Source organism: Enterobacter cloacae complex sp. SHL018 (genome assembly GCF_049237905.1).
Lineage (GTDB): Bacteria > Pseudomonadota > Gammaproteobacteria > Enterobacterales > Enterobacteriaceae > Enterobacter > Enterobacter hormaechei_C.
Genome location: NZ_JBMKJE010000001.1, coordinates 1592201 through 1649871 on the forward strand (window position 1 = coordinate 1592201; position 57671 = coordinate 1649871).

Consider the following 57671-nt stretch of genomic DNA (forward strand, 5'->3'; position numbering starts at 1 on the left):
TAGCGCGTTCCCCAGACAATAGTGGAACTGATCGCCCCCGGGCCCGCCATCAGCGGCAGCGCCAGTGGCACAACCCCGATGCTCTCGCGGATAGCTGTCTCTGATTTTTCCTGCTTGTTCTGTTTATCCTCCCCCAGCTTGCCGCTGATCATCGACATGGCAATCGTCACCACCAGGATCCCGCCTGCTATACGGAACGAATCAATTGAGATGCCGAAGACCTGAAGAATGGCGTCTCCGAGATAAAGAGAGGTAAGTAGGATGATCGCCACCGACAGGTTTGCCGTCAGGTTGGTTTTATTTCGTGCCGCAGCCGTCTGATAGCTGGTCATACTAATGAAGACAGGGATGATCCCTACCGGGTTAACCAGAGCAAATAAGCCGATAAAAAACTTGAAATATGTAGGGAAATCAAAGAGCGTTTGAATCACATTAAGCTCCGCAATTGAGCATGGCCAGGGAGAAACTGCGTGTCATGATAAATCCGCGCTGAAGATACGCTTTTTAGCCGCATACTTCACCAGAAATCTGTTCTTAAACGTTATCAATTCATGATGTTAAACATTTGTGTAATCAATGATATCGCTGCTTCCAATAGTTACTTAATTATTTAACAGTAGAATAATTAGCACAAAATAACCCTGCTGAAAGGTATCAGCTTAGGACAAAATTGATCTCGATCATAATTTTCGTACTCAGAAGTGAGTAATCTTGGTTACGCCGCCAGGGAGATCACCTATCAAAAAGGTATGATGCTAAGGTAAGGCTCTTTTAGTAAATTAGTGAGCTGGAGCAGTGAGTAATCCTTTGTTTTACTGTGTGTTACGCAAGTGGGATCGGCTCTGACTATACTGTCAGACGTATCGAGCGCTGGTTTACTAAAAGAGTTTAAACATTATCAGGAGAGCATTATGGCTGTTACCAATATCGCTGAACTGAACGCCCTCGTCGAGCGCGTAAAAAAAGCCCAGCGTGAATATGCCAATTTCACCCAAGAACAGGTTGATAAAATCTTCCGCGCGGCCGCTCTGGCTGCTGCTGATGCTCGAATCCCTCTCGCTAAAATGGCCGTTGCCGAATCCGGCATGGGTATCGTTGAAGATAAAGTGATCAAAAACCACTTTGCTTCAGAGTATATCTACAACGCCTATAAAGATGAGAAAACCTGCGGTGTGCTGTCAGAAGACGATACTTTCGGCACCATCACCATCGCAGAACCGATCGGCATCATTTGCGGTATCGTTCCAACCACTAACCCAACCTCTACCGCCATCTTCAAATCTCTCATCAGTCTGAAGACACGTAACGCAATCATTTTCTCCCCGCATCCACGTGCGAAGGACGCCACCAACAAAGCAGCAGATATCGTGCTTCAGGCTGCTATTGCGGCGGGTGCACCAAAAGATCTCATCGGCTGGATCGACCAACCTTCTGTTGAACTGTCCAACGCCCTGATGCATCACCCGGACATTAACCTGATTCTGGCGACCGGTGGTCCTGGTATGGTTAAAGCAGCGTACAGCTCCGGTAAACCAGCCATCGGCGTAGGCGCAGGTAATACCCCTGTGGTGATCGACGAAACGGCTGATATCAAGCGTGCTGTTGCCTCTGTGCTGATGTCTAAAACCTTCGATAACGGCGTTATCTGTGCATCTGAACAGTCTGTTGTCGTGGTTGATTCGGTATACGACGCCGTTCGTGAACGTTTCGCCAGCCACGGCGGCTACCTGTTGCAAGGTAAAGAACTGAAAGCCGTTCAGGACGTGATTCTGAAAAATGGTGCGCTGAACGCGGCTATCGTAGGTCAGCCTGCGTATAAAATCGCTGAGCTCGCTGGCTTTAGCGTCCCTGCTACCACCAAGATTCTGATTGGTGAAGTGAAAGTCGTTGATGAAAGTGAGCCGTTTGCTCACGAGAAACTCTCCCCGACGCTGGCAATGTACCGTGCGAAAGATTTCGATGACGCGGTAGATAAAGCAGAGAAGCTGGTGGCGATGGGCGGTATCGGCCACACCTCTTGCCTGTACACCGACCAGGATAACCAGCCTGAGCGTGTTGCTTACTTCGGTCAGAAGATGAAGACGGCACGTATCCTGATCAACACCCCTGCTTCTCAGGGTGGTATCGGTGACCTTTACAACTTCAAACTCGCACCTTCCCTGACTCTGGGTTGTGGCTCCTGGGGTGGTAACTCCATCTCTGAAAACGTTGGTCCAAAACACCTGATCAACAAGAAAACCGTTGCTAAGCGAGCTGAAAACATGTTGTGGCACAAACTTCCGAAATCTATCTACTTCCGCCGCGGCTCTCTGCCAATCGCGCTGGATGAAGTGATTACTGATGGCCACAAACGTGCGCTCATCGTGACCGACCGTTTCCTGTTCAACAATGGCTATGCAGACCAGATCACCTCTGTTCTGAAAGCGGCTGGCGTCGAAACTGAAGTCTTCTTTGAAGTTGAAGCTGACCCAACCCTGAGCGTTGTACGTAAAGGCGCTGAACTGGCGAACTCCTTCAAACCTGATGTGATCATCGCACTGGGTGGCGGTTCCCCAATGGACGCCGCGAAAATTATGTGGGTGATGTACGAGCATCCGGAAACTCACTTCGAAGAACTGGCGCTGCGCTTTATGGATATCCGTAAACGTATCTACAAGTTCCCGAAAATGGGCGTGAAAGCGAAAATGATCGCCGTCACCACCACTTCCGGTACCGGTTCAGAAGTGACGCCATTTGCCGTTGTGACTGATGACGCAACCGGTCAGAAATACCCGCTGGCTGACTACGCACTGACGCCAGATATGGCTATCGTTGACGCCAACCTGGTCATGGAAATGCCGAAATCACTGTGTGCGTTCGGTGGTCTGGATGCGGTAACTCACGCTCTGGAAGCTTACGTTTCCGTACTGGCTTCTGAGTTCTCTGACGGTCAGGCTTTGCAGGCGCTGAAACTGCTGAAAGAAAACCTGCCAGCTTCTTACAACGAAGGTTCGAAAAACCCTGTTGCGCGTGAACGTGTACACAGTGCGGCAACCATCGCGGGCATTGCGTTTGCTAACGCCTTCCTGGGTGTCTGTCACTCCATGGCGCACAAGCTGGGTTCACAGTTCCACATTCCTCACGGTCTGGCGAACGCCCTGTTGATCAGCAACGTTATCCGCTATAACGCCAACGACAACCCAACCAAGCAGACTGCATTCAGCCAGTACGACCGCCCACAGGCGCGCCGTCGTTATGCTGAAATCGCAGATCACCTGGGTCTGAGCGCACCGGGCGACCGTACTGCCGCGAAGATCGAGAAACTGCTGGCATGGCTGGAGAGCCTGAAGGCTGAACTGGGTATTCCTAAATCTATCCGCGAAGCAGGCGTTCAGGAAGCTGACTTCCTCGCTCACGTAGATAAGCTGTCTGAAGATGCATTCGATGACCAGTGTACTGGTGCTAACCCGCGCTACCCACTGATTTCCGAACTGAAACAGATCCTGCTGGATACTTATTACGGTCGTAACTTCACTGAAAGCGATGTCGCTGCCGTAAAAGTTGAAATCCCCGCAGTTGTAAAGGCTGACAAGAAAGCGAAGAAAAATGCTTGATTGACAGTATGATAAAAAAACCCGCCGCTGGCGGGTTTTTTTATATCTGAGGATCCGTAAAACATTCTTATTATTTTCGATTGTCGCCCTGTAACGCCGTCAGCGAGCCTACAGCCAGCGCCTCTTTATAATGCTTGCGGCAGACCGAGACATAACGTTCATTGCCTCCTATCACCACCTGCTCGCCATCAGCATAGGGTTTACCCGACTGGTCCAGGCGAAGAACCATACTTGCCTTGCGGCCACAAAAGCAGATTGTTTTCAGCTCAACCAGCTTATCCGACCAGGCGAGCAGATACTGACTGCCGGCAAATAACTCCCCACGAAAATCGGTACGTAATCCATAGCAAAGAACGGGAATATCCAGCTCATCAACGACCTCTGAAAGTGCATGGACCTGCTCTCGGGTCAGGAACTGGCTTTCATCTACCAGCACGCAATGGACAGGCTTAGAGGCATGCTCGGCACGAATGTCCTCCAGCAGGTCCGTTTCAGGGTTAAACAGCCTTGCAGGCGACGAGAGCCCTATTCTTGAGCTCACCTTCCCTGCCCCAAAGCGATCGTCGATTTCGGCGGTATAAACAACGGTACGCATCCCCCGCTCCTGATAATTGTATGAGGATTGCAGTAACGCCGTCGATTTCCCTGCATTCATTGCCGAATAGTAGAAATAAAGTTGTGCCATTGGCCGAAGAACCCTAATCAATGTGTAATATTCCCGATGGATCATTGTACCATATTTTGTACCGTCATCAGCGGCGGGCTGCGCTCTCCAGCCTGCCATGCATCAGTAAATCCTTCGCGAATAGCGCAAAATAATGCGTTAAAACAGGCAGTAAAGGCATTAAACACTGACAATAAGGTGAGTCCGCAACCAGAGATAACACTTCTTTTTATAGTGTCTTCTTCGTTCATTAAAATTCACTATTTATTAACTATTCTTGTCTTCGCTGCGCTTACTCGGGGTAATACAAAAGGCTGATATTTATCAATCGCAACTATAATTCCTGAGGTAAAAGTCACAAAACATACACGCAAATGACGCGCTTTTGCCGTTTGAAACGATATCTCACAGACCCAACAAACAATGAAATTTAAGTTAGCGTAATTAATAATAGCGTCGTTTATTTTGTATTTTTTGAATTCCTTACATTCCCACCTATTGCACAAGTGAAATTAAGGCTCTATTATTAGGACAACAAACCCACCCCCATTATAAGTTTGAGATTACTACAATGAGCGAAGCACTTAAAATTCTGAACAACATCCGTACTCTTCGTGCGCAGGCAAGAGAATGTACCCTTGAGACGCTTGAAGAAATGCTCGAAAAATTAGAAGTTGTAGTTAACGAACGTCGTGAAGAAGAAAGCGCTGCTGCGGCTGAAATCGAAGAACGTACACGTAAACTGCAACAGTATCGTGAAATGCTGATTGCCGATGGTATCGATCCAAACGAATTGCTGAACAGCATGGCTGCGGCTAAAACCGGTACCAAAGCAAAACGCGCGGCACGTCCTGCTAAATATAGCTACATCGATGAGAACGGCGAAGAGAAAACCTGGACCGGCCAGGGCCGTACTCCTGCTGTAATCAAGAAAGCAATGGACGAACAAGGTAAACAACTGGATGACTTCCTGATCAAGGATTAATCTGGAAAGATTCTGAAAAATCCCGCTTAATGCGGGATTTTTTATGCCTGTAATATTCGCCCGAACATCTCCTTACATTCTGTCATATTGTGAGGCTCCCTATTTAACGTCCTTGACAATCCCCCGCCAATTACGGAGCGACAGGCATAAAAAAACCGGTGGACATCGCTCCACCGGTCTTGTTCACTGGGCTGTGAGTTTATTACTTAATACCCACGCTACCTTTGAGCCAGGCTTTAAATTCTTCACCCAGGCTGTTATGGCGAATACCATATTCGACGAATGCCTGCATATAACCGAGCTTATTCCCGCAGTCATGGCTCTTACCTTTCATATGGTAGGCTTCCACGGTCTCTTTCTCGATCAGCATATCGATAGCATCCGTCAGCTGGATTTCATCGCCCGCACCCGGAGGCGTTTTCGCCAGCAGAGCCCAAATTTCAGCACTCAGTACGTAACGACCAACGACAGCAAGGTTAGACGGCGCGACGTCCGCTTTAGGTTTTTCAACAACGCCAACCATCGGTACGCTTTCGCCAGGTTGCAGGTCAACGCCTTTGCAGTCAACCACGCCGTAAGCGGTCACGTCGTCGACTGGCTCAACCATAATCTGGCTGCTGCCGGTTTCGTCGAAGCGTTTAATCATTTCCGCCAGGTTTTCCTGGGAAAGATCGGACTCGTACTCATCAAGAATCACGTCAGGCAGAATAACCGCGACCGGCTCATCACCCACTACCGGGTGTGCACACAATACTGCGTGCCCCAGGCCTTTCGCCAGGCCCTGACGAACCTGCATAATGGTAACGTGTGGAGGGCAAATAGACTGCACTTCCTCCAGCAACTGGCGCTTAACGCGTTTTTCCAGCATTGCTTCGAGTTCGAAACTGGTATCGAAATGGTTTTCGATAGAGTTTTTAGATGAATGCGTCACCAACACAATTTCGGTGATACCTGCTGCAATACATTCATTCACGACATACTGGATTAATGGCTTATCAACCAGAGGCAGCATCTCTTTTGGGATTGCCTTCGTCGCTGGCAACATCCTGGTACCCAATCCCGCCACCGGGATAACGGCCTTTCTGACTTTCGAATTAAGGGCAGCCATTGAAATTCTCCTGAACTGTTCAAGTTTTGAACTTTTATGCATTGAATAACGCGTTGATTATACAGTCTCAGCCACTAATACGGGTCTGAAAAGAACGCGTTGCCGATCAATTAAGACAAATACGCATGAAACTTGCAGCGATAGTAGCACTGCCAGCAAAAACACAGGTAAAGCAATCTGAAAAATAAAATCTGACTGCTTACTCCGTGGACAACATTAAGCGTAACCGCCCTCCGGCACCCCAAATTTGGCACTGCCAGGAGGTGCAGCGATGGCTAATTTGATTAAGGTAAGTATTTCCCAGCGTACCCAACGGCACGCCGTTACTCACCTGAATATGGTGTTCGCCAGTATTCAGTGTGGCATTTAAACCCGCAGACACCAGAATAAGGTTATTCAACCCGCTGTGATAATAGCCAACCAGAAGCGGGAACTGCCCCGGCAAATTGGCCTGGCGAAAAAGTTGGTTGACCTGTTTTAGTAAACTGCCTAACTCAGGAAGTCGTTGCCCCTGATGGGATAATTGTTCCTGTAGCAATCCATTAAACAGCGCCCGGAGTAATAAGGCCGCCAGAACGCCGTTATCTCCCGCCCGGGTAACATCCAGGCAATAAAAAGCGAGGTCGGAATCTGATAGCGGCGCAATATCCAGCACCAGTCCAGGCTGGTCAGCCGCTACCAGCTGGCGATAATTTACTCTGCAATGAGAGATATTTTGCTGCACCGGCGGCTGAAGTTCCTGAAGCAGCTTCGCGGCCGCGAGCGGATTACTGACTAAAGCATCCCAGTCCTGGAAAAGACGTTCTTCTTCTTCCACCCGGGAATTAAACATATTGGGATACAGGCAGGCCAACACCGTTTCACGCAGACGGTTCAAATCTTTAACCGGTTTGAGCAGAATATCCTGCACACCTAAACGCAACGCCTTAGCAATATCCGCCATATTTTCGGTTGCCGAGATCACCAGTATCGGTGTCTGATAACCTTCATTACGCAGGTTTTCCACCAGCATTAATCCGTCCATGCGCGGCATCTCAAGGTCGCAGATCATCAGATCAGGCGCCATGCTGGCCATTTTTTCCAGTGCCTCGACGCCATCTTCGGCAAGGGACGTGGTTGCACCCAGTGAGGATAACCACGAATCCAGTAGCGATCGGAAAACGGGCTCGTCTTCTACTATCAAAATATGTTTTCCGGCCAATGGCTGTGTCATGGTTCCTCCCCTGGCTGACAGTTACTCAATAGTGGCATGCTATTGGTACTATCGCCTGTCAGATTTTGCTGAAGTAATCAAAAAAGTGCTCAACGTGCTGTACGCACAAAAGGCAACAGTTCATCTATTTTCTTTTCGACGGCTAACGAGCCCGCTGCTATGGCGGCCTCAGCCCGGTGGAAATCAAGGGTAGAGATTTGTGGACAATAGGGTTGAATAAGAATATCCGGAGGATCGCCAGCCATACGGTTTCGCTTCAGGCGATTCTCAAGGATTTGAATAGAGGTCGTCATGATTTCAATGGCGTTCGGCGCGGTCACCGCGCGACGGGCGGTCAGGCGCCCTATTCTGCCGCGTAATCGCGCATGCCAGGCAAGTTTCTCTTCTTCCGCGTCATCGCTCTGAAGATTAACCGGCATCAAATCTTGCTGCATAAGGTGTGCGTCGTGCTGTAAATCCACGGCAATAACGATATCCGCCCCCATGGCGCGGGTCAGAGAGATGGGTACAGGATTCACTACGCCCCCATCAACGAGCCAGTAGCCGTTGTGAGGCACAGGCGCCATTAACCCCGGCATGCTACAGGATGCGCGAACGGCGAGATGAATATCCCCTTCAGTGAGCCATAACTCCCTGCCCGTACTGAGGTTGGTTGCAACGGCACCGAAAGGCATTTGGCAGTGGCTGAAGTCAGCGAGGGGCATTATCTTACGAAACTGATTGAACACGCGTTCGCCGCGCAGCAGGCCGCCACGCTGCCAGGAGAGATCCATCAGGCGCAGCACATCCCAGTAACTGAAGGAGCGCACCCAGCTTTCAAGCTCCGGGAGCTTACCGCAGGCGTACGCGGATCCGACCAGCGACCCGATTGAACATCCTGCGACAATATCAACGTCAATCCCCATTTGGTTTAAGGTATTGATAACGCCAATATGTGACCAACCCCGGGCTGCACCTGAGCCCAACGCCAGTCCAATTTTTACCTTTCTCATTAGCCCTGTTTTACTTCCCCTGGATTCCCGACATAGCGTCAACGCACCTGCTCAGTTAACATATTGCTACCTTAAGCGTTTAACGCCTTATTTTTTGTTCCAGGAAGAGAATCGTGTCTCAACTCTGCCCCTGTGGTAGCGCTCTGGAGTATAGCCTATGTTGCCAGCGATATCTTTCTGGCGAGCAGGTTGCACCAGAGCCGTCACACCTTATGCGCTCGCGGTATACTGCTTTTGTGATCAAAAACGCAGACTACCTGATTAAAACCTGGCATCCGTCCTGCCATGCTGCCGATTTTCGCCAAGAGATTGAAGCCGGATTTGCCAACACCGTCTGGCTGGGCCTCACCGTCTTTGAAGCCGCTCCCGGCCGCGATGCCAACGAGGGCTATGTCAGTTTTGTCGCCCGCTTTAGCGAACAAAACAAACCCGGCGCCATCATTGAGCGCTCACGGTTCTTAAAGGACAGCGGGCAATGGTATTATATTGACGGCACACGTCCGCAATTCGGTCGTAACGATCCCTGCCCCTGTGGTTCAGGAAAAAAATTTAAAAAGTGTTGCGGCAGTAATGCCTGACAACTCAGACTTCGCAAATACATAAACAGGATTTCCCGGCGATGCAATCATTACAACGTAAAGTTCTGCGCACTATCTGTCCCGATCAAAAAGGGCTGATCGCACGAATTACCAACATTTGCTACAAGCATGAACTGAATATCGTGCAGAACAACGAGTTCGTTGACCACCGTACCGGTCGCTTCTTTATGCGTACCGAACTGGAAGGTATTTTCAACGACACAACCCTGCTTGCCGATCTGGACAGCGCCCTGCCGGAAGGCTCGGTGCGCGAGCTTAACCCGGCGGGCCGTCGCCGCATTGTAATTCTGGTCACCAAAGAGGCGCACTGCCTGGGCGATCTGCTGATGAAAGCCAACTACGGTGGCCTGGACGTCGAAATTGCCGCCGTCATTGGCAACCATGAGACGCTGCGTACGCTGGTTGAACGTTTTGACATTCCGTTTGAGCTGGTCAGTCACGAAGGCTATACCCGTGAAGAGCACGACAACCTGATGGCAGCTGCGATTGAAGCGCATAACCCGGACTACGTGGTGCTGGCGAAATATATGCGCGTGCTGACGCCATCCTTCGTGGCGCGCTTCCCGAACAAAATTATCAACATCCACCACTCCTTCCTGCCAGCCTTTATTGGCGCGCGTCCGTATCACCAGGCATACGAGCGTGGGGTGAAGATCATTGGCGCAACCGCGCACTACGTGAATGACAATCTGGACGAAGGTCCAATCATCATGCAGGACGTGATCCACGTGGATCACACCTATACGGCAGAAGATATGATGCGTGCTGGCCGTGACGTTGAGAAGAACGTACTGAGCCGTGCGCTGTATCAGGTACTTGCTCAGCGCGTCTTTGTGTACGGCAACAGAACGATTATTCTTTAATCCCTCGGAAAATGAATTGATTAGCTTTACGCCTTTACGGATAAAAAGCAGGCAAACAGCTTCATTTTCCTAAAGGAATGCTTTACAGGGGCGTCTCATTTGATATGATGCGCCCCGCTTCCAACAGGAAGCAGGCCAGTTAAAAGCATTACCCCGTGGTGGGGTTCCCGAGCGGCCAAAGGGAGCAGACTGTAAATCTGCCGTCATCGACTTCGAAGGTTCGAATCCTTCCCCCACCACCATCTCCAGCTTTACCTCAAAATATGAATTACCCCTGGTGGGGTTCCCGAGCGGCCAAAGGGAGCAGACTGTAAATCTGCCGTCATCGACTTCGAAGGTTCGAATCCTTCCCCCACCACCATCACTTCCAGATTCTTAAGCACTCACTCAAGCACAATGCTCCATATTTCTCGATGCCGGGAGTAATCCTTCCCTGCCTGTTTTCCCCGGTGGCGCTTCGCTTACCGGGGCTACGAATAGGATCTGTAGGCCGGGTAAGGCGCAGCCGCCACCCGGCATCCGCACGCCCCCCTGGATCGGGGACAAAAAAAACCCCGCAAATGCGGGGTTGTATTAATACAGCGAATCAGCGACGAGCACGCACAACCTGATATTTGCGCGTCAGGTACTCCACCGGCGCACTCCAGATGTGCACCAGGCGAGAGAATGGGAACAGCACAAACAGGGTCATACCCAGCACCAGGTGAACGCGGAAGATAAACGCCACGCCGTCCAGATGCTCAGAAGCGCCCCCGCGGAAGGTCACGACAGACTGCGCCCATCCAACCAGCTTCATCATCTCGCTGCCGTCCATATGCTGCGCAGAGAATGGAATGGTCAGCAGACCAAGCGCACACTGCACCATCAGCAGGGAGAGGATCAGGATGTCCGCTCCGGTCGTGGTAGCCCGCACGCGTGGGCTGAACAGACGTCGTTTCAGCAGCAGCAGACCACCCACCAGGGTCATCACGCCACAGGCGCCGCCGGCAATCATCGCCATCTTCTGCTTCACTTCAATCGGCAGCCACGCTTCGTACATCCAGTGCGGGGTCAGCATCCCCAGGAAGTGGCCGGCGAAAATTCCCAAAATCCCGATGTGGAACAGGTTTGACGCCAGGTTCATCCCTTTACGATCCAGCATCTGGCTGGAGGCAGCACGCCAGGTGTACTGGCCATAGTCATAACGCAGCCAGCTTCCCACCAGGAACACGGTGCCCGCGATATACGGGTAAATGTCAAAGAAGAACATATTCAGGAAGTGCATTAGTGCTGTCCTCCGTTAGAGATATTCAAATATTGCGGAGCCACCGCTCCGGCAAAACGACGCTGATGCGCGGAGATTTCAGATTCGCCACAGCTCTGGTCAGCAAAGAATTTCACCTGCTCTTCTTCCCAGACGGCATCCAGTGCTTGTGGGGTATCGTCACGGGCTTCATCCGCAATTTTTTCCGCCACTTTTTGACTGTCAACCGAGGCGTTAGCCAGTTTCACCAGCAGATCGAACAGGACTGCATAGCTGCTCTCACGTTGCTGGAGACGCGCGCCGAGCAACGCCAGAATAGGAGCAATGTCCTGCAACCCGCCCAGCGCTTCCTCTTTCGGCAACTGTGCCAGATATTCCAGATACAGCGGCAGGTGATCCGGCAGCTCGCGGCTGTCGAGTTGCAAACCGTGCTGCTCGTACTGGGCCATCAGATCCACCATCGCCTGACCACGGTCGCGGGATTCACCGTGAACGTGTTCGAACAGCAGCAGAGACGTGGCACGGCCCCGGTCAAACAGCTGGCTGTAGTCCGCCTGCGCATCAAGAAGATCGCGTGCCAGCAGATCGCGGAGGAAAACGCCCAGCTTCTGGGCATCCACTTTATCCAGGTTTTCAGATGACGCGAGTGCATCAAAGAGTTCCTGTTGATGCTGCACAAGCGCAGCATCAGGGTACTCGAGCAGACGCGAAACAATGACGAGTTCAATCATTGGTGCGGCTCCGTTTTGCTGGTCACATCCATCGCGTCAATGCGGCGGCTGTTGAACAGGTTGAATTTGCTGTCTGACCCGTGGCAACCGTCGCCAAAGGTAAAGCCACACCCACTTTTCTCCGGGAAGGCCTCGCGAGCCAGTTCACGGTGGCTGCTCGGCACCACGAAACGATCTTCGTAGTTAGCGATTGCCAGATAGCGGTACATCTCCTGCGCCTGCGCTTCGGTCAGACCAACCTCCTCCAGCGCGCGGGTATCGTTAACGCCGTCAACGGTTTCGGCACGTTTGAAGTGACGCATCGCCAGCATACGTTTCAGCGCCAGCAGTACCGGCTGGGTATCCCCTGCGGTGAGCAGGTTGGCCAGATACTGAACCGGGATACGCAGGCTTTCCACGTCCGGCAGAATGCCGTTGCTGCCCAGTTCACCCGCGTCCGCCGCAGACTGAATCGGAGACAGCGGCGGCACGTACCAGACCATCGGCAGCGTGCGGTATTCCGGGTGCAGCGGCAGGGCCAGCTTCCAGTCCATCGCCATTTTGTACACCGGGGACTGCTGTGCGGCGTCAATCACGCTCTGCGGAATACCGTCTTTCAGCGCCTGCTCAATAACCTTCGGATCGTTTGGATCCAGGAAGACGTCCAGCTGACGCTGATACAGATCTTTCTCGTTCTCGGTGCTTGCGGCATTTTCAATCGCGTCCGCGTCGTACAGCAGCACGCCGAGGTAGCGGATACGACCTACGCAGCTTTCTGAGCAGACGGTCGGCATACCGGCTTCGATACGCGGGTAGCAGAAGATGCACTTCTCAGACTTACCGCTCTTCCAGTTGAAGTAGATTTTTTTGTACGGGCAGCCGGTGATGCACATACGCCAGCCGCGGCACTTGTCCTGGTCGATCAGCACAATGCCATCTTCTTCACGCTTGTAGATGGCGCCGCTTGGGCAGGTCGCCACGCACGCCGGGTTAAGGCAGTGTTCGCACAGGCGCGGCAGGTACATCATGAAGGTGTTTTCGAACTGGCCGTACATCGCCTTCTGCATGTTCTCGAAGTTCTGGTCTTTGGCGCGTTTTTCGAACTCGCCGCCCAGAATCTCTTCCCAGTTTGGACCGCTGGTAATTTTGTCCATGCGCTGGCCGGTGATCAGCGAGCGAGGACGGGCGATCGGCTGGTGTTTGCTTTCCGGCGCGTTGTGCAGGTTCTGGTAGTCGTAATCAAACGGCTCGTAGTAATCATCAATGCCCGGCAGATGCGGGTTAGCGAAGATTTTTCCCAGCAACATGGCACGGTTACCCATGCGCGGTTGCAGTTTGCCGTTGATTTTACGGATCCAGCCGCCCTTCCACTTCTCCTGGTTTTCCCAGTCGGTCGGGAAGCCGGTGCCCGGCTTACTTTCCACGTTGTTGAACCAGGCGTACTCCATACCTTCACGGCTGGTCCAGACGTTTTTACAGGTGACTGAGCAGGTATGACAGCCGATGCATTTATCCAGATTCAGCACCATGCCGACTTGTGAACGAATTTTCATTTTACGCTCTCCTGTACCTGGTCATTACCTTCGCCATCTAACCAGTTAATATTCTTCATCTTTCGTACCACCACGAACTCATCGCGGTTCGATCCTACGGTGCCGTAGTAGTTAAAGCCGTAGGCCAGCTGGGCATAACCACCGATCATGTGGGTCGGCTTCGGCGTAATACGGGTCACGGAGTTGTGAATACCGCCGCGCTGCTCGGTGATCTCAGACCCCGGCAGGTTAACGATACGTTCCTGCGCGTGGTACATCATGGTCATCCCGGCCGGTACACGCTGGCTCACCACCGCACGTGCCGTCAGGGCGCCGTTGCTGTTGAACACTTCGATCCAGTCGTTATCTTCGATACCTAGATCTTTGGCGTCCGCTTCGCTCATCCAGACGATTGGCCCCCCGCGCGACAGCGTCAGCATCAGCAGGTTGTCGCTGTAGGTGGAGTGGATACCCCACTTCTGGTGCGGCGTCAGGAAGTTCAGCGCCTTCTCAGGGTTACCGTTCGATTTCGCGCCCATCACCGCTTTCACGGAGCGGGTGTCGATTGGCGGACGGTAAACCAGCAGGCTTTCACCGAAGTCACGCATCCACTGGTGATCCTGATACAGAGACTGACGGCCAGAAAGCGTGCGCCATGGGATCAGCTCGTGAACGTTGGTGTATCCGGCGTTATAGGACACATGTTCATCTTCGAGGCCAGACCAGGTCGGGCTGGAGATAATCTTGCGCGGCTGGGCCTGAATATCGCGGAAGCGGATTTTCTCTTCCTCTTTATTCTTCGCCAGGTGCGTGTGGTCACGACCGGTAAACTCGCTCAGGGCCGCCCAGGCTTTCACCGCCACGTGGCCGTTGGTTTCCGGGGCCAGGGTCAGGATCATCTCTGCCGCATCAATTGCCGTGTTCAGCATCGGCTGGCCTTTCGCCGGGCCGTCTGCTTTGGTGTAATTGAGCTTGCGCAGCAGATCCATTTCGCTCTGGGTGTTCCAGGCGATGCCTTTACCGCCGTTACCGATCTTCTCCATCAGCGGGCCGATAGAGGTAAAGCGTTCGTAAGTTGCCGGGTAATCACGTTCAACCGGAATAATGTGCGGCGCGGTTACGCCCGGGATCAGGTCGCACTCGCCTTTTTTCCAGTCCTTCACGTCCAGCGGCTGAGCCAGTTCGGCAGCGGAGTCGTGCTGGATTGGCAGCGTCACCACGTCGGTCTCTTTGCCCAGGTGCCCTACACAGACTTCGGAGAATTTCTTCGCGATGTCTTTGTAAATTTCCCAGTCGCTTTTTGATTCCCACGCCGGGTCAACGGCCGCCGACAGCGGATGAATAAACGGATGCATATCCGACGTATTCATGTCGTCTTTTTCGTACCAGGTGGCAGTAGGCAGCACGATGTCGGAGTACAGGCAGGTACTGGACAGACGGAAGTCCAGCGTCACCACCAGATCCAACTTGCCGTCGAGACCGTTGTCTTTCCACTCCACTTCTTCCGGCTTCACGCCGCCCTGCTTGCCGAGATCTTTACCCTGAATACCGTTTTCGGTACCGAGCAGGTATTTCAGCATGTACTCGTGGCCTTTACCGGAAGAACCCAGCAGGTTAGAGCGCCAGATGAACAGGTTACGCGGATGGTTTTTACCGTTCTCCGGCTGTTCTGCCGCGAAGCGGATTGAGCCGTCTTTGAGGGATTTAACGGTGTAGTCCACCGGTGACATGCCCGCCTGCTTCGCCGCTTCCGCAATACGTAGCGGGTTCGTACCCAGCTGCGGCGCAGACGGCAGCCAGCCCATACGCTCAGCGCGCACGTTGAAGTCAATCAGGTGGCCGCTGTAGCGGGATTTATCCGCCATCGGCGACAGCAGTTCCTGGGCGGTAACCGTCTCGTAGCGCCACTGGCTGGAGTGGTTATAGAAGTAGGAGGTGCTGTTCATGTGACGAGCCGGACGCTGCCAGTCAAGGGCAAACGCCAGCGGTTGCCAGCCGGTCTGCGGACGCAGTTTTTCCTGGCCCACGTAGTGCGCCCAGCCGCCGCCGCTCTGCCCGACGCAGCCGCAGAAGATCAGCATGTTGATCAGCCCGCGATAGTTCATATCGAGGTGATACCAGTGGTTCAGACCGGCACCGACGATGATCATGGAGCGACCGTGGGTTTTGTCGGCGTTTTCCGCAAATTCGCGGGCGATACGAGTGATCTGGGCGCGTGGCACACCGGTGATCTGCTCCGCCCAGGCTGGGGTATAAGCCTTCACGTCATCATAGCTGGTCGCGCAGTTTTCGTCGTTCAGGCCGCGCTCCAGGCCGTAGTTCGCCATGGTCAGATCGTAGACGGTAGTGACCAGAGCAGTAGAACCGTCCGCCAGTTGCAGGCGCTTCACCGGCAGCTTGTGCATCAGAACGTTTTGCAACTCAACCTTGTTGAAGTGCTCGGAACCTTCACCACCAAAGTACGGGAAGCCGACATCGGCGATCTCATCCTGGCTGCCCAGCATGCTGAGAAGCAGCTCCGTCTCTTCACCCGTGGTGCCGTTACGCTGCTCCAGGTTCCATTTGCCTTTTTCCCCCCAGCGGAAGCCGATAGAACCGTTTGGCGCCACCAGCTCGCCGTTGCTGTTGCAGGCGACCGTTTTCCACTCCGGGTTGTTTTCCTGACCCAGCGCGTCCACCAGATCCGCGGCACGCAGCATACGGCCTGCGGCGTAATAGCCGTCACGCTCTTCGAGCATCACCAGCATTGGCATGTCGGTGTAGCGACGCACGTAATCGGTGAAATACTGGCTTGGCTTATCGAGGTGGAATTCACGCAGCATGACGTGGCCCATCGCCAGCGCCATTGCGGCATCGGTACCCTGTTTCGGCGCCAGCCACAGGTCGCACAGTTTGGCGATTTCGGCGTAGTCCGGGGTCACGGCGACGGTTTTGGTCCCTTTGTAACGTACTTCGGTAAAGAAGTGCGCATCCGGGGTACGGGTCTGCGGAACGTTAGAGCCCCAGGCGATGATGTAGCTGGAGTTATACCAGTCGGCGGACTCCGGCACGTCGGTCTGCTCACCCCAGGTCTGTGGTGACGCTGGCGGCAGGTCGCAGTACCAGTCGTAGAAGCTCAGGCAGGTACCACCGATGAGTGACAGGTAGCGCGCGCCGGAGGCGTAAGAGACCATCGACATCGCCGGGATTGGCGAGAAGCCTGCCACACGGTCAGGACCGTAGGTTTTCACGGTGTAGACGTTGGAAGCCGCAATCAGCTCGTTCACCTCTTTCCAGGAAGAACGAACGAAACCACCGCGACCACGCGCCTGCTTGAAGCTTTTCGCTTTGTCGGCATTTTCAATAATGGAGGCCCAGGCATCAACCGGATCGCTGTGCTGCACTTTCGCTTCACGCCACATTTTCATCAGGCGTTTACGCATCAGCGGGTATTTCAGACGGTTGGCGCTGTAGAGATACCAGGAGTAGCTGGCCCCACGCGGGCAGCCGCGCGGCTCGTGGTTCGGCATATCCGGACGGGTACGCGGATAATCGGTCTGCTGCATTTCCCAGGTCACCAGACCGTTTTTAACGAAAATCTTCCAGCTACATGAGCCAGTGCAGTTTACGCCATGGGTAGAACGGACAACTTTGTCATGCTGCCAGCGTTGACGGTAACCATCTTCCCAGTCCCGGTTGGTATCCAGAACCTGGCCGTGCCCATCGGCAAAAGTTTCACCCTTCTGTTTGAAGTAGCGAAACCGGTCCAAAAATTTGCTCATCGGGTATCTCCTGTGTGGAGCCTGTGGCTCTCTAAATCGACATTGCTGATTTGCAGCGAAGGTAACGCTATGAAAGATGGTGAGAATTGATAACGATCAAGACGAAGGGGGACTCTGAGGGGGGGTATTAGATCAAATACCACCAAAGCGGTAGCCGTTAATATTTTTTAACTTTATGATTTATATAGATATATTTTATTTATCGTACAATAAGCGAGGCAAAATTTAACATCTTAGGTATTAAGGGGTAGAAACACCTGTAAAGCGATGGCGATCACAGCGTTACCTGCGTATGACCACAGGAAAAGCTATTAGTATGTTGTAACTATTTAGCGATTAAAAAAAGCGCGGCACTCAGGCCGCGCAAACGGATAATCAAGCTTACTTGTTTTTCTTGGTATTACGGCCATATACCAGCCAGGTGATGACCACGCAGGCGATATAGAAGACGAGGAATATTTTCATCGCACCCGCCGGAGAGCCGGTCAGATCCAGTGAGATGCCGAACGCTTTTGGAATAAAGAAGCCGCCAATCGCGCCAATCGCAGAGATAAACCCAAGCGCCGCAGCGGTATCGGTGGCGGCTTCACGCATTGCCTGCTCGTCGCTCCCACCCTGCGCTTTGACGCGGTCCATGGTCAGCTTGCGGAAGATGACAGAGATCATCTGGAAAGTAGACGCACTGCCCAGCCCGGCGGTCAGGAACAGCACCATGAATACGCCGAAGAAGGCAAAGAAGTTACCCCCCTCACCACCCGCAGGCAGCGTCAGGAACAGCAGCGCACAGAAGATGGCCATCACAACAAAGTTCACCAGCGTAACGCGCGTTCCCCCCAGACGGTCGGAGATCATCCCGCCCAGCGAACGTGCCAGCGCGCCGATAAACGGACCGAAGAAGGCAAACTGAAGGATCTGCACGTCCGGGAACTGGGTTTTAGACAGCATGGCAAAGCCTGCTGAGAAACCGATGAACGAGCCGAAGGTCGCCAGATACAGCAGCGCCATCACCCACAGGTGGCCACGCTTCAGCACTGGCAGCTGCTCGCTCAGTGACGCTTTGGACGCGGACAGATCGTTCATGAAGAACCACGCCGCCAGGGTAAAGACCACCAGGAACGGTACCCAAATCCAGGAGGCGTTTTGCAGGAACAGCACGGAACCGTCGGGCTGCGTCACACCGCCGCCGCCAAAGGCCGCAAAGATGGAGACAGAGATCGCCAGCGGGGCAATCAGCTGCATCACGCTCACGCCCATATTACCGAGGCCGCCGTTAATGCCCAGCGCACCACCCTGCTTCGCTTTCGGGAAGAAGAAGCTGATGTTTGCCATACTGGACGCAAAGTTCGCCCCCGCAAAACCGCACAGCAGAGAGATAATCACGAATACGCTAAACGGTGTGGAGGTATCCTGCACCGCAAAACCGAGCCACACGCACGGTACGATCATGATCCCGGTACTGAAAGCCGTCCAGCGACGACCGCCAAAGACCGGCACCATAAACGCGTAAGGAACGCGCAGCAGTGCGCCTGAAAGCGACGGCAACGCGGTCAACATAAACAGCTGATCGGTGGTAAAGGTAAAGCCCACTTTTGGCAGGTTAACCGCAACCGCACTGAACAACATCCAGACGCAAAACGCCAGTAACAGACATGGAACGGAAATCCACAGATTACGACTTGCTACACGATGGCCGCGCTGTTGCCAGAACGCCGGATCCTCTGGACGCCAGTCTGTAATAACGGCACCAGTTTCCCTTTCGGGAGCGGAAGAGTGACTCATAGACACCTCTGATTCTCGAATGATGCTGCAAACATTAGGGCTTTAGAGCGGCGGTAAGTTGATATAAATCAAAGGAAAAGTGGGAGGTTTTGCGGCGAAAAAAAAGCCATCACTCTTAATGAGTAGATGCAAAACGTAAAAAAGGTGTGGTTTTTCACGGTGCTGACGCATCCCTGCTTCGTCCACCCACTAACCGTTACCCCTCTGGCAATTTAGAGGTAATCCTTTATTGGTATGGGTATACTCCAGGGTATGCACCAGAATAGCGCCATTCCTGCAATCAGGTCACGTCAGGAGCCCGGCAACTCTATGTTAAAAAGATGTTTATCTCCGCTGACGCTGGTTAACCAGCTGGCGCTTATTGTTCTGCTGTCCACCGCTATCGGCGTGACCGGCATGGCTATTTCTGGCTGGCTGGTACAGGGTGTACAGGGTAACGCGCATGCCATCAACGAGGCAGGCTCGCTACGTATGCAGAGTTACCGGCTGCTGGCGTCGGTGCCGCTGACGCAGGCTGACCAACCGCTTATCGACGAAATGGAGCGTACCGCATTCAGCCCTGAACTGGAAAGAGCCGCCATCCGTGACGGTCAGCAATCTCAGCTTAAGGCGCTTCAGGGCTACTGGCATACCCAGCTGGAGCCTGGGTTAAAGCGGGCGGAAGACCGGGAAACGGTCGCCCGGGATGTCGCCGGGTTTGTGTCACGCATCGATCATCTTGTCTCCTCATTCGATCGCACCACAGAGTTACGCATTGACCGTGTGGTGATGGTTCACCGCGCAATGGCGCTGTTTATGGGTTTGCTGCTAATTTTCACGGTTATCTGGCTGCGCGCGCGGTTGCTTAACCCCTGGAAACAGCTCCTGGCGATGGCCCGCGCCGTCACACAGCGCGATTTTACCCAGCGCACGCACATCAGCGGGCGCAACGAAATGGCGATGCTCGGCGAGGCGCTCAACACCATGTCGGCAGAGCTATCAGAAAGCTACGCGGTACTGGAACAACGCGTCCAGGAGAAAACTGCCGGGCTTGAGCAGAAAAACGAGATCCTCTCTTTCCTCTGGCAGGCGAACCGTCGTCTGCATATGCAGGTCCCGCTTTGCGAACGTCTCTCGCCGGTACTGAACGGCCTGCAAAATCTGACTCTGCTCCGCGATCTTGAGCTTCGGGTTTACGACGTTGAAGATGAGGAAAACCATCAGGAATTTACCTGTCAGTCGGACATCTCCTGCGACGATAAAGGGTGTCATCTATGCCCGCGCGGCTTGCCGCCGCTTACCACCAGCGGCACGACCCTCAAGTGGCGGCTGATGGACAGCCATACCCAGTACGGTATTTTGCTGGCCACCCTGCCCGCCGGACGTCACCTGAGTCATGACCAGCAGCAGCTGGTCGATACGCTTGTTGAGCAGCTCACGGCCACGCTGGCGCTCGACCGCCACCAGGAGAAACAGCAGCAGCTGATCGTGATGGAGGAGCGTGCCACCATCGCCCGCGAGCTGCACGACTCCATCGCCCAGTCCCTCTCCTGCATGAAGATGCAGGTGAGCTGCCTGCAAATGCAGGATGAAGGCATGCCCGAGAGCAGCAAACAGCTGCTCAGCCAGATCCGCAACGAGCTTAACACCTCGTGGATTCAGCTTCGCGAGCTGCTGACCACCTTCCGTTTGCAGCTCACCGAGCCGGGGCTGCGCCCTGCGCTGGAATCCAGCTGTCAGGAGTTTAGCGCCCGGCTGGGCTTCCCGGTGAAGCTGGATTACCAGCTGCCACCGCGTTTTGTCCCCTCTCACCAGGCGATCCACTTGCTGCAAATTGCCCGCGAAGCCCTGAGCAACGTGCTCAAGCATGCCGAGGCGACGGCCGTCACGGTCACCGTCAGCTGCCAGGATAATCAGGTGAAGCTCAGGGTTCAGGATAACGGCCGCGGCGTGCCGGAAAATGCCGAACGAACGAACCACTATGGTTTAATTATCATGCGAGACCGCGCGCAAAGCCTGCGCGGTGATTGCCGGGTTCGCCGGGGAGAGTCAGGTGGCACCGAAGTTGTGGTCACCTTTATACCCGAAAAGCCCCTCATAACTGCTCAAGGAGAAAACCATGACTAATCAGGAACCGGCATCTATCCTGTTGATTGACGATCATCCGATGCTGCGCACTGGCGTTAAACAGCTTGTCAGCATGGCGCCAGATATCACCGTCGTCGGGGAAGCCAGTAACGGCGAACAGGGTATTGAACTTGCCGAATCGCTCGATCCTGATTTGATCTTGCTCGATCTCAACATGCCGGGCATGAATGGCCTGGAAACCCTCGACAAGCTGCGGGAGAAATCCCTCTCTGGCCGGGTGGTGGTCTTCAGCGTCTCAAACCATGAAGAAGACGTGGTCACCGCCCTCAAGCGAGGGGCAGACGGCTATCTGCTGAAAGATATGGAGCCGGAAGATCTGCTCAAGGCGCTGCAACAGGCTGCCGCAGGCGAGATGGTGCTGAGTGAAGCGTTAACGCCGGTACTGGCCGCCAGCCTGCGTGCGAACCGCGCCACGTCTGATCGTGACGTCAGCCAGTTGACCCCGCGCGAGCGTGACATTCTGAAGCTGATTGCCCAGGGGCTGCCGAACAAAATGATCGCCCGCCGTCTGGACATCACCGAGAGCACGGTCAAAGTGCATGTCAAACACATGCTGAAAAAAATGAAGTTAAAATCCCGCGTCGAAGCCGCCGTCTGGGTGCATCAGGAGCGCATTTTTTAACTTACTCATCCGGCAGCAACTTCCACCGTGGATCGTCGGCAGGCATTGCGACGAGCGGTTGCACCACGGAAAGCGTGATCTCATTGGAGGAGACACGCTGCCCATCCTTATCTTCCACCACGGCCGTAAGCCGCCATGTATTTTTCGCCCCTTCCGAATCATCCCATGCAGGCATGATCACACTCCAGCCATCGCTGCTGTTGCCGTTTGCCGGTGAGGTCAGGCTGAGCGCCTGGGTATCACCCAGCCAGTGGATCTGCCGGATACCGTGCTTGCTGCGAATTTGCAGCTTAAGCATCACCGTTTCGCCTGGCTTAAGATCCCACGGCGGCGTGGCCAGATATACCGAGAGGGTTTTGCGCTGACGGAATTCCATCACGGGCAGATTATCGCGATCGGGTGAATCATAGCGGCTGCCCCGCAGCGAGCGCGTCGCCGCCACTTCCCCGGCGGAAAGCTGTTTCGCCAGCGGCACGCCAAAACGATAGTTGAGCTTCAGCCCGAGGTTATTCTGGCTAACGCCGCTCTCCCCCTGCTTATGGGCAGCCGTCAGGGTGACCAGCGGTACGGGGGTATAGTTCAGCCCCAGGTTGACCGCAACCGGGTTGTGATACCCCGTACCGCTGTTAAACAGATCGACGTTATCGCCAAAATACTGTTCAAAGCTGACGCTGGTGTTCAGGTGGTGAAACCAGGGAAGCCAGGCTTTGGCCGTTACGTCGTATCCGCGCGCCATGCGCTGCTCGCGGATGTCGGAACGCGGCTGCCAGCCAGCGAACGGCTGGTAGTAATTGGCCGACAGGCGCAGGTTTTCACCCCACGCCTCTGCGCCCAGCCCGGCACGTTGCAGGTTGTCTTCCAGCAGGTTGTCGTAAAAAGTGTTGTAGCCCAGCAGCCAGTTTCCGGCAACCCAGCGCTGACCTGCCCCGACGTTACTCACCAGCCCGTCTGTCTGCTGCGTCAGCCCAAGCTGGCTCCAGCTCAGATAGCGGGTATTGTCGTTCCAGGGGATAAACCAGCTTCCGCTGCTGCCGTTAAAGTTGCCGTCGTCATCCACCAGCACATTGACGTTGGCGTTTCCCCAGGGTGAAAGCCAGGATTCAATCTGCTCGTTGACTTCCCCGCTCACGGCATCCCGCACCTTGCCAAACGCGAACTGTCGCGCCTGCTGCCCGGCCGTCAGGCCGTTATCGGTCATACTGGCTTCACCGAATGCCTTAGCCATTTCAGCCAGATGCTTTTCGCCTTCGCTGGTCGGTTGCGCCATGCCGAGATCCGGCAGACTATCGCCGTTGTTATCAAACGGATTTTGCGCCTGCTGCACGAAGGATTTCGGCGCACCATGAACGGCTCCAGCCGTAAAAAGGGGGAGTAACAGCAAAAAACGGATGCGGGACGATACAGCCTTCAACGTCGTCAATCAGAACCTGTGTTTATGAACAAACACTTATTATGTTAACGCCATAAGCCCTGAAAACCAGTCTTAACAGAAATTTCAGGAATATCCTGAAAAGATTTGTCGGGTGGCGGCTTCGCCTTACCCGACCTACAAATTCGTACCGGTGCGAAGCCGCCACCCGACGCCCTTACACTATCCCAACAGCCCTTTCAGCTCCGGCACGCAGGAGCCGCAGTTCGTACCGCAGCGCAGCTTCACGCCCAGCGCTGCGGCAGAATCACAGCCTCCGGCTATCGCCTTACGTATCGTATTTTCACCCACGCTGAAGCAGCTACAGATAATTCGCCCGGGATCGGCATCTTCGCCCGGCCGTTGCCCGTGCAGCAGCGCATGGCGTTCAGCAAGTTGGACGGGCGCAGCAGCAAAGGCTTCTTCAATAAACGCATGCGCCAGCGCCGGCAGCATATGGCCCTCCCAGTAGCCCAGCATCAGCTCACCGTGATGCCAGGCGAGCACGCTGCTGCGTTCTCCCGTCTGTGCCACCTGTAACTGCCAGCCCCGACCGCTGGCGTACGCCATGATCCACGACAGCAACGGCTGCTCCCCCGCCACCGTCAGACGTGAGGCTTTACGCCACCAGCAGACCGACGGCGGCAGCGCTGGCAGCTCGCGGGCATACAGTTCACCCTGCCAGGCGGGTAGCCAGGGCAGGATCCTCACCGCGGTTTGTTTACTCTCCGGCTGGCCGGACCCGGCATCAACCCGCCCTTCCACCAGCGCATTGACCTTACCCTGCCGGGCAAATTGCGCGTTCCAGTGCATCGGCGCAAACAGCTCGCCTACACGCTGCGCGGTGGAGATACGTACTCTGGCAACCATCACTCCGCGCGGGGAGCTTACCCGCGCCAGCTGGCCGTCAGTCAGCCCGGCGCGCGCCGCATCGGTTGCGTTCATCTCAACAAAAGGCTCATCGATATGCTGCATCAGACGCGGAACATACCCCGTGCGCGTCATGGTGTGCCACTGATCGCGGATCCGCCCGGTATTCAGTATCAAGGGGTACAATTCGTCGACGCCTGCCCCATGCGGGGAGGGGTCAACCGGAACAAGCGTTCTTTGCGGGAAATCACCGGCATGCCACTGATACGGCGCCAGCTCGTCCCACGCCTCTCGCGACAGCGACGCCAGTTCGCGCAGGTTTAGCGCCCGTTCGCCGTTATTTTCAAACGCCGTTAGCGCCGCATGTTCACAAAATATCTCCTGAGGGTGTTCCCAGGCGAAGGCATCGCCATAACCGAGCTGCTCTGCGATCCGGGCGATGATCCACCAGTCCGGTCTGGCCTCGCCCGGCGCAGGCAGAAAGGCGCGCTGGCGGGAGATACGGCGTTCAGAATTGGTCACCGTGCCGTTTTTCTCGCCCCAGCCCAGGGCGGGAAAACGGATATGGGCAAACCGGCTGGTGTCCGTCTCCTGCATCACCTCAGATACCATGACCAGCGGGCAGGCCGCCAGCGCCTGGCACACCGCGTGGCTGTCGGGAAGTGAAACGGCAGGGTTGGTGCCCATGATCCACACCGCCTTCACCTCGCCGCGGGCAATGGCGTCAAACAGTTCCACCGCCATCAGGCCCGGGGTCTGCGCCAGCCGTTCCGTTCCCCAGAAACGCGCCACGCGCGCGAGATCGTCCGGCTCGAAGTTCATGTGCGCCGCCAGCTGATTCGCCAGTCCCCCCACTTCCCGCCCGCCCATGGCATTTGGCTGTCCGGTCAGCGAAAACGGGCCGCAGCCAGGACGGTTGAACTTCCCGCTGGCAAGATGCACGTTAATGATGGCGTTGCACTTGTCGCTGCCGCTGGAGGACTGGTTGATCCCCATGGTGTAGAGCGTGATCGCGCGTGGCGCGGTGACAAACCAGTCGTAGAAGGTGCCAATCTCGTCTGAAGGCAGATCGCAAAACGCCGCCACGCGAGGGATCGGCCACTCGCCGCGCCCCTGAATCAGATTGAGCAACCCCACAAAGAGCCCGGCATCGCTGCCGGGTCTGAGCGCGAGGTGGAGATCGGCGATATCGCAGGTGGCGGTTTTACGCGGATCGATCACGACCACTTTCATCTGCGGATTGTTGTGTTTTGCCTGCACCAGCCGCTGATACAGCACCGGATGCGTCCAGGCCGCGTTCGAGCCAACGAGTACCACCAGATCGCTGTTTTCCACGTCCTCGTAGCTGCACGGCACCACGTCTTCACCGAAGGCGCGTTTGTAGCCCACCACCGCCGATGACATGCACAGCCGCGAGTTGGTATCAATGTTCGCCGCCCCGATAAAGCCTTTCATCAGCTTGTTGGCGGCATAGTAATCCTCGGTCAACAGCTGGCCGGAGGCATAAAACGCCACCGCCTGCGGCCCCCATTCGTTGATGATGTTCCGCAGCCGCTCGCCCGCTTCGCCCAGCGCCTGCGGCCATGCCACCTCCCGGCCATCGACAACCGGGCGCAGCAGTCGTCCCTGTAGCCCCGTGGTTTCCCCAAGGGCAGATCCTTTTACGCACAGACGACCGAAATTCGCCGGATGAGTTTCATCCCCCCGAATGCTCACCTTTTCACCGTCTGCGCTGGCGACCACGCCGCAGCCCACCCCGCAGTAAGGGCACGTTGTCCGGGTTTCCGTCATGAGGCCTCCGCGCGCATCACCAGCTCTTCATTTCCAACCCACACCTTGCCGTTTTCGATTTTTACCGGCCAGGCACGCACCGCAGGCGCCCCGCTCTCAACCTGACACCCGTCGCGCAGACGAATACGTTGCTTGTAGAGCGGCGAGATCACCACCGGTTCCCCCGCCGCATCGCCGAGGATGCCGCGTGAGAGCACGTTCGCGCGGCTGCCCGGCTCCCGATCGTCGAGGGCATAAACGGTTTTGCCAAAGCGGAACAACGCAATCGGTTTGCGCCCAAGATGCGCGCCAATGCCAGCCTGCTCCGGGATCTCGTCGATATTACAAATTTCCTGCCAGCGCTTGTTCTCCTCCGCGGCGGGGACGTTCACCGCGGTTCGGAACAGCGCCAGGCGGTCAGGATCGTTAAGGGTGGTTTGCCATTCGCACTGGTAGGTCTCCACCACCCGGGCCATCTCCTGCTCCAGCTCGTGGGCGATCCCCAGGCTGTCGTTGAGGATCACCTCGCGCAGATAGTCGAGGCCGCCTTCCAGGTTATCCATCCAGGTACTGGTACGTTGCAGACGATCTGCCGTGCGGATGTAGAACATCAGGAAACGGTCAACGGTGCGGATCAGCGTTTCGTCGTCCAGATCGCTGGCGAAGAGATCCGCGTGGCGCGGCTTCATCCCGCCGTTGCCGCACAGATAGAGGTTCCAGCCTTTGTCCGTGGCAATCACCCCTACGTCTTTGCTCTGCGCCTCTGCGCATTCACGGGTACAGCCGGAGACCGCCATTTTGATTTTGTGCGGCGCGCGCAGCCCCTTGTAGCGGTGCTCCAGCCTGACCGCGAGGCCGGTGGAATCCTGCACGCCGTAGCGGCACCAGGTCGACCCGACGCAGGATTTCACCGTGCGCAGGGATTTCCCGTAAGCATGTCCAGTCTCAAACCCGGCCTCTACCAGCGCCTGCCAGATTTCCGGCAACTGTTCGAGCGTGGCGCCAAACAGGTCAATACGCTGCCCGCCGGTAATTTTGCTGTAAAGGCTATAGCGTTTCGCGATCTGGCCGATGGCGATCAGCCCGTCGGCGGTCACTTCACCCGCCGGCATCCGCGGGACGATGGAGTAGGTTCCGTCCTTCTGAATATTGGCGAAATAGCGGTCGTTGGTGTCCTGCAATGGCAGATGCGCCGGTTTCAGCAGATACTCGTTCCAGCAGGAAGCCAATACCGATCCCACCAGCGGCTTACAGATCTCGCACCCGTGCCCCTGACCGTAGCGGCTGATAAGCTGGTCGAAGGTGCGGATATGGTTGACGCGCACCAGGTGGTAAATCTCCTGACGCGAGTACGGGAAGTGTTCGCAGATATCCTTTTTCACCTCCACGCCCTGCTCTGCAAGCTGGAACTCCATCACCTGCTTCACCAGCGCGCTACAGCCTCCGCAGCCGGTCGCGGCTTTGGTGCACTGCTTAATGGCGCCGATATCCGTCGCACCCGCGCTTACCGCCTGGCAGATATCCCCTTTGCTGACGTTATGACACGAACAGATCTGCGCGCTTTCCGGCAGCGCCGCCACGCCCAGCGCTTTCGGCGCGCTGCCTGACGATACGGGTAAGATCAGCGTTTCCGGTTCTTTTGGCAGGCTGATGCCGTTGAGCATCATCTGCACCAGCGTGGCGTATTCGCTGGCATCGCCCACCAGCACGCCACCCAGCAGGGTTTTGCTGTCGTGGCTGACCACAATCTTTTTGTAGATTTGCTGCGGCCCGTGCGTCCACTGGTAGCTCAGCGCGCCCGGCGTGCGCCCGTGGGCATCGCCAAACGACGCCACATCCACGCCCAGCAACTTGAGTTTGGTACTCATATCCGCGCCGGTGAAGCGCTTCTCCTCACCCGCCAGCACAGCGGCGGCCACGCGCGCCATCTGGTAGCCCGGGGCCACCAGGCCAAAGATTTTCCCCTCCCACAGCGCGCATTCACCGATGGCAAGCACATCCGGATCGGAGGTCCGGCAGCCGTCGTCAATGCAGATCCCGCCGCGCTCGCCGACAGCCAGCCCGCTGCTGCGCGCCAGCGCGTCCTGCGGACGAATACCAGCAGAGAAGACCACCATGTCCGTTTCCAGCTGTTCACCATCGGCAAAGCGCAGCACCAGCCCGTCGTCTGCGGTGGCAATCTCCGTCGTCGATTTACTGATGTGTACCCCTACGCCCAGCGCCTCAATTTTCTTACGCAGCATTGCCGCGCCGTCGCTGTCGAGCTGCACCGCCATCAGGTTAGGCGCAAACTCCACCACGTGGGTTTCCAGCCCGAGCTGCTTAAGCGCATTCGCCGCCTCCAGCCCCAGCAGGCCGCCGCCAATTACCACGCCGCGGCGAGAGCCTGCCGCATGGGCCGCAATGTTGTCCAGATCGTCGAGGGTGCGGTAGACAAAACACCCCGGCAGATCGTTGCCCGGAACGGGTGGTACGAACGGGTACGAGCCGGTCGCCAGCACCAGCTTGTCCCAGTGAGTCTCATGGCCACTGGCGGTACGCACTACGTGTGCATCACGATCGATAGCGACGATCTGCTGCAAGAGGCGCAGCTCAATGCCGTTATCGGCAAAGAACTCCCCCGCCACCAGCGAGAGCGAGTCCGCGCTGCGTCCGCCAAAATATTCCGACAGATGCACGCGGTCATAGGCCGCATAGCGCTCTTCGCCAAAAACAATAATCTGATATTGCTGATGCAAATTGCGGTTAACGCAGTCTTCGAGGAAATGATGGCCGACCATACCGTGCCCAACCACCACCAGAGTAGGTTTTGTCATAGCGTTCTGTCCTGCAACCTGCGGTTGCGTTGTGAAACGATCGAACAGCCAGTCCGCGTGGGCGGGCGCAGCCGTTGCCAGTAAATCGGTAAAGGTTGCCGCGCTGCGGCAGTCACCCAGCAGCAGCACGCCAGCCAGCGCCCCCTGATGGATCAGTAAACGTCGATAGTGACGGGTCAGCGGGTCCCATGAACTCCAGACCACATCATCCGCCTGCGCCGTCGCGCGTCCGAGGCTGAACAGCTCCACGCCGGTCACCTTAAGGCGCACGCCGTTGTCGGTCAGGGTAAACGGCGCGGTGACCTCCCCGGCCAGCCGCGCGGCAAGAATATCCGCCTGCGCCAGACAGGGGGCGACCAGGCCAAACGTCTGGCCGTCAATTTCGCAGCACTCGCCGATGGCGTAGATATCCGGCACGGAGGTTTGCATCTGCTGATCCACCACGATGCCGCGCGCGCAGCGAATGCCGCTGGCTTTTGCCAGCGCGACGTTGGGCTGCACGCCCGTGGCCAGCACCACGCGCGTGGCGGCGATGCGGCGTCCGTCGAGCAACGTCACGGCATCGTCAGCGATGGCCGTGATGCCGGAGGCGAGTTCACAGCGTACGCCCCGCTTCGCCAGCGCCTCGTCAAGCAGCAGTCCCGCCTGCTGATCCAGCTGCTGTTCCATCAGCCACGTGCCGCGATGGATAAGCGTGACGTTGTCACCGTTTCGCGCCAGCGCTGCCGCTGCCTCCACGCCGAGTACGCCGCCGCCCAGCACTACCGCCGGCCCGGAGATATTCTGGATGGCGCGGGTCTCTGCCAGGGTGCGAAAGGTGAACACATGCGGTGCATCGCCGCCGGGGATCGGCGGCACGACAGGGGTAGACCCGGTGGCAAACACCAGCGCATCCCAGCCCAGCGTGCGAGCAAAGGTATGCACTTCACGCGCGTTGACGTCTACTGCGAGCGCCTTTTCTCCTCGCAGCACCGTCACGCCTCGTGCCGTGTACCAGTCTTCATCGTGCAGACAGATATGCTCCGCCTGCTTTTCGCCACCCAGCACCGGTGAAAGCTGGATGCGGTTGTACGCCTGCTCAGGCTCGTCACCGATGACGGTGATAGCGAAACGACCGGGAACACGCCCGGTGAGCGACGCAATCAGCCGGGCTGCCGCCATACCATTACCGATAATGACCAGTCGCATCGTGCCCCCTCATTACGCCGCTTTCGGCTGTTTTTCGTAGAGGAAATGGAGGATCTGCTGGCGCATGTGGTGATAGCGGCTGTCGTCCGCCAGCTGCACCCTGTTGCGCGGGCGCGGCAGATCGACGCGCAGGATCTCACCCACGGTGGCCGCCGGGCCGTTGGTCATCATCAGTACGCGGTCAGAGAGCAGTACCGCCTCGTCCACGTCGTGGGTGATGAGCACGATGGTGGTGTTCAGCGCCTGCTGGATCTGCATCACCGAGTCCTGAAGATGGGCACGCGTCAGCGCATCGAGCGCGCCAAACGGCTCATCCATCAGCAGCACTTTCGGCTTCATTGCCAGCGCCCGGGCAATCCCGACGCGCTGCTTCATACCGCCGGAGATCTCCCCGGGGCGCTTATGCAGCGCGTGGCCCATCTGCACCCGGTCGAGGTTGTGCTCAATCCACGCTTTGCGCTCGGCCTTACTCATGGTGTGACGGAAGACCTGATCCACCGCCAGCGCCACGTTGTCGAAGCAGGTCAGCCACGGCAGCAGCGAATGGTTCTGGAACACCACCGCGCGCTCGGGCCCCGGCCCGGCGATTTCGCGGTTGTCGCAAATCAGCCCGCCTTCCGTCGGCAGCGTGATCCCGGCGATCAGGTTTAACAGCGTCGACTTGCCGCAGCCGGAGTGACCAATCAGACTGACGGTTTCGCCCTCGTGGATATCAAAAGAGACGTTTTGCAGCGCCAGAAACTCGCCGCTGGCGGTGGAAAAACGCTGGCTCACGGCCTGGACCTGAATTAACGGTTTCATCTTCACTCCTTATTTTTCCTGCCAGCTAAAGCGACGGGCGATCAGCATCAGCCCCTGCTCCAGCAGCAACCCGACCACGCCAATGATGACGATGGCGATGAGAATGTTTTCGACGTTGAGGTTGTTCCACTCATTCCAGATCCAGAATCCAATGCCTAAACCTCCGGTGAGCATCTCGGCGGCGACAATCACCAGCCAGGCAATGCCAATGGAAAGACGTACCCCGGTCAGCACCGCAGGCAGCACGGCGGGGAAAAGAATGCGGCGCATGATGGTCCACTCTGAGAGTTGCAACACCCGGGCCACGTTGAGGTAGTCCTGCGGAATACGGCGTACCCCTTCAGCGGTGTTGATCACCATCGGCCAGATGGAGCAGATAAAAATGGTCCAGCTCGATGCAGGCTCCGCTTTCTGGAACAGCAGCAGGCCGATAGGCAGCCAGGCCAGCGGGCTGACCGGACGCAGGAGCGCGATCAGCGGGTTGAACATGCGCGAGAAAAAGGTGAAGCGGCCAATCAAAAAGCCCAGCGGAATGCCCGCCATCGCTGCCAGACCGAAGCCGATGGCGACGCGCTGCAACGACGCCAGCACGTTCCAGCCAATGCCCATATCGTTTGGCCCGTCGCGATAAAACGGATCGGCAAACAGGGTCATGGCCGAATCGAGCGTGCTGAGCGGCGTCGGAAAGCCTTTACTGTTTATCGCTGCCAGCTGCCAGAGCACCACCAGCAGGCCGAGACCGAGCAGCGCCGGGATGACGCGCTGTAAAAAATCATTCATCCGACGCGTAAACGCTGGCGTACGACGGCGAACCTGTAGCGGAGGCAGGACAATCACTTCCCCGCTCTCTGACGTCTCTTGTGGTTTTGTATTTTGCAGATGCTGCATACTCAGGCCCCTTTACGGTGAATGGCGAAGCGGTTGGCGTACCCTTCCGGATCGGTGCCGTTCCAGACGGTGCCGTCCATCAGGGTGCTGCTGCGATACGGTGATGACGGTGTGGACATGCCGCCCACGGCAGTCGCGGCATCCTGCCAGACCGCGGTCTGGTTAATGCGCTGTGCAATGCCCGCGTAATCTGGCGCGGCGTTGAGCAAGCCCCAGCGGCGGAACTGGGTTAAGAACCACATGCCGTCGGAGAGATACGGGTAGCTCACGGCACCCTCGTTGAAGAAACGGATCGGGTGCGCATCCTGCCAGCGCTGACCGACCCCGTTGTCGTACTCGCCAAGCATACGTCCGGTGAGATACTGTTCCTTGCAGTTGAGCCAGGCGCGGCGCGAAAGGATCTGCGCGGTTTCGCGTTTGTTTTCCGCTGACGCCTCGATCCAGCGCGCGGCTTCCATCACGGCGCTCACCAGCGCCCGTGCGGTGTGCGGGTTTTTCGCCACCCAGTCGCGTCGGGTGCCGAGGATCTTTTCCGGGTGATCGGCCCAGATGGACTGCGACGTGGCGGCGGTAAATCCGATGCGGTCGTTAATCGCCCGCGCGTTCCACGGCTCGCCAACGCAAAACCCGACCATGTTGCCAATGCGCATGTTCATCACCATCTGCGGCGGCGGCACCACCACGGTGCGCACGTCGTCAAACGGGTTAATCCCCGCGCTGGCCAGCCAGTAGTAGAGCCACATGGCGTGCGTTCCCGTCGGGAAGGTATGCGCGAAGGTGTAGGTTCCCGGCGCCTGCTGCGCAATCAGCTTTTTCAGCCCGTCGAGGTCACGAACGCCCTTCTCCGCCAGATCGCTGGAGAGCGTAATGGCCTGTCCGTTCTGGTTGAGGGTCATCAGGTTCGCCATCTGCTGCGGCTTGCCCGCGATACCCAGCTCCAGACCGTACAGCAGGCCGTAAAGAATGTGCGCAGCGTCCAGCTCGCCCGCCACCAGCTTGTCGCGCACTGCCGCCCAGCCCGCCTCTTTGGTCGGCACAATAGTAATGCCGTGTTTTTTATCGAACCCCTTCAGGGCCGCGATAACCACGGGCGCGCAGTCGGTCAGGGGGATAAACCCGATACGCACGGTATCCTGCTCCGGCTTATCTGACCCCGCCGCCCATGCGGCCTGCATGACACCCGGCAACAGCATCGCACCACTCGCCAGCATGCTGGCCTGCAATAACCGCCGTCTCGACAAATCCGCCATAATTACTCCTGAAAAAAGGCAAAAAAAAGCGCCCGACGGTGCTGAAGCACCGCTGGACGCCTTTATCCCGAAGACGCATGCACCGCCGTTGGCGCATCGTCGAAAATGGTTAATCTGTTAATGCAAAGGTAATGCCAGCTTTTCATCCCCGGCGTTACGGGGTTTCTGCAAGAAGAGCGCTGTTTTACGCACCTCAATCAGGCACAAAATGCCCACTGGCTGTGCAACTACTCCCCAGGGGGTATCTTCCAAAGATTTTTCACCATAAGCAGCGCACGGGCGATATCTACCATGCGTTGGTTTTTATCCATCGCCATTTTGCGCAGCGCGGTCCACGCCTGCTCCTCGCTCATGTTCTGGTGCGTCATCAGCACGCTTTTGGCTTTGTCGATGGTCTTACGCTCCTCCAGCGTGTCGCGCAGGGAAGCAAGCTGACGGGAGAGTTGCTCAATTTCACGCGCCTGCTGGCGCACCAGCGGCAGCAGCGGTTTATCCGGAAATCGCGCCAGGATATCGTCGTGTTCATCGTCTGCGTGCAGGTTTTCGCTATAGCGGCGCTCCTCAACTGCCGTCATCAGATCGGCAATTGCCACCTCCTCCAGCGTGCGCAGGTGCTCAAGGCGCGTGGTTTGCAGGGCAAACCATTTGAGGGCGGTACCGCCGTTATCTGCCGGAGGCTGGCGGGTGCACGCTTCACGCCTGAGTTTTTCAGTCTCCAGACCCGGCTGGCAGTTGAGGATAAACGTCTCCTGCACGTCTGGAGTGCAATGGGAGATAAAAACCTCAAAGCAGGCCTGCTGGCCATCAATGCGATCCACCAGCCGCTGGCGGGTTTCATCGTCAAAGAATCCCTGGGTGAAACCAATAGCCCCCAGCGCCCGCTCTTGTCCCACAAGTTCTTTGCCCTGCATCAGGCTGTAAAGGGCCACAAATCGGCCCGCGATGTGCGGATCGTCAATGCTGTCGCTGAGTTGGGGTACGATACTGAGCAAATGACGCAGTATGCGGCTGTAATGTTCCATCGCCTGCGGCGCGGTGACGCATTGACCTGTAACGCCATCACGCAGCGCCGTTAGCGTCTCAAGGCCGTGCAGTGCGCTGGCAATACGTTCGCACAGGGCGCTGCCCGGCAGCGGTTCGTTAAACTGAAGGTGCAATGCGGCGAGGTTTTCATCCACCAGGGCCCTGCTGGCCTTGCATTCAGGCGCGTACAATTTGCCCTGCGAGCAGAGCCAGACATTTGACGCACCGCGCTCGCACTGTAGCATATGCACCAGTCGACTGATGCCGTTCACCAGTGCGCCCAGCTGCGCCAGTCTGCCGAGCTGTTCCTCGCGCAACATTCTCGCACGCTGGAACCATTCGGTTGCGCCAGGGGAACTGCCAGCCACTATCGTCATCGTTTCTCTCCCCGATACGTATTCTTCGGTACGAGAAGCAATATTCGTGCCTTTTCAAAGAACAGGAGTCAACATGCAGAAGATTGTGATCGTCGCCAACGGTGCGGCCTACGGCAGTGAATCCCTTTTTAACAGCCTGCGCCTGGCAATCGCGCTGCGCGATAAGGAGAGTGAGCTGGAGCTGCGCCTCTTTTTGATGTCCGATGCCGTCACGGCCGGGCTGAAGGGGCAGAAACCCGCAGAGAGCTACAACATTCAACAAATGCTGGAGATCCTGACCGCGCAAAACGTTCCGGTCAAACTGTGCAAAACCTGTACCGACGGGCGCGGCATTACGGGGTTGCCGCTGATTGATGGCGTGGAAATTGGTACGCTGGTGGAGCTGGCTGAATGGACACTTTCCGCCGATAAAGTATTAACTTTTTAATAATAAGCCGCTAAAAATATTATTTTCTTATGGACGCGGTTTCAGCATCAAGTTTACCTGCACCGTTGCCGATAGGCATGGAAACAACACAGCAGGTATTACACTTATGTTCAGATCCATTCGCGCCCGCATCATTGCCGCGACGACAGGCTGTCTGGTCGTCGCCCTTCTTCTTAATACCATTATTAACTTTCAGGTCACGCGCCAGGATAATCAGCAGTCGCAGCGCGATATTCTGACCAGCACCAGCGCCAGCCACAACATGGCGATTGCCGACTGGGTGAACAGCAAAATGACCGTCATCACCTCGGCGCAGCCGGTCGCGCTCAGCGACGATCCGGTTCCGGTGTTTAAACAGCTTGCGCTGGCGGGTGGATTCACCAACGTCTACGTGGGTTATGCCAGCAAAACGGCTAAATTTTCTGACCCAACCGGGGTACCCGCTGATTACGATCCCACCCTTCGCCCGTGGTATCAGCAGGCCGTCAGCGCTGATGGTCCGGTAGTGACTGCACCTTATGTAGACGCGGGCACCGGGAAACTGGTGGTGACGTTCGCGGTACCGGTTAAAGAGCAAGGTGCCCTGAAAGCGGTGGTGGCGGGCGATGTGGCGATGGACAGCGTGGTGGCTAACGTGCGCGGTATTCACCCGACTCCGGCCAGCAGCGGACTGCTTCTGGACAGCAACGGCACCGTTATTGCCGGCAGCGATCCTGCGTTGACGCTTAAGCCTTTTACGGAGACGATCAAAGGGACCGATTTTGCCACCCTGAAAAGCGGCAACCTGGTTGACGGAACGTTTAACGGACGTGAAAACACGTTCCTGGCCACCGCCGTACCGGGGACGCACTGGCTGCTGGTTGTGGCGCTCGATAACGGCGATGCCACCGCCGGGATGCGGTCATTGCTAAAAGCATCTGCACTGTCTCTGGCGATCCTTGCCCTGCTGAGCGGAGCCCTCATGCACCTCCTGATTGCCCGCCTGCTTAAGCGGCTGTCCGGTATCCGTGACGCGATGAACAGCATTGCCAACGGTACTAACGATCTGTCGCAGCGTCTGCCGGATAAGGGGGGCGATGAAGTGGCGCAAATTGCGCAGGCGTTTAACGCCTTCAGCGATAAGCTTTCTGTGGTGATGGTCCAGCTGCGTGATGCCAGCGCCTCAGTGAAAAACGCCGCGCATGAGATTGCGGCAGGTAATCAGGATCTTTCCGGGCGTACCGAGCAGGCGGCATCAAGCCTTCGCGAAACCGCCAGCGCCGTGGAAGAGATCACGGCCTCCGTTACGCAGTCAAACGAGTCGGCAGCAGAAGCGAACGAACAGGCGAGCAAGGCCTCTGCCGCCGCATCCCGCGGCGGCGACGTCGTCGCTCAGGCCATCAGCACCATGCAGTCCATCGAACTGGCTTCCGCGAAAATCGGCGATATCACCAGCGTCATTGACGGCATCGCCTTCCAGACCAATATCCTGGCGCTTAACGCCTCGGTGGAAGCGGCGCGTGCCGGGGAACAAGGCCGTGGGTTCGCGGTCGTTGCGGGGGAAGTACGTAACCTGGCCAGCCGCAGTGCTCAGGCGGCGAAGGAGATCAAATCCCTTATTGATTCCACCACCGAAAGCGTAGCAACCGGCTCCCGGTTTGTGCACCTTGCGGGCGACAGCATGGATGAGATCCGCGCCAGCGTCGGGAGCGTGTCTGGCATTATGCGTGAAATATCCATTGCCACCCGGGAGCAGATGAAAGGGATCCATGAGATTAACCACGCGGTGACTCACCTGGATCGCATGGTGCAGCAGAACGCCGAGCTTGTTGTACAGTCTGCTGCGGCGGCCAGCGCGCTGCAAAGCCAGGCGGGCGACCTTGCTGAGACCGCTGGCCATTTCCGCATATAATTTTTCCCGGGCGCGCGTTAAGCAGGGTAAACGCGCGTCCGCTGAAAGGTTTCAGGGATTTTGTCATTTTTGTTTAATCGTTGCGCCATTTTTTGATCGAAATCAGCATCCCACCCCTGCCCCTTTGGTGTTATGCAATGAGTAAATTGTGAACAACATCACGCTCGGGATGGGCAAAAACGACGGGGTATAAAATGGCACGAGTTAAAACGAGTCTGAAACTGTTTGGCGGGGATACGGTAGTGGTACGTTGCTCAGAGCGTTGCCGCATCCATCTGATGAGTACAAAAGGACAGAAGCAATCGCAGGCAGATATCCTTACCGTCCAGGACGATAAGGCCTGGCTGACGGTGCCTTACACCGGCACCTGGGATGTGCTGATCGACAGCCACAGCCAGTCGCTCGAACATTCCGTAAGTTACGTGGCGGCATAACCGTAAACGCCCGGTCAGCCGGGCGTATTATCAGGCAAAACCCGGCCGCAGCGTATTGCTGAGCGGGTTCCCTTCCAGCAGCGCTTTCACCTTCACCACCAGCTCACTCAGACAGTCGTCCTGCATGCCGAGACGCGTCAGCTCCTGATCGAGCGAGAAAAGGTACTGGGCGTTAGTGCCCAGCGGTCCGCTGGCGGCGGCAATCAGCGGGGCAATCACCTGGGTTCGGGTATCGACTTCATACAGCGGGTGGCGCGGATCCATAATGAACACCAGCGCGTTGACGGTGCGCCCGTCATCCAGTTCCAGCTTGCACCAGCTGGGCATATAGCAGCCGGTGATCATCTCGCGCTTCCACAGCAGCGTCAGCTCATCTTCCAGCGTGGTATCCGGCAGCCGGTATGCCACGCCCGTGGTGCGCCCGCCCTCTTTTAGTGCAAGCATGCGGCCAGGCTGACAGGCGCTGCCACGTCCGGCGGTCAGGCGCAAACAAAAGGCGCGGTGCCACCCAGGCAGCGTTCCGGTTGCTGATTCAACAAATTCGAGCGCCGGGTTCCACATCAGCGAGCCGTAACCAAAGATCCAGACCGGGCCATCATCCGGGCGGCAGGCCAGCGTTGCCGCAAGCGACGCCGCACGTTGTTCAGCCGACCACAGAAGCGATTCCTCAATAGCACCAAATGCCGTCTTACAATCTGCCTTCATCAAGAAATCACGCGTTAACACATTCCACCTCCGCCACTGCATGCTTCCTTGCGACATCTGTAATTCGCCTTCCCGGCATTCTGTGCTGTTCATTTTAACAGCAGTTGAGCAACGATAAGCAATTCGCGGGCCAGATGCAATACAGCGGCAGGTCAACCGCCTGAAATGTCAAAATGGAGGCAGCGTGTTATTTGGCGGCTATTTCTTTTTGTGCCATTTATCATCGTCCCCTTTCTCATAGTCATTTTTCACGGCGGCCCAGGCCACCTTATGCGCCGTCTCTTCACGGCTGGCATCGTCCCGGCGATCTTCTTTATCTTTGTACTGATCCCAGGCGCTGTTAAAGGCTTCTTTGTAGATATCCTGGGCGTGGGCAGGCAATACGTTTTGCACGTTATCCGGTAATTCGCTTTTCGATTTGTATGGCATTGTTAACCTCTCTTTTGGCTAAAAGATAAGTGTGGACGACGATACGCGAGGGTGCCACCCGACAGAAAGAAATGAACAATATAAAAATGCAATTCATTGTTATTAAACTAATATTTAAAAGAGATAAGGCATTATAAGCCTCAGACATAAAAATTATAATAAAGGGTAAAATTAAGTAAAAAATACAGGGTATTTAACAGATTTCTGTTAATTTAATACCTTTAAAATCTATCTATAATTACAAGCACCTGCATTGTTGGAGAAACACATGACAGCAACACACGAGGCGGTAAAAACCCGCCACAAGGAGACCTCTCTCATTTTCCCGGTTCTGGCACTGGCTGTGCTGCTCTTCTGGGGAAGCAGTCAGTCATTGCCAGTGGTTGTGGGGATCAATATTCTGGCTCTGGTGGGTATTTTAACCAGTGCATTTAGCGTGGTACGCCATGCGGATGTTTTAGCCCACCGTCTTGGAGAGCCGTATGGGTCATTAATTTTAAGCCTTTCGGTTGTGATTCTTGAAGTCAGTTTAATTTCCGCATTAATGGCCACCGGCGACGCCGCGCCAACGCTAATGCGCGATACGCTCTACTCCATCATTATGATTGTTACCGGCGGCCTGGTCGGTTTTTCACTTTTATTAGGTGGTCGCAAATTTGCCACCCAGTACATGAACCTCTTTGGCATTAAACAGTACCTGATCGCCCTGTTCCCGCTGGCGATTATTGTGCTGGTGTTCCCGATGGCGCTGCCGGGTGCAAATTTCACCACCGGCCAGGCGCTGCTGGTGGCGCTGATTTCCGCGGCGATGTACGGCGTGTTCCTGCTGATCCAGACCAAAACGCACCAGAGCCTGTTTGTTTACGAGCATGAAGACGACGGCGACGACGATGATCCGCATCACGGTAAGCCGTCGGCCCACAGCAGCGCGTGGCATACGGTTTGGCTGATCGTGCATCTGATTGCCGTTATTGCGGTCACCAAGATGAATGCGAACCCGCTGGAGGCGCTGTTAACTGAACTGAACGCGCCGGTCGCCTTTACCGGTTTCCTGGTGGCCCTGTTGATCCTGTCGCCAGAAGGTCTGGGAGCGCTGAAAGCGGTGCTCAATAATCAGGTGCAGCGGGCGATGAATCTGTTCTTCGGCTCCGTTCTGGCGACCATCTCCCTTACCGTTCCGGTGGTGACGCTGATTGCCTTTATGACGGGGAATGAATTGCAGTTTGCGCTGGGTGCGCCAGAGATGATTGTGATGGTGGCATCCTTGCTGCTGTGCCAGATTTCCTTCTCCACCGGCCGCACCAATGTGCTGAACGGCGCGGCGCATATGGCGCTGTTTATTGCGTATCTGATGACGATATTTGCGTAATTTTTTTGCCGGGTGGCGCTGCGCTTACCCGGCCTACAAAACCCATAGGCCCGCGCAAGCGTAGCGCCGCCGGGCAAAGAAAAACCCGCCGAAGCGGGTTTTTTTATTAGTTGCTGGTATCCAGCTCGTCGAAGCTCTTCACCAGATCGTCAATCGCTTTGATCTGTTTCAGGAACGGCTCCAGCTTATCCAGCGGCAGCGCGGATGGACCGTCGCATTTCGCGTTAGCCGGATCCGGGTGCGCTTCAATAAACAGACCCGCCAGGCCGGTTGCCATACCGGCGCGGGCCAGTTCGGTCACCTGCGCACGACGCCCGCCAGATGCGGCGCCAAACGGGTCGCGGCATTGCAGGGAATGGGTCACGTCGAAAATCACCGGAGACTGGTTAGAGACGTTCTTCATCACGGTGAAGCCCAGCATATCCACAACCAGGTTGTCATAACCGAAGTTTGAACCACGGTCGCACAGGATCACCTGGTCGTTACCGCCTTCGATAAACTTGTCAACGATGTTACCCATCTGGCCTGGGCTCACGAACTGCGGTTTTTTCACGTTAATCACGGCACCGGTTTTCGCCATCGCTTCTACCAGGTCAGTCTGGCGAGCGAGGAACGCCGGAAGCTGAATCACGTCTACCACATCAGCCACGGGCTGTGCCTGAGACGCTTCGTGCACGTCGGTGATCACTTTCACGCCAAACGTCTGTTTCAGCTCCTGGAAAATCTTCATCCCCTCTTCCAGGCCCGGGCCACGGTAGGAGTGAATGGAGGAGCGGTTGGCTTTGTCAAAAGAGGCTTTAAACACGTACGGGATGCCCAGCTTTTGGGTCACGGTCACGTAGTGTTCGCAGATGCGCATAGCGAGATCGCGGGATTCCAGAACGTTCATACCGCCAAACAGCACGAACGGCAGGTCGTTTGCCACGTTGATATCACCAATGCTAACCACTTTTTGTTTCATAGGATCGCCTTATTCAGGTGTGAATCGGAATTAAGATTAATGCAGTGTAATGTGTTTATGCGCGATCGCGTTAATCTGCGCGCGGATCATCTCGCTGATCGGGTCTTCCGGACATTGCTCGACGAAATAATTCAAATCATTCAGCGCCACGTGCTCGCAGTCGAGCTGCGCATAAATCAGGCCGCGGTCGCGGATTTCGTACGGATCTTCCGGATTGAACTGCAACAGCACTTCGCTTGCGCGCAGAGCCAGCTCCATCTGACGCTCTTCCATCAGCGCAGACTTCAGCGTATCCAGGAGCTTGCGGATCACTTCGGCGTTATCGGCTTCATCGAGATCTTCATTGAACAGCTCAGCTATCGGGCTGATGTTGCCTTTCAGCCAGACGTCCAGCGTATGCTCATCCAGCGTGTCGCCGTTAAACGGATTGATTAACCACATCTCACCGTCCAGCCACTCCGCCCGCAAAATCATCTGCGTCGGGAAAATGACCGGCACCAGTGGAATATCCAGCTCGTGCGCAACCCACAGTAAAATGGCGCCCAACGCGACGGCACTGCCCTGACGATTTTTCAACACCTGGTCCAGCCACAGTGCGTCAGACAGGCGGTACACGCCTCGCGTGTCGCAGAAACCCCATTCGCCGTAGAAAAGCTCAATCAGCTTCTCTAATTGCCAGTCCTGCGGACGGGCCTGATTGATCTCTTCGCGCGCCAGGCTGACCAGATTCTCCAGTTCAGCGTAAACGTACTGTGACGTAAAATCGTCGCGGATCATCTCTGAAATCAGGATCATACCATCGCAGAGCGGCACTTTGTTAAATTCGAAATCGGCTAAGGACCTCATGACTTACCCCAGTAACGGTATTCTTGTGGTGGCGAGTTTAATGATGATGTACAGCACCACCAGACCCAGCAAAAAGGCGATAAACCCTGTCTGCTGGCTGCGCGGACGATGACGCCCAAGCGCGATAAAACCCAAAACGATGTAGATGATAACGCCAAACAGCTTTTCAGTCAGCCATGCGCCTTTATCAGTAAATGGCAGATAGCCGGTTTTCCACATTAACCCGGCTCCGGAAAGGAACAGCACCGTGTCGATACAGTGCGGGGCGATGCGTACCCAGCGGGCGTTAATCAGCGGATTGTTGCTGTAGCGCCACCAGTAGCGGGCAATGAAAAAGCCGATGGTCAGGGCAACGGAAACCAGGTGAACGGAGATCAGCAGCGTAAACAGGCTCATGACCACTGCCCCAGCGTCAGACGTTCATTGCCGCCGTAATCCCGGCAGGTTTCCACGGCAGCGTATCCGGCACGCGTAAACAGCGCTCGCACCGCCTCTCCCTGCGTCCAGCCATGTTCCACCAGCAGCCAGCCACCGGGAAGCAAATGTTGTCGTGACGTTGTCACAATGTGATCGAGATCCGCAAGTCCCTGATTCGCAGCGACCAGCGCGGTTAACGGTTCAAAACGCACGTCGCCCTGCGCGAGATGCGGATCGTCTTCGTCGATGTAGGGCGGATTGCTGACAATCATTTCAAACATGCGGCTTTCAAGCGCGGCAAACCAGCTGCTTTGCAGAACGGAAACATTGTTCAGCCCCAGCCGTTCAACGTTGCGCCGCGCGAGGGCGACCGCATCAGGCATCACGTCTACCGCCGTCACGGTGCAGTCCGGTCGCTCGCTGGCAAGCGCCAGCGCAATCGCGCCGGTGCCAGTACCGAGATCGAGGATCTGACACGGCTGCGCCGGTAACCGCGCCAGCGCCTGCTCCACCAGACACTCGGTGTCCGGGCGCGGGATCAGCGTGGCCGCTGAAACGTACAGCGGAAGTGACCAGAACTCGCGTTCGCCAACCAGATGCGCCACCGGCTCGCCGGTTTTACGGCGGGCAAGCAGCGCCTCCAGCTGCGATTGCTGTTCAGCGGTCAGCGCGGTTTCGCCGAAGGCCAGCAGATATGTGCGGGCTTTACCCGTCACATGCTCAAGCAGAATTTCGGCGTCGCGCTTCGGGCTTTCACTTGCAGAAAGCTCACTGGCGGCATGGCGTAACCAGCGCTGAAAATCCATTAATCCTGCTCGGACAGTGCCGCCAGCTGGTCGGCCTGGTATTCCTGCACGATAGGCTCAATCAGCATATCGAGCTTGCCTTCCATCGCCTCATCCAGACGGTACAGCGTCAGGTTGATGCGGTGGTCGGTTACGCGACCCTGCGGGAAGTTATAGGTGCGGTTACGGTCGCTACGATCGCCGCTGCCCAGCAGGTTACGGCGGGTAGAGGCTTCCGCCTGCTGACGTTTCGCCATTTCCGCCGCGTGAATGCGCGCGCCCAGCACGGATAACGCTTTAGCCTTGTTCTTGTGCTGGGAACGTTCATCCTGACACTCAACCACAATCCCGGTGGGCAGGTGAGTAATACGGATAGCGGAGTCGGTGGTGTTAACGTGCTGACCACCTGCCCCTGAAGAGCGGAAGGTGTCGATGCGCAGATCCGCCGGGTTGATATCCGGCAGTTCCGCTTCCGGCAGCTCCGGCATCACCGCCACCGTACAGGCTGACGTATGAATGCGTCCCTGAGATTCTGTCGCAGGCACGCGCTGCACGCGGTGACCACCGGATTCAAACTTGAGACGACCGTACACGCCGTCACCGCTGATCTTGGCGATAACCTCTTTGTAGCCGCCATGCTCGCCTTCGTTGGCGCTCATGATCTCCACGCGCCAGCGACGGGATTCGGCATACCGGCTGTACATACGGAACAGATCCCCGGCGAACAGCGCCGCTTCGTCGCCACCGGCACCGGCGCGGACTTCCACAAAGGCGTTACGCTCATCATCCGGATCTTTCGGCAGCAGAAGCACCTGAAGCTGCTGCTCCATCTCTTCTGAACGCGCTTTTGCGTCCTGCAACTCTTCCTGCGCCATCTCGCGCATCTCAGGATCGTCGAGCATCATCTGCGCGGTTTCGATATCTTCCTGGACCTGTCGCCAGTCGGTAAAGCATTTTGAAACATCACTTAACTGCGCGTATTCACGCGACAGCGCGCGAAAACGTTCCTGGTCGGCAATGGTCCCGGCATCACCGAGCAGCGCCTGGACTTCTTCATGGCGCTCGTGCAGAGCTTCCAGTTTAGCGACGATAGAAGGCTTCATAGGCGTAAATGCACCTTGTCTTAGAAAATGGGTATAGGGCGCTATTCCAGCCCGAGGCTGTTGCGCAGAATAGTCAGGCGTTCATCGTCCCCGTCACGGGCGGCCTGCTGAAGAGATTTGGTTGGGGCATGGATCAGGCGGTTGGTCAGTTTCCAGGCCAGATCCTGCATAATCGCCTGCGCGTCGCCGCCCTGTTCAAGGGCCGCTAACGCTTTGGCCGTCAGGTCATCACGCACCTGCTCCGCCTGACCGCGGTATTCGCGGATGGTCTCGCTGACGCTTTGCGCGCGCAGCCAGGCCATAAATTCGCTGGTTTCCTGTTCAACGATGGTTTCCGCCTGCACAGCCGCCGCCTTACGCTGGGCAAGGTTGTGCGAAATGATGCTTTGCAGGTCATCCACGCTGTACAGGTAGGCGTTCGCCAGTTTGCCCACTTCCGGTTCGACATCACGCGGAACGGCGATATCCACCAGCAGCATCGGCTGATTGCGGCGGGATTTCAGCGCACGCTCGACCATCCCTTTCCCGATAATCGGCAGCGGGCTGGCGGTAGAACTGATAATAATGTCCGCCTCTTTCAGACGTTCATCGATGTCGCTCAGCGCAATCACCTCAGCGCCCACTTCATCTGCCAGCACCTGCGCACGTTCGCGGGTGCGGTTGGCGATGATCATCTTCTTCACCTTGTGTTCGCGAAGATGGCGCGCCACCAGCTCGATGGTTTCGCCCGCTCCCACCAGCAGTACGGTGACGGTCGACAGGGATTCAAAAATTTGACGGGCAAGGGTACAGGCCGCGAAAGCAACCGAAACCGCACTGGCGCCAATGTCGGTTTCGGTTCGCACACGCTTCGCCACGGAGAATGACTTCTGGAACATTCGCTCCAGTTCGCTGGCTTTCAGATGCCCTTTCTGGGAATCCGCGAAGGCTTTTTTCACCTGCCCAAGAATTTGCGGCTCGCCCAGCACCAGCGAATCCAGCCCGCTGGCCACGCGCATCAGATGGCTGACCGCATCGTTGTCCTGATGCCAATACAGGCTATTGCGCAGTTCTTCTTCGTTGAGGTTGTGGTAGTCGCATAACCAGCGGATCAGCGCCTCGTGCAGGTTATCCTGCTCTTCCACGCTGAGATACAGCTCGGTACGGTTGCACGTCGAGAGCACCACGCCACCCTGCACCATCGGTTGTGCAAGCAGGCTATCCAGCGCCAGGTCGAGCGTATCCGGCGAAAACGTAACGCGTTCTCGCAGTGAAACCGGGGCCGTTTTGTGGTTAATACCGAGTGCTAATAGGGTCATGTTGAGCGGGAGTAGTACCAGCGTTAATAAGGTTAGCAGGACGCATCATACAGGATGCGCGAGATCAATAAAAGAGACTGCCCCCTTTCGGAGTAATAGCTTACGCCACGCTTTGAGATAATTTGAACGTAGACGGTGGCACCCTTCAACGCTAGCATTAACAGTTATAACTGCAACGTATCTCAAGGATTTGTCATCATTATGACCCGAATGATTCGCCTGCTGCCTCTGGCGGCCCTGGTTCTGACCGCCTGTTCCGTTCATCAGCCGAAAGGCCCGGGCAAAAGCCCTGACTCACCGCAGTGGCGTCAGCACCAGCAGGACGTGCTGAAATTAAGCCAGTACCAGACCCGCGGTGCATTTGCTTATCTCTCTGACGAACAAAAAGTTTATGCTCGCTTCTTCTGGCAGCAAACGGGTCAGGACAACTATCGCCTGCTGCTGCTGAACCCGCTGGGCAGCACCGAGCTGGAGCTTAACGCGAAGCCTGGCGAAGCGCAGATCACCGATAACAAAGGCCAGCACTACACGGCAACCGACGCCGAAGAGATGATTGGCAAGCTGACCGGGATGCCGATTCCGCTCAATAGTCTGCGCCAGTGGATCCTTGGCCTGCCGGGTGATGCGACCGACTATACGCTCGACGATCAATACCGTCTGAGCCAGGTGAACTACACCCAGGGCGGTAAAACCTGGAAAGTGGTGTACAGCGCGTATGACAGCAAGACGCAACCGTCGCTGCCGTCCAATATGGAGCTGACGCAGGGTAGCCAGCGTATCAAGCTGAAAATGGACAACTGGATCGTTAAATGATGACCCACTGGCCCTCTCCCGCAAAACTGAACCTGTTTCTCTACATTACCGGGCAGCGCGCTGACGGCTATCACACCCTGCAAACCCTGTTTCAGTTTGTCGATTACGGCGACACCATCTCCATCGAACCGCGTCAGGACGGGCAGATTTGCCTGCTGACGCCGGTCGACGGCGTGGCGCATGACGATAACCTGATCGTGCGCGCTGCTCGCCTGCTGATGAAAACGGCGTCGACGTCGGGTCGTCTGCCGGCGGGAAGCGGTGCGGATATCCGTATCGACAAACGCCTGCCGATGGGCGGCGGTCTTGGCGGCGGCTCATCAAACGCCGCGACCGTACTGGTGGCGCTTAACCACCTCTGGGGCTGCGGTCTGACGACGGACGAACTGGCAGCGTTAGGGTTGACGCTGGGCGCCGATGTACCGGTGTTTGTGCGCGGCCACGCGGCGTTCGCTGAAGGTGTCGGTGAAATCCTCACGCCGGTCGATCCGCCGGAAAAATGGTATCTGATCGTTCACCCCGGCGTGAGCATTCCTACCCCGGTCATCTTTAAAGATCCTGACCTGAAAAGAAATACCCCGGCACGGTCAATAAAAACGTTATTAAATTGTGAATTCAGCAACGATTGCGAGGATATCGCAAGAAAACGTTTTCGCGAGGTTGATGCGGTGCTTTCCTGGCTGTTAGAATACGCGCCGTCGCGCCTGACCGGTACAGGGGCCTGTGTCTTTGCTGAATTTGACACCGAAACCGCCGCCCGTCAGGTGCTTGAGCAAGCGCCGGTTTGGCTGCATGGTTTTGTAGCACGCGGGATGAACACCTCCCCCCTACAGCAGGCCATTCTGGCGCAGACTGAGTTTCGGTGACAACGTCACCCTGTTCCAGACGTTGCATCGCGCTCTTTAATACACCGCCTGGATAGCGTTTGCTTAGGCCCCGCAGTTTGCGGCGAACGCTATCCACCACTGGACGCATGCCTGAGGTTCTTCTCGTGCCTGATATGAAGCTTTTTGCTGGTAACGCCACCCCGGAACTAGCACAACGTATTGCCAACCGCCTGTACACTTCCCTCGGCGACGCCGCTGTAGGTCGCTTTAGCGACGGCGAAGTCAGCGTACAAATTAACGAAAATGTACGCGGTGGTGATATTTTCATCATCCAGTCCACCTGTGCTCCAACGAATGACAACCTGATGGAATTGGTTGTTATGGTCGACGCGCTGCGTCGTGCTTCTGCTGGCCGTATTACTGCTGTTATTCCTTACTTTGGCTATGCACGTCAGGACCGTCGCGTCCGTTCCGCGCGTGTGCCAATCACCGCTAAAGTTGTCGCTGACTTCCTGTCCAGCGTCGGCGTTGACCGCGTACTGACGGTTGACCTCCACGCAGAGCAGATCCAGGGCTTCTTCGACGTGCCGGTTGATAACGTATTCGGCAGCCCAATCCTGCTGGAAGACATGCTGCAACTGAATCTGGACAACCCGATTGTGGTTTCTCCGGACATCGGCGGCGTGGTACGTGCTCGTGCTATCGCGAAGCTGCTGAACGATACCGACATGGCGATCATCGACAAACGCCGTCCACGCGCTAACGTTTCTCAGGTGATGCACATCATCGGTGACGTGGCTGGCCGCGACTGCGTGTTGGTTGACGACATGATCGATACCGGCGGTACGCTGTGTAAAGCCGCTGAAGCGCTGAAAGAGCGTGGTGCGAAACGCGTATTCGCTTACGCCACTCACCCGATCTTCTCCGGCAATGCGGTAAACAACCTCCGTAACTCCGTCATTGACGAAGTTGTGGTCTGCGATACCATTCCACTGAGCGACGAGATCAAAGCGCTGCCAAACGTGCGTACGTTGACTCTGTCCGGGATGCTGGCCGAAGCGATTCGTCGTATCAGCAACGAAGAATCGATCTCTGCAATGTTCGAACACTGATCGAACACGGCCAAAAAACCCGCTACGGCGGGTTTTTTTGTTTATAGTATTTATTTGTATGACTTATGCCTCCTTCACCTGCCATTCACATGACAGATGATGCGCACACGGATGATAGATAATTGTGAAAAACGTAACCTCCTCACATGTTCTGCCCTTTCGCGCCCTCATCGACGCCTGCTGGAAAGAGAAATACACATCGTCACGCTTTGTTCGTGACCTGATAGCCGGGATCACCGTCGGGATTATTGCCATCCCGCTGGCGATGGCGCTGGCGATTGGTAGCGGCGTCGCGCCGCAGTACGGGCTGTACACCTCGGCCGTTGCGGGGATTGTGATTGCGCTGACGGGCGGGTCCCGCTTCAGCGTCTCCGGCCCGACTGCCGCCTTTGTGGTGATCCTCTACCCGGTTTCCCAACAGTTTGGTCTGGCAGGCCTGCTGGTTGCCACCCTGATGTCCGGCATCTTTTTAATTCTGTTTGGTCTGGCCCGCTTTGGTCGCCTGATTGAATATATTCCCCTTTCCGTAACGCTGGGGTTCACCTCGGGGATTGGGATTACCATCGGGACCATGCAGATTAAGGATTTCCTCGGCCTGCAAATGGCCCATGTTCCGGAGCACTATTTACAGAAAGTGGGCGCGCTGTTTATGGCGTTGCCGACGGCCAACCTGGGCGATGCAGCCATTGGCATCGTTACCCTCGGCACACTTATCGTCTGGCCTCGCTTAGGCATTCGTCTCCCGGGGCATCTGCCCGCTCTGCTGCTGGGCTGCGCGGTGATGGGCGTTGTCAACCTGCTCGGTGGACAGGTCGCCACCATTGGCTCCCAGTTCCACTATGTTCTGGCGGACGGCTCACAGGGCAGCGGCATTCCGCAGCTGCTGCCGCAGCTGGTTCTGCCTTGGGACATGCCGGGTTCCAGCTTTACCCTGAGCTGGGATTCCCTTCGCGCTCTGCTGCCCGCCGCATTCTCCATGGCAATGCTGGGTGCGATCGAATCCCTGCTCTGCGCCGTCGTGCTCGACGGCATGACCGGCACTAAGCACAAAGCCAACAGCGAGCTGGTCGGCCAGGGCTTAGGGAACATCGTTGCACCGTTCTTCGGCGGTATTACCGCTACGGCTGCGATTGCCCGTTCCGCCGCGAACGTACGTGCGGGCGCGACATCACCGGTTTCCGCGGTCATTCACTCCCTGCTGGTGATCATGGCGCTGCTGATCCTCGCCCCGCTGCTTTCATGGCTTCCGCTCTCGGCCATGGCTGCGCTGCTGCTGATGGTGGCCTGGAACATGAGTGAGGCGCATAAGGTGGTTAACCTGCTGCGCCGCGCGCCGAAAGACGACATTATCGTGATGCTGATCTGCATGTCGCTGACCGTGCTGTTCGATATGGTTATCGCCATCAGCGTCGGCATTGTGCTGGCCTCGCTGCTCTTTATGCGCCGCATCGCGCAGATGACGCGTCTCTCCCCGGTTAACGTTGAGGTGCCTGACGATGTGCTGGTGCTGCGCGTGATTGGCCCGCTGTTCTTCGCCGCAGCGGAAGGTCTGTTCAGCGATCTGGAATCCCGCATTGCGGGCAAACGGATTGTGGTGCTGAAATGGGATGCCGTCCCGGTGCTGGATGCCGGCGGTCTGGATGCCTTCCAGCGCTTTGTTGTGCGTCTGCCGGAAGGCTGTGAACTGCGGGTGAGTAACCTTGAATTCCAGCCCCTGCGCACCATGGCGCGCGCGGGCGTGCAGCCAATCCCTGGCCGATTGTCCTTCTACCCTAACCGTGAAGCTGCGTTAGCGGATCTGTGAGTCATCTGATGCAGAGACGCGTCTTTGCATCATCACCCCGATCGCCTGCTGGAGCCATTCAAGCACGGCAGGCGTCATCCACGTGCCTTTCATCAGATGCGGCTCCTGCTGCATGGCGAGGCGAAATTTTTGCTGGGTCTGCGGGTTTGTTCCTGCATAGGACTGGAATAAAACCAGCCACTTTTCTGCCAGCTTTTGCGCATCGTCAGAAGCGGGACTGAGATTATCCTGCTGCGCCTGATGCAGCTTCGCCACCAGCGGCGGCCACTCCATCATCCGGTCAAAGTAGTGCGCCCGGGTAAAGGCCATCTCTTCGGCAGTGAGATATTTCTCCCAGATGCTGAGCTTTGATTCGGCAAACGCCCGCGTGATGTAATCAGTTATCTCCGGCGTAATGCCGGTTTGCTCCTGCATCTGCGGCTCCACGCTGTGCATCTCGTTCAGACGGGTCAAAAATTCCGGTTTGCCTGCGGTATCCTGCTCCAGGCGTTCCATCCACCGTGAAGCCAAATCGGTCGCCCGCGCGTCCGTGACGCTGACGTTCTGTTCCAGCAAGTGTTTAACTTCCGTCACCAGACCCGCCCAGATATCCGCCAGCGCCTCTTTCTCTACCGCAAACGGCAGTTGCTGCAACTCTTCTTTGCTAAACCAGCGATCGTACATATTCATTAACTCTAGAGTCTGTAGCCAGGATTCCAGATCCGGCGTCGCATCGTCGGTCAGCCCGGTTCGCAATTCCACCAGCCGGTTGCGCAGCGTATGGATGCTACGCAGTTGCTTGTCCAGCAGAGTGATTTGCCCGTCGAGTAATTCGGCTAATGACAGCGAACGCTGTTCCAGAAAATCCCTGATTTCGGCAAGCTCCAGTCCGGCTTTTGCCAGCGCCTGGATCATATGCAGACGCTGCACATCCGCCAGGTTATAAAGCCGGTAGCCTGCCGCGCTTCTGGCAGAAGGTAACAACAGCCCTGTTTGCTCGTAGTGATGCAAAGTCCGCACGGTGATCCCGGCACGTTTCGCCAGTTCACCCACCTGTATCAACATAACGGCTCCTTTTGTTCTGCCAGTGTCGTTACTCTGAAGCCTTACGTTACGTGAGGGTCAATGCGTCATGCAAAAAAAAAACGACTTCAGATGAAGTCGTTTCGGTGTTCTTTATGGGGCACTAGCTATGCTTGCGCTGGTCGCGGCGGCATCGTTTATCGTAATGGCGCACCCACCAGTATTTATCGCAGACTTCCTCATGTCCGCTCACGCGCGCCCCGGCGAGCCACAATACCGCACCAAGGAAGATACTCAGCACCGCGCCATGCGCAAAGTATTGTGGGAGGTCAAGCTGCGGTAATTGGTTTAAGATTGAATAACCGACACCGGCGACCATCACGAACAGTCCCAACCCCATTAGCACGTTACCGAGCATTGAAGCGTTTTTGCGTTTCATATGTCACCTCCGGAACTTTGGGTTGTCAGGGGAAAAGCCCCTTCTCCTTGTGTGTAAAGTATAGACAACGCCTCTTATATGAGTTGCGTGAATGATCACATTTACTGATCACTCCCGGACAAAAATTTACAAATAAGACATTGAACAGCTTGAAATTCTAATTGTTCAAAGAGGAAATTATTCGCATTTCGGTGTACAACAGGCAGAACTTTGTCAAGCGGCGCGCCAGACAGTAAACTACGCGCCAGATCTGGAACCCATTAGGAAGTAAATCGTGACGATTAAACTGATTGTCGGCCTCGCCAACCCGGGCGAAGAGTATGCCGCTACCCGCCATAACGCCGGCGCATGGTATGTTGATCTGCTGGCGGAGCGTTTGCGCGCTCCCCTGCGTGAAGAACCCAAGTTTTACGGGTATACCTCACGCATCAATCTTGCGGGTGCCGACGTGCGGTTGCTGGTGCCAACCACCTTTATGAACCTGAGCGGCAAAGCCGTGGCGGCCATGGCAACGTTTTATCGCATCAATCCGGATGAGATCCTGGTGGCCCACGACGAACTGGACCTGCCGCCAGGCGTGGCGAAGTTCAAACTGGGCGGCGGTCATGGCGGCCACAATGGTCTGAAAGACATCATCAGCAAACTGGGTAATAACCCTAATTTCCACCGTTTGCGCGTGGGAATCGGCCATCCGGGCGATAAAAACAAAGTTGTTGGTTTCGTATTGGGTAAACCCCCGGTTTCTGAGCAGAAGTTGATTGACGAAGCGGTGGACGAAGCGGCCCGCTGCACCGAGATTTGGCTTCAGGACGGCCTGACGAAAGCCACCAATCGACTGCACGCTTTCAAAGCGCAATAAACGGCGCCCTGGGGCTTTTTTACCGCGCGTCGCGCGGGTTACGTGTATAATAGGCGTAGTTATTTACTTTTCTTCAATCGGTTATCGTTAACGGATTGATTATCAAGATATTAAGGTGATTTAGAAATGGGATTCAAATGCGGTATCGTCGGTCTGCCAAACGTGGGCAAATCCACCCTGTTCAACGCGCTCACCAAAGCAGGTATTGAAGCGGCGAACTTCCCGTTCTGTACCATCGAGCCGAACACCGGTGTTGTTCCTATGCCCGATCCGCGTCTGGACCAGCTCGCGGAAATCGTGAAGCCGCAGCGCATTCTGCCAACCACCATGGAGTTCGTGGACATCGCGGGCCTGGTAAAAGGCGCATCCAAAGGTGAAGGCCTGGGCAACCAGTTCCTGACCAACATCCGTGAAACCGAAGCGATCGGCCACGTTGTGCGCTGCTTCGAGAACGACAACATTATCCACGTTAACAACAAAGTAGATCCGGCTGACGACATCGACGTCATCAACACCGAGCTGGCCCTCTCTGACCTCGATACCTGCGAGCGCGCCATTCACCGCGTGCAGAAGAAAGCCAAAGGCGGCGACAAAGACGCGAAAGCGGAACTGGCTGCGCTGGAAAAATGTCTGCCACAGCTGGAAAACGCGGGCATGCTGCGCGCGCTGAAAAACCTGACTGACGAAGACAAAGCGGCGATCAAATACCTGAGCTTCCTGACCCTGAAGCCAACCATGTACATCGCCAACGTTAACGAAGACGGTTTCGAGAACAACCCGTACCTCGACAAAGTGCGTGAAATCGCTGCGGCTGAAGGTTCTGTAGTGGTAGCGGTTTGCGCTGCCGTTGAATCTGATATTGCAGAGCTGGACGACGCCGACCGCGAAGAGTTCATGGCCGAGCTGGGTCTGGAAGAGCCGGGCCTGAACCGCGTGATCCGCGCGGGCTATGAGCTGCTGAATCTGCAAACCTACTTCACCGCTGGCGTAAAAGAAGTGCGTGCGTGGACCATCCCTGTGGGTGCGACCGCGCCTCAGGCGGCTGGTAAGATCCACACCGACTTCGAGAAAGGCTTCATTCGTGCGCAGACTATCGCGTTTGAAGACTTCATCACCTACAAGGGTGAGCAAGGCGCGAAAGAAGCAGGCAAGATGCGTGCGGAAGGGAAAGATTACATCGTTAAAGATGGCGACGTGATGAACTTCTTGTTTAACGTTTGATTTGTTTTGAATGAAAAAAATCCACGCTTTGGCGTGGATTTTTTTTCGTTCTTATTTAGTTATTATTAACGTTAAAAAACACCTTCTTTGAGTGGATTATCTTTTTTTCCGCCCCAAGGGTCGTCTAATAAAAACTTAGCTGTGACAGTGTCTTTTTCCGGCACAAGAGTGAAATTGTAATAAATTTCATCCCCTTCACAAATCTCATAATAGAGCGAATACGTTTTGTTGGTTACATTTATGTTTATGTCAAATTTCTCTGTCGCAGAAGCCACCTGAAGCTTATTTTTATCTGTAATAAAAAATGGCACTACAATGCAGCGTTGAGCATTTTCATCTAAATTAAAAGCATTCTCTATTTTGATATTTACGTTTGCTCCAAATGCGTCCTCTGGTAAAGGATCAAAAATAACATAATCTTTATGAATCACAGCGCCTTGAGATACATTACCTTTGCCCCACTGGCTCAGTTTTTCATCATAGTCTCGTGATCGTAGCAATATTTGACTATGTGTGATAAGTAGATCAACTGTTTGTATGTTTTTATTATTCATTATTTTACCTTGACTTTTATTCTTGTAACATCTGGCAATTCTGATAAAACATTACCAATATAATATTTGAAGCCGCACCAGAGTTACTGCCTTTCTACATAAGTTATCAGCTCCAGCGTACCGCTGGGCAAACCGTGGAATCAGAAGTTCTCCGTCGCTTCAAGGCTGACAATACGGGCCAGCAAAGTTTATTATCTGGATAGCTATGGCTAAGAATATGATGAGCCTCGTGTTTAGTGTTATGATTGTATTAAGCCACAAAAACTTTACTTTAAAATGGCTTTATCAGATTCTAATAAGATGGCGCCATTCTTGTTATCACTTTTTTATCCAAGTCTAAAGAATAATGCCAATCATACCAACCATTTATTTTTTCAGAAAAGGAGCAGACAATCAAAACCTCTTTTTTATCGTTTAATGTCAAATAAGAAAAAGACGCACCTTCTGGAGGCGCAAATGTTGAAAGCAAAGTCCCATCAATATTTAAAACAGTTAATAACACGGGTAAGGGTAATGGTTTACTCAATACAAAAATTAATTTTCTCTTTTCATCTATCATTGCCAGATCTAAATCATCTATAACGATAGCTACTTGGTGTGTATTATATATCCAATGCAATTCATTCTTTTCTTTATCACAGGTAAAATTATTAATCATTTTAATCTCATTTTATAACTTAGGGCTTGAGCAACGACTCGTCAATAACTTCCAAATAATTCATGCGTTCTGCAGGTGGCACAGCCATTTCGACTTGTGAACCGCCGCCAGGCAGATATACATTCGCACCTTTATCAACTTGAGGTCCAACTGCACCAATTTTAACTGGTAATGGTTTCTTAACTTCATAAGTTATTACTCTATCAATATCCGGTTTCCATTCCATCTTCACAGCGAGCTCATTTCTAACATATGAAGCATTAGGAATATCGTCAAATGTAGCAAACCCTCTAGGTCTCGTCGCTGGCTGGCCTGGAGATACGGCCATTTTTACTCGAGTCCCTGGGACTAATGTTGCATCTAAAGGAGGCTCATTTAATGGCCAAGGTGATTGTTCATTCACTAATTTGTTATAAGCAGAAGCCGCTTCAGTTGATGATTTGAAACGACCTTTATGCTGCCGCTGAAAATCATTCCAAGTATTAGTTCGCCCACATCGTAAACCTAATGGATCCACCCAACCCAGCGCATTCGGCGCATACTGGTAAAGGTTTATCCCCCCCGCCAGCCCTATCGGGTCCTGCTGCGTAAACCGCCCGCAGTCCGGGTCGTAATACCGGAACAGATTGTAGTGCAGCCCTGTCTCACGGTCCTGGTATTGCCCCTGCATCCGCAGGTTCTGAGAATATCCTGATACCTGCGTCTCGCTTTCCCGCAGCAGCTTGCCCCAGGCGCTGTTCACCCCTTCCCAGCGCACCTGCCCTTCGCTATCCGTCATCCGCTCCGGCGTGCCGTTGGGCTGGCAGTGGAACCAGAAAATCTCCGGAGCATCAACGCCGTCAATGCGCGCCAGCGGGTCGTAGCTGTTCTGATCGCTGTAGACGTAGGTCAGCGGCACATCCCCGTGCACCTCCTGCAACAGCCGGAACCCTTCCCAGACAAACCGGGTGGTGACTGGGTTACCGGTTGGCTGTCCACCCACCATCTGGCGACGCGTTTTGCTGAAGCGTCGTCCGAGTGGGTCATAGCGGAAGCTGACCTGCGTCTGCGGCCTGTTGCGGTCCCGCGGCTGGCTGATGACCTCCGTCAGGCGGTGCTCGCCGTCGTAGCGGTAGTGCCATCGGGTCTGGCCGTTATCCTTCTCCACGGTGCGGCCATGGATGTCATAGCGCCAGCGAATGCCATTCAGCTGCGTCAGGCGGTTGTGCGTGACCTTCTCAGCAGACTCTTCAGGCGATAAAGGTTCTGTAGTGGTAGCGTTTTGGAACGCGGTTGAATCCGATATCGCTGAAATGAACGACGCCGATCGTGAAAATTTCATGGCCGAGCAGGGTCTGAACCGCGTGATCCGCGCGAGCCATGAGATGCTCAGCCTGCAAACCTACTTCACCGCGGGCGTAAAAGAAGTGCGTGGACCATCCCTGTGGGTGCGACTGCGCCTCAGGCGGCTGGTAAGATCCACACCGACTTCGAGAAAGGCTTCATTCGTGCGCAGACTATCGCGTTTGAAGACTTCATAACCTACAAGGGTGAGCAAGGCGCGAAAGAAGCAGGCAAGATGCGTGCGGAAGGGAAAGATTACATCGTTAAAGATGGCGACGTGATGAACTTCTTGTTTAATGTTTGATTTGTTTTGAATTAAAAAAATCCACGCTTTGGCGTGGATTTTTTTATAGAGTAACGAACTTATCCCCTTTTGCGCAGATAGAACTCCAGATATTTTTTAGGTCTATCCTGAAACGCACGCTCTTTGCTGTAGTTATAAGCATCGTTAAAATATTTATACGCTTCCTCGAATTGATTCAACTCATAACAGACCATGCCGAGATCGATTAAGGGTGCAGTGTCTATATCCGATCCACGTGTCCGTAATGTCGTCTCTCCCCATTTCTCTGCCTCAGCGTAATCCGCGAGATCAAAATATGCGCTGTACATGCAAGCAGAGATCCAGTTGGCGAGCTCCCATTGGAGCTTTGGCTCAGGAAGAGCTTGCCAGGCTTTTTGGTATTGCTCTAAAGCCTCGACGTATTTTTTATCATCGTGAAACTCGTTTCCTTGTCCAATAGTATATTATTATAGATATTATCATACTTAAGCTCTTGCCCTTTTAAATAAAAAACCTTGCCTAAGAAACCGCCAGAAATACCATAATATATGGTTAAATTTTTATTTAAAATTATAAAGTTATTACATTGCAATCAATCATTTTATAGCAAATATTTTTTAGTATTAATGACTCTATGACATTCCAATCACCACCACCGAGGCCAGCTCCTATCCTTGGCATTTGTACAGAAAGGCGATTCACTAAAGCAAAGTCAGATAATTTTTCAAGACAAACTTCCAGAGAGTCATAACAAACGTATTGTTTTTTGTCGTTGATATTTTTCTTTATACCATCCTGCGCATACATATTAGCAATAAATATCTTCTCCTGAGCATCAACCATAACAAAATCAACCATCCCTAATTCTGGGAAGTTATTTTCTTTGAAGCTACTAAGATAGCTTTTTTTTGCCGCAGGATATTTATTTGAAAGGGACAGAACAAAACCTTTACCCCACTTCCCTTTATTATTCACAATATGAGCAATAACTGTGGATTTTTTCAAAGGTTCCACAGCATCTCCAAACAAGTATTTTATTCGCTTTTTTTCTTGCAATGAACTCGTTGATGTTTGCCAGAAAACTTCAAATTCCTCATTCGAAATTTCTTCGGCGTCACTTAAGTCCAGGTCGCTTTTCTTACCATCATACAGCAGGAAGCCAACTTTTTCATTTTTATCTAGCAAAGAGGAAGAAGCATAATAATTACCATCTATAATATTTATTTGTCGCGTGGCTACCTCTCCTATGAACTCATTGAGAATAGTCCCTTCACCTGCAATAAAATCAACACTTCCTTTATAATATTTTTTCACCTCAACCACAACTCCTCCCACTTTTAACAATTCTTTTAGAGACATCAAGATCTTTTGTGTTTAAGATCAAAAATGTATTTTTCCGGGGTTCAATTACATCTAAGCCAGTAACATCTATTTCGACAAAATGGCTTATACCTTTTAATTTCCTCGCATCACCATATATATCAGCTGCTAATTGACCCAGAGACATTTTTCCAGTTCCTCCAACATCTTTGAGTGTTCGTCCGCCAATCATTTCAGGTCTGATATTAGTGAAGTATTGTCCATCCCCGAAACGGGCGTGTATATCTCCTGATGAAGGTCTTATTACACCACTTTCCGTGATACCTTTCATCCCTTCTTCAGTCGTGTAGTGAATTAATGTTTTAGGAGTCAACCCCCACGGATCCACCCAACCCAGCGCATTCGGCGCATACTGGTAAAGGTTTATCCCCCCCGCCAGCCCTATCGGGTCCTGCTGCGTAAATCGTCCGCAGTCCGGGTCGTAATACCGGAACAGATTGTAGTGCAGCCCTGTCTCACGATCCAGGTATTGCCCCTGCATGCGCAGGTTCTGAGAATATCCTGATACCTTCGTCTCGCTTTCCCGTAGCAGCTTGCCCCAGGCGCTGT

At 55.1% G+C, this 57671-nt stretch carries 49 protein-coding genes, 2 tRNA genes and 2 pseudogenes (2 of these 53 running past the window's edge); 19 read left to right on the plus strand and 34 right to left on the minus strand.

Annotated features, from left to right (window positions below; translation table 11 throughout):
* Positions 1-431: the 5' portion of a YchE family NAAT transporter gene (locus ACOTY5_RS07750; protein WP_017384236.1), read on the minus strand. Its footprint begins 217 nt before the window's first position; the window shows 431 of its 648 coding nt (coding positions 1-431); its start codon is at positions 429-431; its stop codon lies beyond the left edge, outside the window.
* A 480-nt stretch (positions 432-911) separates the two neighbouring features.
* Between ACOTY5_RS07750 and adhE the strand changes: the two genes are divergently transcribed.
* Complete coding sequence (gene adhE / locus ACOTY5_RS07755) at positions 912-3593, plus strand: bifunctional acetaldehyde-CoA/alcohol dehydrogenase (RefSeq protein WP_032103375.1); 2682 nt, start codon at positions 912-914, stop codon at positions 3591-3593.
* Between the two features lie 70 nt (positions 3594-3663).
* Here adhE and tdk read toward each other — a convergent pair whose 3' ends face one another.
* Positions 3664-4278 carry a thymidine kinase gene (tdk, locus tag ACOTY5_RS07760; protein ID WP_003856726.1) on the minus strand — a complete coding sequence of 205 codons (615 nt, stop codon included), beginning with the start codon at positions 4276-4278 and terminating at the stop codon, positions 3664-3666.
* A gap of 41 nt (positions 4279-4319) precedes the next feature.
* The gene (locus tag ACOTY5_RS07765) at positions 4320-4508 is read right to left on the minus strand and encodes a hypothetical protein (RefSeq protein WP_123912598.1); all 189 of its coding nucleotides are present in this window, start codon (positions 4506-4508) and stop codon (positions 4320-4322) included.
* A gap of 320 nt (positions 4509-4828) precedes the next feature.
* Between ACOTY5_RS07765 and hns the strand changes: the two genes are divergently transcribed.
* On the plus strand, positions 4829-5242 hold the full coding sequence (hns, locus tag ACOTY5_RS07770; RefSeq protein WP_003856724.1) for a histone-like nucleoid-structuring protein H-NS: 414 nt from the start codon (positions 4829-4831) through the stop codon (positions 5240-5242).
* A gap of 202 nt (positions 5243-5444) precedes the next feature.
* Here the strand turns inward: hns and galU are convergent, their stop codons facing one another.
* From galU to rssA, 3 genes are all read right to left on the minus strand, one after another.
* Entirely contained in the window at positions 5445-6350 is a 906-nt protein-coding gene (gene galU / locus ACOTY5_RS07775; protein WP_003856723.1) for a UTP--glucose-1-phosphate uridylyltransferase GalU, read from the minus strand.
* Positions 6351-6549: 199 nt separating this feature from the next.
* Positions 6550-7563, minus strand: coding sequence for a two-component system response regulator RssB (gene rssB, locus ACOTY5_RS07780; RefSeq protein ID WP_003856721.1), 1014 nt, complete (start codon positions 7561-7563; stop codon positions 6550-6552).
* 89 nt (positions 7564-7652) lie between these two features.
* Positions 7653-8555 (minus strand): patatin-like phospholipase RssA, encoded by a 903-nt coding sequence (gene rssA, locus ACOTY5_RS07785; RefSeq protein ID WP_017384239.1) that lies wholly within the window; start codon positions 8553-8555, stop codon positions 7653-7655.
* Positions 8556-8668: 113 nt separating this feature from the next.
* Here rssA and ACOTY5_RS07790 point away from each other — a divergent pair, with 113 nt between their 5' ends.
* The 4 genes from ACOTY5_RS07790 (at position 8669) to ACOTY5_RS07805 (ending at position 10378) form a co-directional block, all read left to right on the plus strand.
* Positions 8669-9133, plus strand: a complete 465-nt coding sequence (locus tag ACOTY5_RS07790; protein ID WP_026094296.1) for a YchJ family protein — start codon at positions 8669-8671, stop codon at positions 9131-9133.
* A gap of 41 nt (positions 9134-9174) precedes the next feature.
* Entirely contained in the window at positions 9175-10017 is an 843-nt protein-coding gene (gene purU, locus ACOTY5_RS07795) for a formyltetrahydrofolate deformylase (RefSeq protein ID WP_015570366.1), read from the plus strand.
* A gap of 157 nt (positions 10018-10174) precedes the next feature.
* Positions 10175-10259, plus strand: a tRNA-Tyr gene (locus tag ACOTY5_RS07800).
* A 34-nt stretch (positions 10260-10293) separates the two neighbouring features.
* Positions 10294-10378 (plus strand) — tRNA-Tyr (locus tag ACOTY5_RS07805).
* A 225-nt stretch (positions 10379-10603) separates the two neighbouring features.
* On the opposite strand, the gene narI is transcribed toward ACOTY5_RS07805, so the two are convergent.
* The 5 genes from narI to ACOTY5_RS07830 all read right to left on the minus strand — a co-directional run bounded on the left by narI (position 10604) and on the right by ACOTY5_RS07830 (position 19042).
* A complete protein-coding gene (gene narI / locus ACOTY5_RS07810) occupies positions 10604-11281 on the minus strand; it encodes a respiratory nitrate reductase subunit gamma (RefSeq protein WP_015570365.1) in 678 nt (225 codons plus the stop codon).
* Positions 11281-11991 (minus strand): nitrate reductase molybdenum cofactor assembly chaperone, encoded by a 711-nt coding sequence (narJ, locus tag ACOTY5_RS07815; protein ID WP_023296754.1) that lies wholly within the window; start codon positions 11989-11991, stop codon positions 11281-11283. Before narJ ends, narI begins: the two co-directional genes overlap by 1 nt.
* Positions 11988-13523, minus strand: a complete 1536-nt coding sequence (narH, locus tag ACOTY5_RS07820) for a nitrate reductase subunit beta (RefSeq protein ID WP_017384243.1) — start codon at positions 13521-13523, stop codon at positions 11988-11990. The genes narJ and narH overlap by 4 nt, the downstream gene beginning before the upstream one ends.
* Complete coding sequence (locus ACOTY5_RS07825; protein WP_045142563.1) at positions 13520-17263, minus strand: nitrate reductase subunit alpha; 3744 nt, start codon at positions 17261-17263, stop codon at positions 13520-13522. The genes narH and ACOTY5_RS07825 overlap by 4 nt, the downstream gene beginning before the upstream one ends.
* Before the next feature lie 381 nt (positions 17264-17644).
* Positions 17645-19042: a NarK family nitrate/nitrite MFS transporter gene (locus ACOTY5_RS07830; RefSeq protein WP_017693303.1), complete on the minus strand. Its 1398-nt coding sequence runs from the start codon at positions 19040-19042 to the stop codon at positions 17645-17647.
* 309 nt (positions 19043-19351) lie between these two features.
* Between ACOTY5_RS07830 and narX the strand changes: the two genes are divergently transcribed.
* Both narX and narL read left to right on the plus strand, forming a co-directional pair.
* The gene (narX, locus tag ACOTY5_RS07835; RefSeq protein ID WP_045142747.1) at positions 19352-21148 is read left to right on the plus strand and encodes a nitrate/nitrite two-component system sensor histidine kinase NarX; all 1797 of its coding nucleotides are present in this window, start codon (positions 19352-19354) and stop codon (positions 21146-21148) included.
* The gene (narL, locus tag ACOTY5_RS07840) at positions 21141-21791 is read left to right on the plus strand and encodes a two-component system response regulator NarL (protein WP_003856701.1); all 651 of its coding nucleotides are present in this window, start codon (positions 21141-21143) and stop codon (positions 21789-21791) included. The genes narX and narL overlap by 8 nt, the downstream gene beginning before the upstream one ends.
* A 1-nt stretch (position 21792) precedes the next feature.
* On the opposite strand, the gene ACOTY5_RS07845 is transcribed toward narL, so the two are convergent.
* From ACOTY5_RS07845 to nasR, 7 genes are all read right to left on the minus strand, one after another.
* A complete protein-coding gene (locus ACOTY5_RS07845; protein WP_045142746.1) occupies positions 21793-23211 on the minus strand; it encodes a YchO/YchP family invasin in 1419 nt (472 codons plus the stop codon).
* Positions 23212-23382: 171 nt separating this feature from the next.
* Complete coding sequence (locus tag ACOTY5_RS07850) at positions 23383-25860, minus strand: nitrate reductase (RefSeq protein WP_126497331.1); 2478 nt, start codon at positions 25858-25860, stop codon at positions 23383-23385.
* Positions 25857-29843 (minus strand): nitrite reductase large subunit NirB, encoded by a 3987-nt coding sequence (nirB, locus tag ACOTY5_RS07855; protein WP_074132647.1) that lies wholly within the window; start codon positions 29841-29843, stop codon positions 25857-25859. Before nirB ends, ACOTY5_RS07850 begins: the two co-directional genes overlap by 4 nt.
* A 12-nt stretch (positions 29844-29855) precedes the next feature.
* Positions 29856-30644: an ABC transporter ATP-binding protein gene (locus ACOTY5_RS07860; RefSeq protein ID WP_015570359.1), complete on the minus strand. Its 789-nt coding sequence runs from the start codon at positions 30642-30644 to the stop codon at positions 29856-29858.
* A 9-nt stretch (positions 30645-30653) separates the two neighbouring features.
* The gene (gene ntrB / locus ACOTY5_RS07865) at positions 30654-31532 is read right to left on the minus strand and encodes a nitrate ABC transporter permease (protein WP_015570358.1); all 879 of its coding nucleotides are present in this window, start codon (positions 31530-31532) and stop codon (positions 30654-30656) included.
* Between the two features lie 2 nt (positions 31533-31534).
* Positions 31535-32782, minus strand: a complete 1248-nt coding sequence (locus ACOTY5_RS07870) for a CmpA/NrtA family ABC transporter substrate-binding protein (RefSeq protein WP_045142723.1) — start codon at positions 32780-32782, stop codon at positions 31535-31537.
* A gap of 227 nt (positions 32783-33009) precedes the next feature.
* On the minus strand, positions 33010-34182 hold the full coding sequence (gene nasR / locus ACOTY5_RS07875) for a nitrate regulatory protein NasR (RefSeq protein ID WP_045142722.1): 1173 nt from the start codon (positions 34180-34182) through the stop codon (positions 33010-33012).
* Between the two features lie 73 nt (positions 34183-34255).
* Between nasR and ACOTY5_RS07880 the strand changes: the two genes are divergently transcribed.
* The 3 genes from ACOTY5_RS07880 (at position 34256) to ACOTY5_RS07890 (ending at position 36934) form a co-directional block, all read left to right on the plus strand.
* Entirely contained in the window at positions 34256-34609 is a 354-nt protein-coding gene (locus ACOTY5_RS07880) for a DsrE/DsrF/TusD sulfur relay family protein (protein WP_421631889.1), read from the plus strand.
* Between the two features lie 106 nt (positions 34610-34715).
* Complete coding sequence (locus ACOTY5_RS07885; protein ID WP_045142721.1) at positions 34716-36500, plus strand: methyl-accepting chemotaxis protein; 1785 nt, start codon at positions 34716-34718, stop codon at positions 36498-36500.
* 194 nt (positions 36501-36694) lie between these two features.
* Positions 36695-36934 carry a hypothetical protein gene (locus ACOTY5_RS07890; protein WP_015570352.1) on the plus strand — a complete coding sequence of 80 codons (240 nt, stop codon included), beginning with the start codon at positions 36695-36697 and terminating at the stop codon, positions 36932-36934.
* A gap of 30 nt (positions 36935-36964) precedes the next feature.
* Here the strand turns inward: ACOTY5_RS07890 and ACOTY5_RS07895 are convergent, their stop codons facing one another.
* Positions 36965-37660 carry a gamma-glutamylcyclotransferase gene (locus ACOTY5_RS07895; RefSeq protein WP_045142720.1) on the minus strand — a complete coding sequence of 232 codons (696 nt, stop codon included), beginning with the start codon at positions 37658-37660 and terminating at the stop codon, positions 36965-36967.
* A gap of 177 nt (positions 37661-37837) precedes the next feature.
* On the minus strand, positions 37838-38068 hold the full coding sequence (gene chaB / locus ACOTY5_RS07900) for a putative cation transport regulator ChaB (protein WP_003856674.1): 231 nt from the start codon (positions 38066-38068) through the stop codon (positions 37838-37840).
* A gap of 268 nt (positions 38069-38336) precedes the next feature.
* Here chaB and chaA point away from each other — a divergent pair, with 268 nt between their 5' ends.
* On the plus strand, positions 38337-39437 hold the full coding sequence (chaA, locus tag ACOTY5_RS07905; RefSeq protein WP_003856672.1) for a sodium-potassium/proton antiporter ChaA: 1101 nt from the start codon (positions 38337-38339) through the stop codon (positions 39435-39437).
* A gap of 106 nt (positions 39438-39543) precedes the next feature.
* On the opposite strand, the gene kdsA is transcribed toward chaA, so the two are convergent.
* From kdsA to hemA, 6 genes are read right to left on the minus strand one after another with little or no spacing between them, the layout of a single operon-like run.
* The gene (kdsA, locus tag ACOTY5_RS07910) at positions 39544-40398 is read right to left on the minus strand and encodes a 3-deoxy-8-phosphooctulonate synthase (protein ID WP_032653866.1); all 855 of its coding nucleotides are present in this window, start codon (positions 40396-40398) and stop codon (positions 39544-39546) included.
* Positions 40399-40434: 36 nt separating this feature from the next.
* Positions 40435-41244: an invasion regulator SirB1 gene (gene sirB1, locus ACOTY5_RS07915; RefSeq protein ID WP_006810913.1), complete on the minus strand. Its 810-nt coding sequence runs from the start codon at positions 41242-41244 to the stop codon at positions 40435-40437.
* A 3-nt stretch (positions 41245-41247) separates the two neighbouring features.
* Positions 41248-41640, minus strand: a complete 393-nt coding sequence (gene sirB2 / locus ACOTY5_RS07920) for an invasion regulator SirB2 (protein ID WP_017384257.1) — start codon at positions 41638-41640, stop codon at positions 41248-41250.
* A complete protein-coding gene (prmC, locus tag ACOTY5_RS07925; RefSeq protein WP_023303859.1) occupies positions 41637-42467 on the minus strand; it encodes a peptide chain release factor N(5)-glutamine methyltransferase in 831 nt (276 codons plus the stop codon). Before prmC ends, sirB2 begins: the two co-directional genes overlap by 4 nt.
* Positions 42467-43549, minus strand: a complete 1083-nt coding sequence (prfA, locus tag ACOTY5_RS07930; protein ID WP_045142729.1) for a peptide chain release factor 1 — start codon at positions 43547-43549, stop codon at positions 42467-42469. The genes prmC and prfA overlap by 1 nt, the downstream gene beginning before the upstream one ends.
* Before the next feature lie 41 nt (positions 43550-43590).
* The gene (gene hemA / locus ACOTY5_RS07935; RefSeq protein WP_003856666.1) at positions 43591-44847 is read right to left on the minus strand and encodes a glutamyl-tRNA reductase; all 1257 of its coding nucleotides are present in this window, start codon (positions 44845-44847) and stop codon (positions 43591-43593) included.
* 201 nt (positions 44848-45048) lie between these two features.
* Here hemA and lolB point away from each other — a divergent pair, with 201 nt between their 5' ends.
* The 4 genes from lolB to dauA all read left to right on the plus strand — a co-directional run bounded on the left by lolB (position 45049) and on the right by dauA (position 49403).
* Complete coding sequence (gene lolB / locus ACOTY5_RS07940; RefSeq protein ID WP_003856665.1) at positions 45049-45660, plus strand: lipoprotein insertase outer membrane protein LolB; 612 nt, start codon at positions 45049-45051, stop codon at positions 45658-45660.
* The gene (ispE, locus tag ACOTY5_RS07945) at positions 45657-46526 is read left to right on the plus strand and encodes a 4-(cytidine 5'-diphospho)-2-C-methyl-D-erythritol kinase (RefSeq protein ID WP_017693293.1); all 870 of its coding nucleotides are present in this window, start codon (positions 45657-45659) and stop codon (positions 46524-46526) included. The genes lolB and ispE overlap by 4 nt, the downstream gene beginning before the upstream one ends.
* Positions 46527-46651: 125 nt before the next feature.
* Positions 46652-47599, plus strand: coding sequence for a ribose-phosphate diphosphokinase (gene prs / locus ACOTY5_RS07950; RefSeq protein WP_003856663.1), 948 nt, complete (start codon positions 46652-46654; stop codon positions 47597-47599).
* A gap of 124 nt (positions 47600-47723) precedes the next feature.
* Positions 47724-49403 carry a C4-dicarboxylic acid transporter DauA gene (dauA, locus tag ACOTY5_RS07955; protein WP_032648531.1) on the plus strand — a complete coding sequence of 560 codons (1680 nt, stop codon included), beginning with the start codon at positions 47724-47726 and terminating at the stop codon, positions 49401-49403.
* Here dauA and ACOTY5_RS07960 read toward each other — a convergent pair.
* Positions 49389-50447: a MerR family transcriptional regulator gene (locus ACOTY5_RS07960; RefSeq protein ID WP_045142730.1), complete on the minus strand. Its 1059-nt coding sequence runs from the start codon at positions 50445-50447 to the stop codon at positions 49389-49391. The two genes, dauA and ACOTY5_RS07960, sit on opposite strands and share 15 nt — an antisense overlap.
* A 121-nt stretch (positions 50448-50568) precedes the next feature.
* Entirely contained in the window at positions 50569-50844 is a 276-nt protein-coding gene (ychH, locus tag ACOTY5_RS07965; RefSeq protein ID WP_003856655.1) for a stress-induced protein YchH, read from the minus strand.
* A gap of 274 nt (positions 50845-51118) precedes the next feature.
* Between ychH and pth the strand changes: the two genes are divergently transcribed.
* Both pth and ychF read left to right on the plus strand, forming a co-directional pair.
* The gene (gene pth / locus ACOTY5_RS07970; RefSeq protein ID WP_045142731.1) at positions 51119-51703 is read left to right on the plus strand and encodes an aminoacyl-tRNA hydrolase; all 585 of its coding nucleotides are present in this window, start codon (positions 51119-51121) and stop codon (positions 51701-51703) included.
* A gap of 126 nt (positions 51704-51829) precedes the next feature.
* Positions 51830-52924, plus strand: a complete 1095-nt coding sequence (gene ychF, locus ACOTY5_RS07975) for a redox-regulated ATPase YchF (protein WP_003856650.1) — start codon at positions 51830-51832, stop codon at positions 52922-52924.
* A gap of 71 nt (positions 52925-52995) precedes the next feature.
* On the opposite strand, the gene comJ is transcribed toward ychF, so the two are convergent.
* The 3 genes and pseudogenes from comJ to ACOTY5_RS07990 all read right to left on the minus strand — a co-directional run.
* Positions 52996-53478: a competence protein ComJ gene (gene comJ, locus ACOTY5_RS07980; RefSeq protein WP_045142732.1), complete on the minus strand. Its 483-nt coding sequence runs from the start codon at positions 53476-53478 to the stop codon at positions 52996-52998.
* Positions 53479-53770: 292 nt separating this feature from the next.
* Positions 53771-54136: a hypothetical protein gene (locus ACOTY5_RS07985; protein ID WP_032634362.1), complete on the minus strand. Its 366-nt coding sequence runs from the start codon at positions 54134-54136 to the stop codon at positions 53771-53773.
* Positions 54137-54155: 19 nt separating this feature from the next.
* Positions 54156-55367, minus strand: a pseudogene (locus tag ACOTY5_RS07990) (RHS repeat domain-containing protein); the annotation flags it as partial.
* Positions 55368-55374: 7 nt separating this feature from the next.
* Here ACOTY5_RS07990 and ACOTY5_RS07995 point away from each other — a divergent pair.
* Positions 55375-55763 (plus strand): annotated as a pseudogene (locus ACOTY5_RS07995) (DUF933 domain-containing protein); the annotation flags it as partial.
* A gap of 59 nt (positions 55764-55822) precedes the next feature.
* Here ACOTY5_RS07995 and ACOTY5_RS08000 read toward each other — a convergent pair.
* The 3 genes from ACOTY5_RS08000 to ACOTY5_RS08010 form a co-directional block, all read right to left on the minus strand.
* A complete protein-coding gene (locus ACOTY5_RS08000; RefSeq protein ID WP_198924011.1) occupies positions 55823-56071 on the minus strand; it encodes a hypothetical protein in 249 nt (82 codons plus the stop codon).
* A gap of 241 nt (positions 56072-56312) precedes the next feature.
* Complete coding sequence (locus tag ACOTY5_RS08005) at positions 56313-57101, minus strand: macro domain-containing protein (protein WP_052683444.1); 789 nt, start codon at positions 57099-57101, stop codon at positions 56313-56315.
* Positions 57058-57671, minus strand: partial view of an RHS repeat-associated core domain-containing protein gene (locus ACOTY5_RS08010; protein ID WP_072044153.1) — the 3' portion only. The gene runs 3745 nt beyond the window's last position; only the last 614 of its 4359 coding nucleotides appear in the window; the start codon falls outside the window, past its right edge; the stop codon is at positions 57058-57060. Before ACOTY5_RS08010 ends, ACOTY5_RS08005 begins: the two co-directional genes overlap by 44 nt.

Bases quoted from the DNA above. Each gene is read 5' to 3' on its own strand.
- adhE (WP_032103375.1), top strand. From the start codon at position 912: ATGGCTGTTACCAATATCGCTGAACTGAACGCCCTCGTCGAGCGCGTA.
- tdk (WP_003856726.1), bottom strand. From the start codon at position 4,278: ATGGCACAACTTTATTTCTACTATTCGGCAATGAATGCAGGGAAATCG.
- ACOTY5_RS07765 (WP_123912598.1), bottom strand. From the start codon at position 4,508: ATGAACGAAGAAGACACTATAAAAAGAAGTGTTATCTCTGGTTGCGGA.
- hns (WP_003856724.1), top strand. From the start codon at position 4,829: ATGAGCGAAGCACTTAAAATTCTGAACAACATCCGTACTCTTCGTGCG.
- galU (WP_003856723.1), bottom strand. From the start codon at position 6,350: ATGGCTGCCCTTAATTCGAAAGTCAGAAAGGCCGTTATCCCGGTGGCG.
- rssB (WP_003856721.1), bottom strand. From the start codon at position 7,563: ATGACACAGCCATTGGCCGGAAAACATATTTTGATAGTAGAAGACGAG.
- rssA (WP_017384239.1), bottom strand. From the start codon at position 8,555: ATGAGAAAGGTAAAAATTGGACTGGCGTTGGGCTCAGGTGCAGCCCGG.
- purU (WP_015570366.1), top strand. From the start codon at position 9,175: ATGCAATCATTACAACGTAAAGTTCTGCGCACTATCTGTCCCGATCAA.
- narI (WP_015570365.1), bottom strand. From the start codon at position 11,281: ATGCACTTCCTGAATATGTTCTTCTTTGACATTTACCCGTATATCGCG.
- narJ (WP_023296754.1), bottom strand. From the start codon at position 11,991: ATGATTGAACTCGTCATTGTTTCGCGTCTGCTCGAGTACCCTGATGCT.
- narH (WP_017384243.1), bottom strand. From the start codon at position 13,523: ATGAAAATTCGTTCACAAGTCGGCATGGTGCTGAATCTGGATAAATGC.
- ACOTY5_RS07825 (WP_045142563.1), bottom strand. From the start codon at position 17,263: ATGAGCAAATTTTTGGACCGGTTTCGCTACTTCAAACAGAAGGGTGAA.
- ACOTY5_RS07830 (WP_017693303.1), bottom strand. From the start codon at position 19,042: ATGAGTCACTCTTCCGCTCCCGAAAGGGAAACTGGTGCCGTTATTACA.
- narX (WP_045142747.1), top strand. From the start codon at position 19,352: ATGTTAAAAAGATGTTTATCTCCGCTGACGCTGGTTAACCAGCTGGCG.
- narL (WP_003856701.1), top strand. From the start codon at position 21,141: ATGACTAATCAGGAACCGGCATCTATCCTGTTGATTGACGATCATCCG.
- ACOTY5_RS07850 (WP_126497331.1), bottom strand. From the start codon at position 25,860: ATGACGGAAACCCGGACAACGTGCCCTTACTGCGGGGTGGGCTGCGGC.
- nirB (WP_074132647.1), bottom strand. From the start codon at position 29,843: ATGCGACTGGTCATTATCGGTAATGGTATGGCGGCAGCCCGGCTGATT.
- ACOTY5_RS07860 (WP_015570359.1), bottom strand. From the start codon at position 30,644: ATGAAACCGTTAATTCAGGTCCAGGCCGTGAGCCAGCGTTTTTCCACC.
- ntrB (WP_015570358.1), bottom strand. From the start codon at position 31,532: ATGCAGCATCTGCAAAATACAAAACCACAAGAGACGTCAGAGAGCGGG.
- ACOTY5_RS07870 (WP_045142723.1), bottom strand. From the start codon at position 32,782: ATGGCGGATTTGTCGAGACGGCGGTTATTGCAGGCCAGCATGCTGGCG.
- nasR (WP_045142722.1), bottom strand. From the start codon at position 34,182: ATGACGATAGTGGCTGGCAGTTCCCCTGGCGCAACCGAATGGTTCCAG.
- ACOTY5_RS07880 (WP_421631889.1), top strand. From the start codon at position 34,256: ATGCAGAAGATTGTGATCGTCGCCAACGGTGCGGCCTACGGCAGTGAA.
- ACOTY5_RS07885 (WP_045142721.1), top strand. From the start codon at position 34,716: ATGTTCAGATCCATTCGCGCCCGCATCATTGCCGCGACGACAGGCTGT.
- ACOTY5_RS07890 (WP_015570352.1), top strand. From the start codon at position 36,695: ATGGCACGAGTTAAAACGAGTCTGAAACTGTTTGGCGGGGATACGGTA.
- chaB (WP_003856674.1), bottom strand. From the start codon at position 38,068: ATGCCATACAAATCGAAAAGCGAATTACCGGATAACGTGCAAAACGTA.
- chaA (WP_003856672.1), top strand. From the start codon at position 38,337: ATGACAGCAACACACGAGGCGGTAAAAACCCGCCACAAGGAGACCTCT.
- kdsA (WP_032653866.1), bottom strand. From the start codon at position 40,398: ATGAAACAAAAAGTGGTTAGCATTGGTGATATCAACGTGGCAAACGAC.
- sirB1 (WP_006810913.1), bottom strand. From the start codon at position 41,244: ATGAGGTCCTTAGCCGATTTCGAATTTAACAAAGTGCCGCTCTGCGAT.
- sirB2 (WP_017384257.1), bottom strand. From the start codon at position 41,640: ATGAGCCTGTTTACGCTGCTGATCTCCGTTCACCTGGTTTCCGTTGCC.
- prmC (WP_023303859.1), bottom strand. From the start codon at position 42,467: ATGGATTTTCAGCGCTGGTTACGCCATGCCGCCAGTGAGCTTTCTGCA.
- prfA (WP_045142729.1), bottom strand. From the start codon at position 43,549: ATGAAGCCTTCTATCGTCGCTAAACTGGAAGCTCTGCACGAGCGCCAT.
- hemA (WP_003856666.1), bottom strand. From the start codon at position 44,847: ATGACCCTATTAGCACTCGGTATTAACCACAAAACGGCCCCGGTTTCA.
- lolB (WP_003856665.1), top strand. From the start codon at position 45,049: ATGACCCGAATGATTCGCCTGCTGCCTCTGGCGGCCCTGGTTCTGACC.
- ispE (WP_017693293.1), top strand. From the start codon at position 45,657: ATGATGACCCACTGGCCCTCTCCCGCAAAACTGAACCTGTTTCTCTAC.
- ACOTY5_RS07960 (WP_045142730.1), bottom strand. From the start codon at position 50,447: ATGTTGATACAGGTGGGTGAACTGGCGAAACGTGCCGGGATCACCGTG.
- ychH (WP_003856655.1), bottom strand. From the start codon at position 50,844: ATGAAACGCAAAAACGCTTCAATGCTCGGTAACGTGCTAATGGGGTTG.
- ychF (WP_003856650.1), top strand. From the start codon at position 51,830: ATGGGATTCAAATGCGGTATCGTCGGTCTGCCAAACGTGGGCAAATCC.
- comJ (WP_045142732.1), bottom strand. From the start codon at position 53,478: ATGAATAATAAAAACATACAAACAGTTGATCTACTTATCACACATAGT.
- ACOTY5_RS07985 (WP_032634362.1), bottom strand. From the start codon at position 54,136: ATGATTAATAATTTTACCTGTGATAAAGAAAAGAATGAATTGCATTGG.
- ACOTY5_RS08000 (WP_198924011.1), bottom strand. From the start codon at position 56,071: ATGTACAGCGCATATTTTGATCTCGCGGATTACGCTGAGGCAGAGAAA.
- ACOTY5_RS08005 (WP_052683444.1), bottom strand. From the start codon at position 57,101: ATGTCTCTAAAAGAATTGTTAAAAGTGGGAGGAGTTGTGGTTGAGGTG.